Genomic DNA, 49,743 nt, shown 5'->3' with positions numbered 1-49,743 from the left:
TTTGATAACCGACCAACGGGAGCTCAACGAAGGTAATCAGTAATCAACTTTGACTAAAATCACTGCGGAGTATTGATTTGTATAAAGAAGTTTTTACGCTTCCTAATTAACCCAAGTTGCAGTATATAAACTGTAAAAGCTTAAATTCCAGCTATTTATATATTTTAGGCACGAATATAACTGGCACTTGAAGCTTGTCGCTTATACCTCGCAACTTCAATTAATTATCGAGGATTCAATATTTGAAAGTGATCGCCTACATGCACAATATGTAAAACTCGACTTCCCCTGCCTGCAATAAAGTTCATAGCATCGACAGTACTTTTGCCTATTCTTCTCCATACTACCACATTCGCGTTTTGCGTCAATTGCGAAAATATAGCACCAACAATCTCATCACTCGCCTCCAGGTAATTACCTTTTTGTACTTCTTTAGGAAATTGTGTCATAAGAAATTTCCGAATATTCAATACTTGTGTTGAATCCTCTCCAAGCCCTTCTACTATGCAATTAATCAAGCAGTTATGTCCCCGACCAGAAACATTCTGCACATTAAAAGTATAGGGTTGCCCTTGATAAGAGCCTGTAACAAGCGCTCCATCTCTAAACCAGTTATTGGCCCATTTTTCTGCTTCTATAGCCTTCAGAGAACGTCTTCTTTTAATATTGGGGGTTTTAGCCTTGGGCTTAGGAACTGTCGTCTTTTTGGTTTTGTTCTCTAGGTTTAGATTTTTGCTGCTTTTAAGCATTTCTTCTTGGCTGTTTTCTTTGCCATCTGTTGCCTTCTCAGGCTTGTTTGTTGCCGCTTTGTTACGCGGCCAGAGAAAATCGAGGTTATTCTTTACAGCCCATAAAGCACCCTTGAGTTTGTCGATGCCTGCCACACCAGTGTTTTTTACAGTGTTATAGATGTCACTCATATTAATAAAGCCAAACTTCTGGTTTTTGGCAGATGCATTGTGATCAGCTATCTCTTCATTCACCCTTTCTACCACCTCTTCCAGGTCATCAATGACATCTTGCAGGCGGTCTTCCTTCATTTTTTCCTCTATATGGGCTTGCGCCAAAGGCTGCACATCATCTTTGTCACTTTTGTCTTCAAAAGATTTAAACAAAGGATTTCGGTTTGACACCATTTCTTGGGTATACTCTACGAGCTTGTCTAAGCCCAACGGAGTATTAATATACCTACGAATGGCTCGCGCCCCTTCGTTGGCTCTAAATTCAGCGTTGCGTTCTCTAGGGTCTAGCACCTCCTTGTCTTTACTTTGTTCTGAGAGTGGGTTCATTTCCTCCTTCAATACATCGTTGAGCCCGGTCACCTCAAATGTAGTGTTGGTAGCTGCCTTGGTGAGGGCTTTTACCAAAGACGCCGGATTAGTTACCTGGTCTCTAATGTTTCTCCAGGTATCTTCGTTAGGTTTTCCTTTGACAAAGCCCTCCAAGCCTTTGATCACTTCTTTACCCAAGCTACGGGTCATCCCTACCCCTACATACCTTCCTCCATCTTTTACTGCCAACTCAACAGGTTTTTTGCCTCCATCCTTAAGCCCGTTAATGCTATCACCCAACAGTTTAGACTCTTTGATAGCATCACTTAAGAAAAAAGAGCCCATATACATCATCGCTGTCAGAGAGGCCTTGATAGCCTCAAAGCCGGCAAAACCTACATAGTTTTGAATGGTTTCTTTGTCAGGATCCAACGCTTTGTCAATTACTGCCGTTACAAAGCCTGTACCCGCATACAACGCTCCCAACACCAAGTTGTCAATGATGATAGGTACTACACCTACCGAGGCAAAAGGCACTACCCCCACCAATACCACCAGCTCTATAGTTTTTATCAGGTTTTTTCGATAAGTCTTAGACGACTCCTCGAAACCTTCCTGGCGTTTGGTCACATCGTCTTTAAAAGTTTTTTCAAAGTATTCCTTGTCTTGACCCAGGTCTTCAAAAGCATTTTTGGCGTTCACCCCTTGCTCTATATTTCGCATGGCGCTCATAAGGCGTGCCCCTCCTTCTTTATATTCGTCCGACTTGGCGGTGAGCCATTGCCAACTTACCCCTGCGTTCAATGACTTATTTTTGATGCTGGCATGCAGCGTGAGGTAGTTCTCAGACAAGGCAAAAATATCTTCTGCCAAGTAGCCCTCTGCCAGCAAAGTATCTACAAAAGCCTTGTCGTGGGTAGCCGCATCGCTCAAGTGAGTCATTAGGTCTAACACCAAACTCGTATGAGTACTTTCATTGCCTCCATATAACCTTTCCAGTTGTTCCTTGCCAGGCAACGGCAAGTGTTTTTGTCTGACTTCCCGGCTTTGTGTTTCAACCTCTTCTTTTAGCCCCTCTAACTTTTCTTTTTTCTGCTCAAACAAGCCAGGCTCTTTATTTTTCTTAATTTCTTGCTTAAGCTTAGCCATTTGCTCACGCAAATTGTTTCTTTTACCTAAAGCTGTTTTGTGCGATTTATAATCTGTCCATTCGTCCAACAATACCCGCCCATGCAACCCCGTAAAAGTATATTGAGCCAGTTCCTTGTCTTTGCCATCCAGCTTACGAAACCACCTAAACCCTTGCTTGATAATGAAGGGAATGAGCTCCAATGTTCCACCCTGCAAATGCTTTATAGACTTGTTTAATGAGGCTTTTTGGTGGCTTTGGTAGCCCAAAAAAGTGTCTTGAGCAATTCTTTTTTGAGCAGCCTCAGAAAGGGCATCAAATACCTCAAATAGAAAAACTTCTTTTCTTTTTTCATTAAAATCTTGTTTGAGGTAAGGGTTTCGCTGGTAACTTTTTACTACCACCCCCTTTGGCACATAAAACTTATCTCCTGCTTGCCATACCCTCATCATCATGAGCATAATTTCATGGTAGTTTTTGTTGACAGCTACCTTATGCAACCTGCTACACCAAATATTAACTTGACGCCTATACTCTGTGTCGTTTACCACCATCTCATCGTGGGTTGCCAAACTATCCCATCTTTCTTCCTGGGCTTTTCGATCTTGTTTTGCTTGTTCGGCAGCCTTGCCTGCGCCTTTTCCTTTGCCTATGTATTTGGTATAGTAGCCCAGATAGTTTTGAGAAAAATCTTTTGCTTCTACTGGGGTCAATCGGTGTTGCCTTGGGCTACCTTGATTGGGTGGCTTCACCCAGTTTTGCATTTTTTTATAGGCACCCTGACGGTTTTTTTTATCTATGTCTTGCCACTTCAGTTTAGGCTCAAAGCCTATGTGATAAGCAAGGCTGCGAAACAAAGAGCCTACATACTTGACATAGTCCGTTTCACGGGTATGCATCACAGACTGAATAAATTTAAACTCTAAGCCCAGCAACATTTCATCATCTTGTCTTGCCATTGCCAACTCTTTGTCTGACAACGCCAACGCATAGATGTGGGTTTTGCTGGGGTTGAAGGGCTCATTGGCTGTCCATTTTCTCAATCCTTCCATCCGGGTGTAGTTGGTCATTCCAGCACTGCGCCTTAGTTTTAAATAATCATCGCCAATGTCGCTTCCATATTTTAGCTTGCCCAACGCCTCGTATATTTGCTTAGGGAGCATATTTAGCCCTACCAATAGCTTTTCCAACTCACCCAATGCCTGCTCCACCAACCCATCAGCATCTTCGGCACTATCGGCATGCGCAATGGGGTTGTCTACAAAAAGGCTCAAAAACTCCACCCGCATTCGGTCTGATAGCTCCATCATCGATTTAAATATATCTTGCCTGCGATTGACTACATCATAGCGTCCTTTGATCTTTGCCTGAGCCGCCAAATCGCCCAGTAGCTTTACAATTTCTTTGGGGCGTCCCAAGTCTCCTTGACGCACTGCCGACTCAATTCTTGCCAAAATAAGCTGGCTACTTTTTAGATCATTAGCATTGATGTCTAAGGGTCTTTCAGGCTGCTCCTCTTCGGCTGTTTTATCAGCATCAAATCCGGCTGAAATCAACAACCTTAACATATTTCGGTCGCCATCGTGCCACCCCACCTTCACCTTTTTATCTGCCAATGCTTTGGCAGTATAGCGGGTTGGCACATTGACCACCCTGCCTAACCTGGCATCTAAATCATTGGCTGTGGCATTGGGCTTGGGTATCACCAGCTTACTATTCTTTCTCATAAAGAATTCCACTTTTTCGCCCAACACATATTTGCGAATGAGCGGATACCCCCCAAAATAGGTCTTTTCTTCTTTGATGGTATTTTTGAGCCAATCGGCCACTTCCTTTTTGAGGTCTTTCACGTTGCCACTCAACGAAACTATTCCTCTTGGCCCTATCTTGCGCAGGTATTTACTGCCTCCATTGACATAGTGCTTGATGATGCCTTCCAGGTGACGGTCTTTTTGCTCTAGAAACGGAATCTTTTCTTTTCCTTCGTCTCCTTTTGCTTGCAATATGCTTTCTTGCCAACTGGTCAGGGTTTCTTGATGCTTTTGCTTTTCGCCTTCCTCGCCTGTTTTTTCTAGAGCATCCACGTTGTTTTTAATAGCAGCATATTGTTGATTGGCATTTACGTAGTTTCTCACCCGCTGCAGGTTATAAGGGCTCAGGTAACTTTTAAGCCTGGGCTGATAATTGTGCCAAAAATCGAGTAATTCTTTAGGCTCCATTTTTTCTACAAGTCTTACCACTTCAGCCTCATCTGTCCGCAGTTTTTCTGAAGGTACACCTTCGCCCGCTCGTCCCAAAGAGATGGCAATACGCATCGCAGTAGAGGCTTTGCCCTTGTTGTCGAGCAATTCATACAAATACTGCACACGGGTATTATAACGCCAATGCTTCAGGTCATCTTCCTTTTTCGCTCCAAACGCGGCAGCAATGGCTACCCTTAGCGTAATTCTTTGTTTATTTTCGGTGTGGTAAACAAACGCATTTTCTATCTTGCGTACATCAGGACGAGATAACAGGCTCATGACTGGATAAAAATTGGCAGATTTTGGTTTGTTCAGCAACCATTCATACAAATAGGTAACGGCACCCTTTGCTGGCATGTGTACCTCAAATAAGAAGCCCTTGATAGACTCTGCACTGCCTGGCATGCGTTCAGGATGACTCCCCCTTAAATCGTTGGTTTTTCTAAAAGTTTGGTCAAACTCAGTGTGTCTATTTTGTGCTGGATCTACCATTCTGTCAGCCTCATCAACAAACTCTAACCGGCCTTTAGAGGCTCGAATATGTGGCAACTCTTTTTTAAAGTCTTCCAATACTGAAGGAGTTTCAGCAAAGTTTATAGCATTGGCTCTTTCGAGCAAAAAACGAATCATGTGGTCCAGCTCTTGCAAGTTTTCTTGTTGATGAGGGCGTTTATCCTTGTTGACCAATACCACTATATAATCTACCATCATCGCCACCAACGCTTGCAACTCTTGCTGCCTGGTTTCCCTGTTGGCTTCGTCAAAAGCTAATCCATCTCTTAAAAAAGCAAATTTTTGACGATAGTAGGCAAGCCTTGACAATAGCGTATGCACATAGTTTCTTAATGTCAATTGTGGGTTTGCCGCTTCTTGCCCTTGCATGGCATAGCGTGGAAACTCGCCGTTATCGGGCAAGGCTTCTGGCTCACTTTTGATCTCTTCTGCTGAGCGGTCAGAGCTGCTTGAGTCCTTTCTTGACTTGGTTTGCACAGGCGTGTGACTGGTAGAAATCCCCTTGTGTTTGGTTTTGACAGACTTTTGTCTGGCTTTGTGCGTGTTTTGGTGATCCTTGTTTTGACTGTTTTCTTGCTTGTTGGTTTCTGTGGTTTCCTGAACCACAGGAATGAGGCGGTCTGACATAATATCTGCAATGTTTGGTACCTGATTAGTGTTACAAATTAACGCATACCAAGGCAGGTAAGCCATTTTTGAAGCCCTTCAAACACTCTACAAGTAACCCTTCAAATGCCCTTCATGGGGAATTTTGAAAAACAAAAAACCAAGTACCTGTCACGATCTTGGTACTTGGTTCATAAAATAGCCCTGGCTTGGCAAGGAGTGGTTGGCTTAAAACTGCTGCATCAACTTGGGCAGGTCATCTTTGGGCTTCAAGTTTAACTTTTTCTTCATCCGATAACGTGCTGTTTCCAATCCTTTTTTAGAAATATTCAGAATTTGCATGGTTTCTTTGACTGACAAATTCATTTTCATGTAAGCACAAAGTTTTAGCTCGTTGGGGCTCAGCACAGGGTAGTTTTGTTGTAATCGGGCAAAAAAATGAGGGTGTACTTTTTCGAAATGTAATTTAAACTTGTCCCACTGATTGTCCAGACTTAAGCCATTTTGTAAAGTTTTGAGGTAGCTTTTGATTGCATTGTCTTTAGAGGCTATAGGTTGAAGTTTTTTTACTACTCCATCCAGCAACTCGTTTTTTTGAGCTACTTGCAAAGCAATTGTCGACAACTCTCTGTTTTGGGCATCTATGACCGACTGCAACAATATTTTTTCTCTTTGATGGAGTGCACTCATGCGCATGGCTGCCTTAGAGCGTGCCAATAGTTCGATGCGACTAAAAGGCTTGCGAATATAATCTATAGCGCCTGTTTCCAGAGCTTCTTCCAGGTTGCGATCTTCTATTTGGGCACCTGTAGCTATGATAATAGGTATGTGTCGGGTTTCTTCTTGTTTTTTCAAATAACCAATCACTTCCAAGCCAGAGAGCATGGGCATTTCCCAGTCCAGAATAATCAGATCGGGAAGTTCTTCTCTAGCCACCTGATAGGCAATAGAACCATTGCAGGCATTGAGTAATTCGTAAGGTTGGCGGGTGTCATTAAAATATTGAAATATGGTTTCAATGACTGCCGGATTATCATCGGCTACCAATATTTTTTTTCTGAAGGAATGGGGATTCATTGTCATGGGATGCTCTACTTTTGGTTAGTAAGTAAATTATTCAAGTGATAACATTGGTGGTTTGGTTGGGCTACTAAACACCCTGTAATTAAGACAACCACACAACACCAAAGGCAATACAACTCAAAGCCGAAATAAGTTGCCTTGAATTTAAATTTAGCCACAGGCAACCAATCTCACCTAAGGCATGTATTGGGTAAACAAATGCAATCAGGTACATATTCCTAAATCACTTATTTTATGCTTACTAAAACAATGAATACATTTTGTAAATTATGTGTGTTAATATTTATTACCTCACACTATGTTTTTGGTCAAAACCCCCGCACGGTTGATTCTTTGCAAAAAGTGCTGAAAACTACTCTTACCAACCAACAAAAGGTAGATGTATATAATTTGTTGGCAAAAGAATACCGCTACATGGACTCTGCCAGGGTAGCCCACTACACTTCACGGTCCATTAGCTTGTCCAACACCATCCAATATCCTCAAGGGGTGGCCGATGCCTGGTACTACTTGGGCTTTGTAAACCTTGTCAAAGGCAAGCGTGTTGATGCCATGCAGTTTTTTGAAAAGATATTGCGCCTTTCTCAAAAAATAAAGTATAAAGGAGGGGTGGCCAATGCCTACAATGGCATAGGGGCTACTTATTGGTTCAAGGGTAACATGGACAAAGCGCTGGGTTATTACCAAAAATCGCTTAAAATAAGGACCCAAATCAAAGACAAAAAAGGCATGGCATCTACTTGTGTCAACATCGGCACTATTTATAAATATCAAGGCAAAAACACTCAAGCCATCGAGATTTACCACAAGGCGCTACGCATAGAAAAAAAGCTTGTCAACAAAAAAGGAATAGCGAAGTGTTATAGTAGTTTGGCTAACATTTACACCGATGAGGGTGACTACCCTAAAGCACTCAATTTTTATCAACGCGCAGCAAAGCTAGGGAAAGAAGTTAAAGACACCTTGGGCTTGTCAACAATATACAACAACATGGGCATTGTTTATTCACGACAAGGCAACTACCCTAAAGCGATTCTACTTCATCAACGTGCTATTGCCATTGATCAACTCATCAAAGACAAACGAAGCATAGCTGTAAATTACAACAACTTGGGCATTATATATCGGTACCAGGGCAATTATCCCAAAGCTCTAGAGGCTTTTCAAAAATCGCTTATGCTCAGAGAAAAAATAAAAAGTAAACAAGGAATAGCGCAAAGCTTCAATAACATAGGGGACATTTATAAAACACAGGGTGACTATGCCAAGGCATTAGTTTTTTTTCATAAAGCACTCCAGAAATACACGCAAGTCAAATACAAAAGAGGCATAGCCATTAGTTATAACAACTTGGGCATTGTACACGAGCTCAAGGGAAACTATCACAAAGCACTTGCTTATTACCAACAAGCGCTTGCCCTCGAAAAGCAGCTCAAACTCAAAGCAAAAATTGCCGACAGTTATTTGGGCTTGGGAAGGGTGGCATTGTTGCAAAAGCAGTATACAAAAGCCCATGATTTTTTTGAAAAAGCCCTGAAAATGCGTGAAGTAATGGGAGAAAAAGCAATGTCGGCAGAAGCACAAATAAACCTGGGGATGGCTTATTATTCTCAAAAAAACTACTCCAAAGCCCAAGAGTACTTAAACAAGGGGCTACACGCTGCTACTAAAACCGGGATGATTCTTTTTATAAAATATGGGGCAGAGTACCTCGCCAAAACATACCAGGCAACAGGCAAGCCGCAAAAAGCCCTCGAAAACCACATGCTATTTAAACAAATGGCAGACAGTCTTTTAAACAAAAAGAACATTCAAAAGATTGCCCGTTTGGAAACCCAATATATGGCACAAAAACGGGTAGACTCGCTAAAAGTAGTGCAGACCCAAAAAGACCAGCTAATGCAGGCAGACATACGCCGTCGAGAGGCTACCCAAAGGGCTACTTACCTGGGGTTGGGGCTCTCTGCCCTGCTGTTCATCGTGTTGTTGATGTTTTACCGTAGCCAAAAACGCCACAACCGCAAACTTAGCCTGGTCAATGCCGAACTAGAGGAGTCTTACATAACCATTCGAAACAGCGCCCAACTCATTTCTGAACAAAAAAACGATCTTGAGCAAGCCTTGCAAAAGCTTAAAGAGCTGGACAGTTTTAAAGAGAAAATGGTAGGAATGATTGCCCATGACCTCAAGAACCCTCTTCAGGCAATTATGGGGTTTACCCAAGACGCTCACCTGCACCCACAAGCAAACGCTATTCACCAAGCTGCCCAACGCATGTTATTACTCATTTTGAATATGCTCGATGCACAAAAATTTACCAAAACCGAAGTCAAACTCAAAAAATCTACCCAATGCCTGCCTGCACTAGGCAAAACCACCCTTGCACAGGTCGAGTGGTTTGCCCAAGCCAAAAACATTCGACTAGAGCAGTCAGAAACCCAGGAAATGTACTTGCCTTTAGACACCCAGCTGGTATCCAGGGTATTGCTTAATCTTTTGCATAACGCCATCAAGTTTACCCCTAATAACGGGCACATTACCCTACAATACGAAGCAATGCCCGCTACCCAAGAGATAAAAGTGATGGTGAGCGATAATGGAGAGGGTATTGCCCCTGAACACTTGGCAACGATATTTAAGCCTTACCACCAAGCCAATGCCAAACAAGCCTCTACCGGGTTGGGGCTTGCCTTTTGTAAAATGGTGGTAGAAGCTCACCAAGGCAGTATTGGGGTAACATCAACTTTGGGTAAAGGCAGTACTTTTTGGTTTACTTTGCCTATGCCTGAAACCATTCAGCCTACCCAAACATTGGCCAAAGCGTTTGCCCATACAGATGCCTCTGCGTTGTGTCTCACCCCTGAAGATAAGGCGTACTTAAAACCTTATCTCAACAAAATAAAGGAGCATAAGATTTATCATTTTACAAAAATCAAATCCATTCTTCAACAAATAGACGACCACAATCACCCTGACCTGGCTCGCTGGAAAAACACCCTAAAGCAAGCAATGGTTACTGCCAACCAACCACAGTATGAGTCTTTGATTAATATGCATTAAGGAACGTGTTCCTAAGCATTTGTTGTAGTGCATACATACATAAGGCTGCCCCCTCCAAATCAAGTTTGGAGGGGGCAATTTGCTGTGATAAGGTCAATTCAATAAAACAAAGCGCCGATACACATCAACATCTAAGGGCTTGCTGCTTGAAACTATCATTGCTATCAACCCAGTATTACACCGTTTGCAAGTATAGCTCCTCTAGTTCAAGCGCTGTCAAGCTGGCTGCTTCTACCTGAGATACCAAGTTTCCGGCGTTCAGTATTCCGATTTGATGTGCAATTTCTTTAGCACGAAAGATATCGTGAGTAGCCATCAAAATAGCTGTTTTTTGCTGAGCCAACTCTATTAAAATATTTGAAAATTCATTGGCTGCTTTAGGGTCTAGTCCACTCGTAGGCTCATCTAACAACAACGCTTTGGCTTTTTTGCTCAATGCAATTGCAATCCCTACCTTTTGGCGCATCCCCTTCGAATACCCTTTGGTGGATTTTTGGTGAGCATCGTCTTGTAAGCCTACTTTTTTTAAGAAATAGATAAGGTCTTCTTTTGAGTATTGGAAACCTGCCAATGAAGAAAAAAATTTCAGGTTTTGCAAACCCGTGAGGTGAGGGTATAACATGACAGTTTCTGGAATATAAGCCAAGTATTTTTTAGACAAGGCTGGAGATGTAGCTACCGAAGCATCACCCACCAGTGCTTGACCACTGGTGGGTTTTATAAAACCTAAAAAGCAGTTGATGGTAGTCGTTTTGCCTGCACCATTTTGACCAAGCAAAGCAAATATTTCTCCTTCGTTAACGGTGAGATTTAATTGGTTAAGTGCAGTATGATTGCCGTATTTTTTGGTAAGGTCAATAGCTTTAAGCATTATTTCGTTTTTTTTGAATAAAATTATAAATGATAAAATTTACGTTGGTTGAGCCGTGCAGCCCCCAAACAAATGCCTATGCCCAATAATAGTGGCCACAGCAATTGAAGCCAATTTACCTCCGATTGTTCTTCGTATTTGGCCAGTGTGTGTTTGTCCCACTTTTCGGTGGTTGAAGCAGTCTGGCTAAATATTTTTGGGTAGAAATAAAGCCGTTTTCTTTCATGAAACTTTTCCAGTGCTTGCATAAAATTGAGCTGATTTTGCAAACCTGCGTTGGCTAAAGAGTTGAGTACCAATTGAGTGTGGGCACTAGGAAAAAACATTGCTGTATTTTCACTCAACCTTATTCGTTTTTTCACTTTCTGCTGTAGTTCCCTTGATTGTGCCGAAGCTTCATCGTCGCCCATTTGCTGCATAGCAAAATACCAAAACCAGCTAAACCGGGCGCCTTTGGGGTGCTTGTATTGAGCAAGTTGTGGGTAATGTTTGATAAACTTCTGGATGGTAGGCGCCTTTTCCTTGTCCCACTTATTATGATAGCCTTCTCTACTTTTTACTACTGTGCCAAAGGTTTCTGGTATGGGGTAAACCAAAGACACTATGCCGCTAATGGCCGCAGGCACAATAACATTTAAGAACACCCAAATTGTGAGCAAAACCAGGGCGTTTTTACTAGAGCTGAGGTGAAAAGAAATGACCCACCATACCACCGCAAACCAAAAGCTCACATAAGCAACCGACACCAGGCAAAAGGCCGCATATTTTTGGTTTAGTGGTATGCTCAAGTAAAACTTGGCAATGATTAACAATAATACAAGCACCACCAATATGCTACTATACCTTAAAAGTAGCTTGGCGCGAATCATTCCTTTGGTATTATTTGTTTGGCTCAGGGCAAGTGCCCAGGTACCTCCTTCTTTTTCTTCAGAAATCATGTTAAAACACAAGGCAATGATTACCAAAGGAATAAAGTAAACAAGCACAAAACTAAAGTCAAAGTTTCCAATAAGTTGATAGACCGGGTTGGCTAGTCTGGAGTTGTATTTTTGCTCTTCAAGGTTGCGAATATTTACCCTTTGAATAGAGGGCGAAATATCGCGTTGCCCAATGGCTAAGCTTGCTAAGGGAGATACTTGATTGACCAAACCAAACTTTTGATAATATAATAACAACCCTATGTCTTTGGGGTGATGCTGTACATTTCGCTCAATGTTTTCTTTTTGTAACAAGATGGCTCGACGTTCATTTTCTTGGGTTTCTTCGATGAATAACCCACCAAAATACAAGCTCAGCATACCCGCAAAAAATATAGACGCTAGTCCTATCCAGGACGCTTTGGTTTTAAAAAAACTGATGATTAATAATTGATTCATTTTAGATAACTTTCAAGCTTTTAGAGTAGTGTACCAATAAGCCCAGCCCTAGCATCCAGCCTAATAGTACTAATAAAGAGAGGTATTCCTGGGCAAGGATTTGAGAAAAGCTTAAAAAACGGTAATTAAAATCCGGAAATTGAGCCCAATGCGATTTGTCCAAAATATCGGGCTTGCCCTGGATTCGTTTCCCTCGCACATTGCTGATTAACTTGATTTGCAAATCGTTCATTTTTTGGGCTAAACTGTAGCGATATTTTTCGGCTTGTGCGCGAAAATCGTCATAAGTAGCATAACCAGACCCTGCTAAAGCCATAGAGACTTGTTTGATGGCTACCATAGGGTTGATAATGCCCGCCAGACGTAACATATTATTTTGTTTTTGATAAATCTGCAATAGTTTTTCGTAGCGCTTGTTGTAGGCTTTAGAGCTTAGCTTTTCTCCTTCTTTCATCACAAACCCTTGATAGTTGAAAGGTAATTGATCGGTAGAATTGACCTTGTGCACAGCCAACACCGAATCTTTCAGGTGTTGGTAATGTGGATCGTCAGGGTTGTGGCTATCCCCTAGTTTTAGCAATTCCTCTTCTACTTTGATGTCAAATGCAATTTTAGAAGGTGCAGGGTATTTTGCTTGCCCATAGGTAGTAGCGAGCTTGGGAAGTATAAGGCTGAAAAAAAGCCAAATACCCAATAATGTAATCAACGCACCTCTCGAAGATTTGCTACGTCCTGAAACATATATTGCCAAAGCAGCCATCAAGAAAAAGTATAAGCCATAAGTCACAAACAATAACCCAAGCCTACTCATCAGTTGACTATTGACGAGGGAAGCCTCATGAAACCATACCAGCAACAAGGAAAAGATGAGGGCGGGTACAAATACCAACATAGCCAATAGGTATAAACCCAGGGTTTTGCCCCACAACACCCCCCTCCAGTCTGCCCCTTGAGTAAACACAATTTTTAGGGTGCCATTTTCACGGTCTTGCGATACAAGGTTGAACCCCCAAAAGAAAATCAACAGAGGAACCAATACTTGCAAAAGCATAGAAGCTGAGAAATACCCAAAACGAAGCAAACCACTGGAATAACTTGCTTCTGAGGAATTGATCGGGTTTTGTTGGTGGGCTTCTAAAAAAACCACATTTCCAAGAAAGTGGTGAATGCCCGGATCAAAAAAGCCAAGGGGGTACTTTTGCCTAAAAACCAAATAACCATAGTGGGCCATTCGATGTGGGTGTTTATCGGGGTTGTTTTCCCAACGTTGGCGCACTTCTTTGCTGTATTGCTCCACATGATGATGGTCTTGAGTACGTACCCTAAACTCAGTATAAAGTGAGACAAATATCAGCAGGTTAAAGATCAGAAGGAGGTATACCACGCTCTTGGTTTTGAGTTTGGTAACAAGCACTTGACGAGCAAAAACTTTGATATGATTGGAGCGCATTTTTATTATAAAACTTTTGAAAGCCCACAACAATGCATGGGCTTTGAGAAAAGATGATTTTAAAATCTGTAGGTTGCTGTAAGCATATAATTGCGAGGGGCTCCTGGAAACAAACGGGTGTAGGTTTGAGCACCCAACCAATAAGTTTCATTGGCGAGGTTTCTCAGGTTAAGTGCCAATTGTAAATTGCCTTTAGCAGGAGCATAATAGAGTGCCGCATCGAAAATAGTGAAAGCGGGAACTTCAAAGTCACGCGTAAACCAAGGAATTTTGGTGCCTTGATATTGCATACCAAAACCTATGCCTATGCCTTTTAGGACAGACGATTGCGGGAAATTATACCTTGTCCACAAATTTCCACTGTTGAAAGGTGTATTCTCTTTGCGTTTCCCAATCAAGTTTTCGTCATCATCGTCTACAATGCTGGCATCTATATAACTATAAGATACATTGACTTGCCAGTCGGGAGTAATAAATCCAGCAATGTCCACCTCAAACCCTCGGCTTCGGTCAGCCCCACGCTGAACCAGCAAGTCAGGGTTGTTTGGGTCATTGGCACTGATGAGAATGTTTTTTTGATTGATTTCATAAATGGCACTATTTACCACAATGCTGTTGTCAAAAAAACTTGCTTTGATCCCAAACTCCTTCAAGTCGCTAATCAATGGCTCAAATTGAGCAGCTGATTGATCAGCCCAGAAAAAACTGCCTGTGCTAGGCATCAAAGTGACCGTATTGGACTGCGGCTGATAGCCCTCAAGGTACACTGCATAAGCGTTGATGTTTTTAAAGATTTCATAAGTTATGCCCACTCTAGGGATCAAAACTTTATTGGTAAAAGAAGCTGCTTTGCTGGTATTGTGGTTGGTGATGTCTTCAAACCATTCAGCCCTTAGGCTTAGCAATAGAGAAAGCTTACCAAGTTTGATAAAATCTTGCACATAAGTCGCATGTGTAGTGGTGAGCGCATTGGGAATGGCAAAACGCGAGTTGAGGTTATAATCGCTGATATTGCGAATGGTTGTCGATGGATTGCTAAGATCAAAGTGGGGCACATTGGGGCGGGGAATGGTCACATCGCCATAGGCAATGGTTTGGTAGTTGGCAGCATTGGCAGGGTCAAAACCACGGGTTACACTGCCATCGTTCAACAAAAAACCACGGGCAGAGTTTTGTCCTCCACCAGGCAACTTTTGCCAACTATGTAAATCATAACCTGCCACCAACACATGTCGGGTAGGTCCCAGGTCAAAGTCAAAGTTAAAATAAGCATTTACGTTGTCAATGTTCCAAAACTGCTTTCGTTGTACAAAGCGCATGCCTACCAAATTGGCAATGGTATTTCCATTAATATCAGGAGCAAAGGCATTGATGGTACGGTGTTCTTGCAAATCTTCAGTCCAGGTTTGCTTCATATACTGAACATTGAGCTTGATTTTTTTGGTAAACTGATGCGATAAAGACCCCATAATGAGCAACTCCTTTGACTGGAAAAAATCGCCAGGGGCACCCAGGTTTAAACTAATGGGAGTACTGTTCAAATTGGTCACTCCAGCCACCGCCCCAAAAATAGGTTGTCCCCGATCAAGGTTTCCTTGCATGCTGTTGTAAATAACCTCGACATTTACCGCAGTACGTTCATTAGGGATATAACTAATAGAGGGTGAAATCAAGATAGATTTGTTATTGATCAAATCACGGTAAGACTTCGCTTCTTGCACGGCACCATTCAGGCGATAAAGCAGTGTTTTACTTTCGTTAAGGGGACCGGTAAAGTCCAATGTTCCTCGGATGGTGCTAAAACTACCGGCTGCCATGCTGATTTCTTTTCTGTCGATAGGCAAAGGTTTTTTGGTCACCATATTGATGCTTCCTCCTGGGTCGACACTAGATAATGTAACAGAGGCGGGTCCTTTGAGCACTTCCACACGCTCAATATTGGCGGTCAGAGGTTGTAGAAAATAAAATTGTCGGGTACGCAATCCATTGATAATTTGCCCTTCTTCGTTTTGGCTAATGCCTCGAATAGAGTATTGGTTGTAAAAACTAGAGGGTACTACCCCACTGGCCACTTTTACTGCGTCCCCTACATGAAATGCTTGTTGGTCGGTGATGAGCTCCTTGGTAATAGATGATATTGCCTGAGGTAATTCTTTGTTTTGAATAGGAAGCTTGGTAGCCGAAAACGAATAATCACTGTGATAGCTTTTTTTGACCCTACCAACAATTTCTACCCCTTTAAGCTCTGTTATGCTTTGTTCAAGGGTAAGAAATAATGCCTCTGTGTTGCGTTGTCCATCAGAAAGATTCACTTCCAAAGTCTGATAACCAACAAAGCTAATTTTTAATATGCCTTTCGTGTCCTTTAGACCTTCGATAAAAAAGTTCCCGCTGTTACCAGTCGCAGTAACCACATTTTGGGCATTTGTGCTGTAGACCACGGTGGCTCCTACAATAGGAGCATTCGTTTTATCCATGACTCTACCTTTGATAGTTGAATTTTGTCCATAACCTATAGCTACGCCAAGCAGTGCGAACATTAATACAAGAGTAAATTTAACAAGTCTCATTTTTCCTTTAATGGATTTACATTTATGCAACAATGTTGCAAATGTAAATAAAAAATCATCTTTTGCAACAGTATTGCAAAAGATGCAAAGATGCATCAACAAAATACCACTCTGATTGAAGTCTTACAAAGTTATAAAGATGAGGTGCTGGTGCTTTGGCTTCCAGATGGGTAAAAACGGAGAATTTAGCTGGCACCTTAAAACTCTTAAGTACGACCAAAAATAATCGGGTGAAAGCTAACTTGCTGATTATTAAAGATCTAATGATATCCCCTGGCGATAAAAAAGTTGGGCAACTTACACGAAATATGCTACATAATATACAGCCGCATTTTTGCATCAGAATAATACACGACTCATCGGGGCAGTTTTACTGGGTTGGGCCCAACGAGGTTAAAAGCCCTGACAAGGTTCTAGGGACTAGGTGCAAGGTTCTAGGTATACCCTGTTCCACAAGTATCTACACTTTTTATATCATGTTGATTTTCAGCAACTTAAAAAAAGCGTAGTTAAAAGATGGATAGAGTACATCAAACCCCTGGTCTATCGCCCCCCCTTATTTACAAACAAAAAACAATCAATTATTTTGCGTACATATTACCTACTGTTGGCGTTTTTGTTACATTATAATTTATAGCCTTGATCTTTAGCTTCAGCCAGGTCCAATCTCCATTGTCTAACTTCCAATCAGCCTTTAACTCTACAGGCATTCTAATTCCATTTCGCTCTTCTGTTTTGATGGCAGAAACAGTCCATAATTTCGGTTCTTTATCTTTCAAGTCTTTGTATCGCAATGCTGTAAACTTAAGGAAGTTCCCGTGGTCATCGAAATAAAATGCTCCTGCACCTTTGGTGTCGTTCACCTTCATGGTGGCTTTAGCAGTATTGCCATCTATTTGCTCCCAAACAATATAAGGGCTTAGCGATGCCGTTGGATACCAAACAATTTCGGCCAAGTATCTTTGCAAAGTAGCCTGGTCAACCTTTTCGCTTTGTTTGGCATTTGCCACCGAAACAAGAGACATCAGTTTAATGACCATTTCACCCTGCCCATGCTCAAATTTATCTCGTCCCACTACACCCATAACGCCCATTCGAGTCTTGATACTCCAGTTAAATGTAGGTGGTTGCACCGTAATGTATTGTTCTGCAATTCCATTATTCCAACTATTTTGCTCTGGGGTCATTTTTAGTTGTAGGTCTTGAGTTAAACGAATATTGGTAATGGGCTTTTTGCCCATTACTCCACCGTTCACCAACCATTTTTGAACAACTGCAGGCAGGTGTGAAATGTCTTTTTCAGTAATCACTTTTTGGCTTATATTCGTTGAGCTCTTGAGCATCTGTACCCGCTCTTTGCTCACTTTGTTTTTAAAGCTAAAGGCTGAGTAAGAGATAATGGTTGCTATAAGAAAAATTGCGTTCAATATTGTCCAATATTTTGCATTAGACCAATGGTTGACAATGAAAGCTTGCACAATAATGACAACCAATGCTCCGATTAGCCAGTAATAATTAGAGTTAAAAATCATTGAAATAAAAGTTATTGTAAATACTACTATTGCCCAAATGTAAATACTAAAGGGCTTTGTAAGCCTGCTTTAAGGTAGTTTTTTTGCTTGTTCGATCTAAAAAAAGCCCCGAAGTGTCAAAATGATACTTCGGGGCTTTTTTAACCCAAATGCTTTTTATTTCCAGTCAACTTTGGCGAGCAATTGCTCACATAACTCTAGTGTTCCCAATGACTTGAAGTACTGCTCGTCTTGCTTGTTGGCTTTCACTATCTTGCGATGGGTATTCATTGTTTTGTGAAGAAGCTTGGGTAAATCAGCCAAGTTAATGGAGTCGTTTGGCATCACCTTTTTTTGGCTTGCTGTTTTTAGAGCAGGCTTTACCTTCTTTATTTTACTCACTTCTTCTTTTATTTCGTTTGCCTCTGCCTTGGCTAACTTCTCTACATCTGCCTTTTTTACTTTTGTCTTGCCGCCCAACACTTGCCGTTTAAGCACCGGATCTACCGAGCCCACCTTGTCTAGCCCCTCGGCAAACTTGCCATCACGCAAAATGCCCGCCCGGCTGGTATTGTATTGTTTTGATAGTTCTTCAGCTATATTTCCCGAAGTATCATTTTGAGACTTCGGGGAATTGCCTCGTTTCAGGTTCTTTTTTGGGTCCGACTTTCGCTGGTTATAAATAAGCCCCCTATAATATGCAGCTTGCTCTTTAGTAAGGTTTCTTCTTCCTAACTGGTTCAAAAGCATCCATTCCTTGGCTTCGGCAGCATCAACAAACTCTTTGACTACAATATTAAAATGCACATTATTGCTTGTGCAAACCCTATGGCGGTTGTGTCCATCTATTATGTAATAAGTTTCGGCATTTGGCACCTGCCAAACCACCAATGGTTCCCGGCAACCTTCTTCAATTATATTCTCCTCTAACTGCTTATACTCTTCTTCAGACAAGGGGTGAATCCAATCTCTAAAGTCAGGATGGATTTCAATTTTACTCTTAATATAATCGTCAGTGGTTTTAAATTTAGACTTGGCTTTTTCAACCTGTGAAAAAGCATCGTCAGCCACACCACCAGGCTTAATTTTTTTTAGTTTGTCTAGTTTCCCCATCGTTATTTCTTTAAAATTTCCTTGGCTAATTTTGCGTAATCCTTGGCACCATCCGAATTTTTATCATATTCAAATACATCTTGTTGGGCATAAGACGATTCATCAAAAACGACCCGGTTTCGAATAATAGACTTTAAAACAAAATCTTCGTAAGTTTCTTGCAACTCCTCCAACTTCAGCTTGTTGATGGTCTTTCTACCATCATACATTGTCACAAGCATGCCCAACACCTGTAGTTGAGGGTTTAACCTTTCGCTGACCTCGTTTTTCAGGTCAATCACGTTATCTACAGCATGACTTGCCAACTCAGTAGAACTCACAATAATGAGCAAATCAGTGGCTGCCATCATAGCATTCAAAGTCAGTATTCCCAGGTTTGGGCGGCAATCAATGAGTACATAATCGTAATCATCATATACGTTTTTTAATACCTCATCCAACCTAAAATACCCGTTCACATTTTTATCTGACGACAGTTCAGCCTCAATATTTAATAAGTTGCGTGATGCTGGTATGATATCAAAGTTCTTACTAATGGTTGCAATAGGAATCTCTTGTTTTTGCCCCGACAAAGTATGTGATATGTCATGAATGGCTTTCCTTTGCTCATCAGGCACCCAATTAGACAAATTTGCCTGTGGGTCAAAATCTACAATCAATACCTTTCTTTTCTGCAAAGAAAGCGCTTTGCCAAGGTTCAGCGTAGTAGTGGTTTTTCCAACCCCACCCTTATTGTTTACCGCTGCTATGATTCTTGTTTTTGCCATTATTGCGCTTATTTTATGGTTCACTTCAAATATAGCATCAAAGTTATCATTTACTATTTATATTTCCTCTATAGACAGTAAGATAACCTCTTCCCAAAACTGTCTTAAAACTATATTCCAATACAATAAATCACTTACTTCAAACCTACTTTTTGTACCCTTGTGCCAAAAATTCAGTGAAAACATGCTTTAAATACAATTTAATATTTCACAAAAAACTCAGCATAAAATACTTAAATTCATACAATATTTTAAAAATTACGCTTTACAAAAACATTAAAATTGGCAATGATCATTTAAATGAGCAAAGATAAACACCCCTCCTTCTCCTCACATATTGCGTTGATTGACCACATAAAGTCTCTTGCTCTATTACCTATTTATTGGCTCATCTGCTCTCTTGTCTCCTTCAAGGTATTCATTCCAACTGATAGCTTCTTATCCAAAAAATATTGCCTGGCTCTTATGCTTTTCATTGAATATTAGACTTGCCCTTTGTGCCCAACTTCCCTGCTTGTTCTGTATTTACGAACCAATGTCCCGAATTCCGCATTAATGAATTTCGAATTTACGAACAGCATCATCTACGGAATATTGACCAAAATTCCGCATTTACGAATCCTTCCGTTCGTAATAATGGATGCTTTCTCAGACAACGGGTTCGGAATTACAGATCGTATATCGTTTTTACGAACTAACGAATACAGAACATACACAGCCTAATATTCCGAATATTGCACCACCTAAAACGCGGAATGTAGCCCTAAATTCCGCGCTTCCGAATGCGTAAATTCTGTTTAAACTCATTCAAATAGCTTTTTATATTTAAGCGAGTTCCGAATAATGAATTTTAGTAAAGTTCGGATGATGGATAAATGCGGAGCTCGGAATTCAGGTATTTGTTCCATACCATGAACAAATAGTTCGAAGCATCGCATACTCAAACACTCTACGCTTGTTCAGGATAATGAATAAGCTGTTCCGAATAATAGAATTTATGATGATTGAGATATGTTCCAAATCACGAACAAAAGGCTAAAGTATCGCCAGCAATCACATATATATTGATAGAGCAGCAAGAGGGCAAGCAACCATGACAACACCCAACTCAACCACCACAAGTCTGAATTTTTTAAAACTATAGCAGGAGAGGAGGCAGCAAAACCACCATAAAGAGGGCAGATTGGCAAGCACAAATTCGATGTTTGGAACAAAAGTGCGGAAAAATGAATGAGCAAACATGGAAGCCCAGAGGGTTAATGCCTAAAGATAAGTTCAGTAGCTGAAACAAAAGTGCGGAAAAATGAATGAGCAAACACGGAAGCGCCGAAAATTAATGCCTAAAGATAAGTTCAGTAGCTGAAACAAAAGTGCGGAAAAATGAATTGCTGCCACCCAGGGTGGGGTGGTCATTGACTTCAACGGAGATACCTGCGCCTCAGTCAATAACCATTGAAGAACTTGTGCTATTTATTCACCCTTGGTGTCATCCTTCGCGTCATTTTTTGGCTTAAGGTTATAGATCGCTGAAGGCTCGTCTGATGTTCTTAACTCGTTTTGCTGGGCATACAGGTGCTTAAGTGCTTGTGTATTATTGTTCAGCTGGTCTTTCATGGCACTTAGTTCGTTGACCATGTCACGCATAGCCTCTGCCATATCAGGAGGGGTAAGGGTAGAATCAAAAGTTTTATCAGGGTAAAGAATTCTATTAAAATCTACCTCCAAAAGCACCGATACCGCCAAAAGATTTACTGCGTTTGGTTTGGTGCCGTTCATCATTCCAGAAAGTGTACTTTTGGGTATGCCCAACTTTTCTGCAATGTCATCATAAGTAATTTTCTTTTCTTTCATGCTGGCTTTTACCGCTGACAATAACTCATGATACCTTTCTCCAAGAAAATTTAGAGCACCAGTCATATTTGGCGTCTTTTTTTGCTTTCCTGTTCCATTTCCCGAACCTTCTTTGTTCATAATTTCGAATTTTTCTTTTTATTTATTCCGTTATTACGTATAATTGCCTTCACAAGCTGTGTTTTACTCAAATATACAGCTATTATTCAGTTTTTTGTTCCATAAATCGAACAAAGCTTGTTCGCTAAACCGTTTTAAATCATTTATTCGCCATGGTCAATCATCAAAAAGTGAAGGACGGAGAGCCAATATTAGATGTGTTGGCAAAAAAAGACCGTCAACGCCGAGACGAGGAGAAGTTTCAAGAAGACTTTGCCCAAAAAACCTATTATGAAGAGTATTATTCTGTTTATCGGTTTTCAAATTGGGTAAGGTTCGTATTCTCTCTTATCAGTGCCATTGCAGGATTTTACCTGATCTTTACAGGACTCAACGCCATCATGCCACAAGCCATTGCTGCTGTGTTTGCTGTATTTGTACTTGGAGGCATCGAAGTAATCAAACATCTTTTGTTTCCCAGCAACCTCAAAAAGTTTTACCAATACGGCACAAAAAAATACCTAAGCAATGCCTGGAACTGGTTGTTTATTCTATTGAACATGTTTTTTGTTACACTTTCTATTTTTATTTCTGTCAAAGGGGTAGAAGAATACAACAATAACGAAAACGCAGTAAAGCCTACACTCATTGACCAAAACAAACTGGAAAGCAGCTACGATTTTAAACGAGACTCCACCAGCAACTATTATGAGCAGTTGATTCGTGATAAAAAAAACCAGATAAGCAAACTGGAAAAAAGTATAAATAACGACAGAAACAATCAAGCAAACTACTTTAATGGTAAGTTTTCGTATGTGTTGAGCCAAGACCACCTTACCAGGAGAAGAGACATTGGCCGCTATAATAAACAAATAAGCAAACTAGAAGATGCTAGAATCAAGGCAATAGACGGAGTAAAAGAAAATAAAGGGCATAAGCTGCAAGCAGCAGCAGCAAAAAACTCTAAAGCAACTAACAAAGCCGAAGAAAAGACCAAAACCAATACCCTGTTTTTGGTTTTTATAAGTGGCATCAATGAATTCCTATTGTTGTTATGTTTGTGGTTTTTAATCCACTTTCCATACAAAACCAACAAGGAAAGAAAACTAATGGATCGCCTGTTGAGAGATCCTAAAGTAGTAGATTATGAGGATGAAATAAAACTGATGATCTCAAGGGCTTTTTGGGACAGGGAAAAAGGCAAACCCTCTTATGGAATTGAAACTACACAGGTGGCTTCAGCTCCTTACGTTGGCAATGCAGCAGGCAACCCATCACACACTCAAGGGTTGACACGACCCTCTGCAGCTCCAGCCATCGAAGGGGAAGTAATCGCTCAGGCTGTAGCAAAGGGCATAGAAGCCTACTTTATGCATCACGAAACTCCAGCCCCCGTTGCTAAACAAAAATCGCCTAAAGAACAAGTAAGCAAAGAACAAGAGGCTTTTGGAGGCATTAGTTTAAGACCAACGGCGTCTAAACAAGGTAGTAAAAAACAACACACGGCCAAGTTTGCCTCTGCCTCGACAAAAACTAATGAAGCACAAGTGGCTACCAAGGCAAAACCACACGCTGCCTCTTCGTTGCCCATCAGAGAAAAGGAGAGCACCAACGCATTTTTGGAAAAATATGCAGAACAGATTGTCCTCCTCAAAGACTTTTACAGAAAGAGAAAAGAAGAAGGCACCCCCAAAAAAGCCTCCAACCGCTACCTTGCCAAAGAGGTATTAGAAGGGAAAGTAACTGATAAAACGGTGGCTAAAATCAAAAGTAAAATGATTGTACAAGGCTTGATTGATGACAAGATGTTGATTCTATAACCCACCCCCAAGAACAAAAATACTGACACCCCTAAGCACCGACGGATGCTTAGGGATTTTTCGATCAGATTGATAAACAATCTACCTTCGTAAAAAATACTTCCTCTCCACAAAGCCCCCACAAAAATCTGGTTTTTTGTTATTATTGCACATCAATGGGTTTTATGATGATGGGAGAAAAACACTTAAAAACAAAAGAAAACAAGACAGGTAAGTTTCATAAATCAACCATTAGCAAAAAAAAACCGCCAAAACAGGCTAAATTTACATTTATGATGGCTGAAGAAGAAAAACAGGAGTTTACCCACTTAATGCAGGAAGTTACCCGGAAAATTATTCAAAAATACGGATCAATTGACGACCTAACCGAACAACAGCGAGAAGGTGCCATTCACCAAGTATATGCTGAATTGTTGCAAGAGCAAGAAGAAAAAGGGCTCAAAGTATTTAGTAATGTGAATCAAGCTTTCCACTATTTTGTCCATGAATATTACCCAAGTAAAGTAAAAACAAAGGGAGCACAAATAGAGAAAGGCTTGCCTGATGTAATCTATAAATACAAGAAAAATAAGCCAGTGGGGGAGAAGAAGAAGGAGGAGATTTTGCTTAAATATAAGTTTAACATCAATATCAATGGGAAGGTAAGCAAAATGCTTATGAATTTAGCAGACTCGGAAAAGGAAAAAAAATAAATCGCTTTTTGTGCGATTGTTATTTTTTTGTTTATGTTTGCTGCCAGGTGTAAGATATAAGTTATATTTTCTAAGAAATTGAGCTTTTTTACTTCGCTAATTTTTGTATGTAACTTACCTCAAAGGTAAAAAGAGATTGCTATCAACCTTTTTAATCTATAGGAAACACCCAAAATCGAATCTATAAGAAAGATGGACTTTTAGCAAAATTGGTTTCTGAACTGTTTTGTTATCACCCAAAAATAGTACTTTTAATACACTGTTGATACATACGCTATGAACCAGGCAAAATACACATTACCTTTTTCTGTAGCAGGCAAAATTGACTATGACCCTGGAGTTGTTTTTGTCGACTTTGCCCGTGTGTTTGGCGACCACAAGGTATCGGCTTTTCTAAACTACTTGCTTTTTCGAGCGGGTTTTGGCTGGGGCAATACCCCAGAAACCCAATGTACCTGGCTTGAAACAAAAAAGGAGATTCAAGCACATACCCACCTCACACCCGATGAACAAGACAGGGTAGTAAGAATACTTACCCAGAGAGGAGTTCTCAAAGTAAAAAGAGCTGCCCCACCAACAGAAGCACAATGGCAACTTAAAAATATAGTTACTGGCAATTTCAGAAAAGGGTATGGGCTTTTTCACTATCAGGTAAATTGGACACACACCATTTTTTCAAGCTTCGCCTGTTGGGTAAACACCCATAAAGAAAAGCACAAGCAAAACACCAGAACCAAGCTTAGCATTGCTGAATATATTGCCTATAAATGTACAAAAAACAAGAACGAAACAGCTCAAAAAACGGTTCTTGAACATTCAGAAACTAGCGAAACGCTGCAGGAAGAATGGAAACAACTTGCTGCTGATATGGTACACAAACTCATCACAGTTCACAAAAATAGGGCTGATGTCAACAATATTGATCTTCATGAAGTTTATCAAAAATTAGCCAAACACCAATATCACCCAGAACACTTTCAACATATTCAGACTGAGTTTAAGTATTATTGCCTCATCGAGGCTGAAGCCCTTCAAAGAAAAACACCTTTTGATGAAATTTGTCTTGATTCATTTTTTCAAAAAATATTCAAAAACGGAAACGAACGGGTTTCTTTTTTTCAAGAAACCTGGGAACTGTGGCACCTTAACAAAATAAAGCAGCAGACACAAAAGAACGCCTCACCCAAAACGAACACCCTGGGAAAAATAAAAAACACGGAAATTCGTGCTTTAAACCAAGCGACTGAGTCAATTAGACAAAAATGGAATAAACTTAAGGCTTTTCTTCGTGTACAGGCTCGCCAAAGAAAAGAGAAAAGCATCCCTAAATATGTCTTAAACCAAATACACTTTGGCGGATTTGACACCCAAACCAATACTTTGACCTTTCTGGTTCCATCAAAATACTTGTATGAACAATTGGAAAGCAACACTTATGTGCAGTTTATACGCCAGGCAATCCATCAAATAATAGGAGAGGGGGTAAAACTACAATATATGCTGCTCAGGCTTGAATAGCCACCAATGTATAATTAAGCAATTGATTATAGTTCCTTGAATTTGTCTAAATTCAGGGGTTTTCTACTTAAGAACTTCCCAAAAATCACCGTTTTTTAGGGCTTTCCGAAGCAAATTTGAGTGCCGTTAAGCGGTTACTTTCAAAATTTTCAATAAAAAATGAAAGCTATATCTTTTGGACAAAGTTATTTATCGGAAATTTCAAAAAAACCACATGGCAAAGTAATGTTAAAAACAAGCACACATTGCTAAAGCTTCACTGAATCAATATCCTAGTTATTAAAGCTTTGGCCAAAAGGAGAAGGCCATATATTAAAGGAGGATACGAGCACTGAAAAAAAACAATAAATAGGTAGTTAATTAGTTGTATATCAACACTTTAAATATTAAATTTACGTCTAATATAAATTGTAACAGGGAGGTGTTTTAAGCGCAATATTTAGAGGATTTAATATAAGCTGTTGGTTGAGAAAATAACTGCCTCAAAAACGTATGCTTTATTATTATATAAATAAGCCTCCTCACGCTACTTTTTATTTTTTGTATATAACTATCCAATTCAATTACGATCGTTCAATTTATAGCTATTTATGAGCTTTTTAAACTGGTATTTATTCAACTTAAGGTGCTTTTTATTTTGCACCCTGAAAATTTTCATCAGTTAATCCCAAGTCTTTTTTGATTGGGCATATTTTTTTGATGAAATAAAAAATTAAAAAAATCACAAAATTTTTCGAAACTACAGATTGGGTTAACTCTAGTTTGAATAATTCGAAACATGAACTACAGTTAACAATCTCTAGTTAACCCTTATAAGGTATAAATGCCAAAAAAATGAAGAATTTTCCATCTGGGTGTATGAAGAATTTTCCATAAACTATGAAGAATTTTCGCTAAAGTAATGTGGATAACTTTAAAACCTGTTCTAAATATGGAAAATTCTTCATAGTTTATTACTTGTTTAAAGTGTTTTATATGAATAATAATATGGTTGTGTAGTTATTTAGTTGGATGGCTACTTAACTATGAAGAATTTTCCTTACTTAATTGACCACTAGTGCAATTTTAATAGTTATTGTGAAGAATTTTCCATCATAAGTGAATAATATGGAATTATTAGAGAAGTACAAGAGCTCCATTACCCAAGATGCCAGGGTGACCCTGTCGAACAAGTTTTTACTAAGCGAGATGGAAATTAACATCTTTTATTTGTTGGTATCTCAAATCAGACAAGACGATGACGACCTAAAAGAGTATGTGATTAATCTGAAGGATTTAGAACTCTTAACAGGCCGCACCCAAAAGAAAGGTACCTTGCTGAAGGTTTGTGAAAAATTAAAAAAGCAGACCATTGTGCTAAAAGATGTAGTAAGCGTTACTGATGGCAAAGAATACGAGTTTATTGTTGAAAACCTGATTGGTGCTATCAAAAAGCCCAAAAACAAGCAAGAAATAAGAACCACCATTTCGCCTGATGTGCGACAGTTTTACATTAATTTAAAAAAGCACTACAACAAGTTTCAGCTAAAAAATTTGCTGCAGCTTAAAGGGAGGCACTCTAAACGGTTGTACATGATTTTGTGTGCTTTTCAGGACACTGGCTGGTACTATGCTTCTATTGATGAGTTGCTCAATATTTTTGCCAGCAAAGTGGGTGAAGATGGGCAGATTGAAGTAAAGAAATATACGGCAGGAAGCCTCAAAAAGCATATTTTGGGCAAAGCCAAAGAAGAGATAGAAGATGTAACTGAATTGCGTTTTGAGATAGAGGAGAAAAAAAGTGGGAGAAAAGTAGTAGGGTATAAATTCAACATTATTTCGGTCGACTCACCTAAATTCCTGAAAGAATATCAGCAAAACCCTGTTTTTATCAGGCTGGTAGAAGAGTGTAGTCTAAGTATTCATCAAGCCAAAGCTGTAGTAGATGGCATTGATACCGAGATGATTAACATGTTGTTGTATCAAATACAGCTGGCACGTACCAACAAACAAATCAAAGGAAACATAGGAGGATATACCATCACGATACTCAAGAGAAGCTACCCGTTTTTGGAGATTTAAAAACTATGAAATATTTTCTATAAATAGCCCACAACCAATTCGGTAGTGGGCTATTTGCGTATGTGGGTCACTTTTTTTATTAGAAAATAGAAAATCCTTCATAGTTTAATTTGTGGGTGTACTTGGGTTTGTCTTGCCAAAGATGATTTAAAAATGCTGTATTTGTCTGCCATTGTTTGGTAAGCATGTCAAGAAAAGGAGGCTCAAATAGAAAGTTTTTCATAGCCGATGCTTGAATATATGCTTTAATAACTATTTATAACTATTTGGTTGTCAGTAATGATATGTATGATTGGAAAATTCTTCATAGTTTATCTTTTGGATTGAATGTTTACTTTAATGCTTGCGTATAAATAATTGATTATAAGGTTGTTGTGATTTTTTGATGTAGATTGTGTTTGAGGTGAATGTCCACTTTAGAAGTGGTTGTGACGTGTTATGTATTTGTGGCGTTTGTTGGGCTAAAATAAACTTAGACTTATTCCTGTGTATAGCAAAGGCTGTTTTCTGCTTTTCAGTTGGAAAATTCTTCATAGTTTGTGTTTTGGCAAATGTCCACCTTAAAAGCTGTGATGAAATGTTGGTCAAATGTAAACCTAAGCTTACTGTGGTAGACAATAAAGGCTGTTTTCTGCTTTTCGGTTGGAAAATTCTTCATAATTTATGTTTTGATGTATATCTACTTTAAAAGTAGTGATGTATTTGTTGGGTTGAAATAAGCTCAAACTTACTTTGGTGAGCAGTGGAAGCTGTTTTTTACTTTTCAGTTGGAAAATTCTTCATAGTTTGTGTTTTGGCGTGTGTCCACTTTAAAAGTAGTGATGTATTTGTTGGGCTAAAACAAACTCAAACCTACTTTGGTATGTAGGGGAGTCTTTTTTCGTTATTAAGTTGGAAAATTCTTCATAGTTTGAAAGAGGTATCATCTTTCTTTTTTGAATACTTCACCTGAGTTCTACTTTTGCCTTTTTCTGCAAAGAGCAGCACCTTTAAATACAGGAGGGGCAAGTACCCAAGGGATGTGTATAGAGCATTCTAAAAAAGTATGTTGCATTGTGGCAACCATTTCATAATTTTTCTTTTCTCCTTGTCAGATATAGAATTCCCCCTTAAATCCAGGTGCTTCAATTTATTTAGTTTTGAAATCTCCTTAGGAATGTGATCACCCCGTAAACGTGATTTCGGGTATAGCCCTCAACAATCACCCGATAAGAAATCGCATTGGCGTCAACCTAAGGGTGTTAAGGAAACCCTGTAAATATTGCTTACACTCACTGTTAGATAACTTTTGAGTATTTAAAATACTTTGTTTAAAGCTTCTCAAAGGCTTTCACGGCTGGCGCACGCGTCCTGCGTGTGTTCCTAACACATCAAGATCAAGTAGCTTTAGAGGCTTCGATTGAAAAATTAAGTTGACGCCAATGCGATAATAAATCGGGACTTTGAAGCTGTCCGATTTAGAACATATTAGCTTTGCAGAGCTTGAACTTCGTTCTGCGGTTCTCTTTCCTGGCCTTCGTTCTGCCAGGACTACCAGCTTTTTTTACGCCTGCAAACCGATAGCTGTTTATAAATCCCGGTTCATCGGGGCAGCTTTACTGCGCTCTGCCAAAGGCTAAAAGTGCCTCAGTCAGTTTTGAGTATATGCCCTCAATCTCGACACTTATTTTGAACATTGTTCCTTAGCAAATTGATGATGCAAAACAAACAGATTGAATAGGCTTTTCATATATCCAGTTTGATGAGGGGATACTCATAAGATAGGGGCAGGTTTTTATTAACTCTCTTCAGCTATAACAAGATAGCCTTCTTCTGTTATAAAACCTTATTTATTTGATAAAAAGACTCATTGCTCCAAATGGACTGCGAAAACAACCAGAAAGCAACCCAATTTGTTTGTTGCGTAATAATAGTCCCTACTATGAGTGTTGGGTTTATCCTATGGTGTTGCTTTCTATAAACCGAAACCCAAGCTCAGGAAAACATTCATGAAAAAACTCTCCGTCTTCTTTTGAATCAGCTATATCAGGCATGATATGCCAATTGATGGTGGCTTTGATTTGTTTTTGGGATAAAACAGTAAAGATATCAAAGAGAACATAGCGGAAGTTTGTATTAAAATAAGCTAGTTTTAGGTTAAGTTGTAGAGAAGATATAGGAGGGGACTTTAAAAAAACTTCCAGCCAATTGATGGTTTTAGAATAAATAACAGAGGGAAGTTCAACAAAAGAACTTCCCTCTATCCTAAATGTCATGGTTTCTAAATTAAAATCAATACAGGGAGTATGTTCTCCCGCTTGCATAAAAAAACGATTTTGCATAACGATTTGCTGTTTTGTGTAATGCTTTATCCACACTGCTAAAGTAGTGAATAAAGAAAAGATAACAGCAAAATAAAATAGGACTAAAAGTATGCTATACAAAGTTAATAATATATTCTACCAAGTTGGTTTCTCGCTGCAAACCTAATTTTTGACGCAACCGATATCTTCTTTTTTTCACACTATCTACAGTAATCCCTAGCAGGTCAGCCATGTCTTTTGTATTTAGGTTGAGCTTCAGTAAGGCACAAATGCATAAATCACTGCTGGTAAGCGCTTTAAACTCTTTCTTAAGTTTGGGAAAAAAACTAGGATACAATTGCTCGAAAATAACTCTGAACTTAAGCCAATCTTCTTCAATATCAAATTCGTAGTTTACCTTTTTTTCAATCATTGAGCAAATGTTTTGCATCTGTGTGAGGTTTTGCCACCTATTGGTTTTATTTACCAGTACTTTTACTTCTTGTAATACCTTATCTTGTTGAGCAAGTCGTTCTTCAAACCAAGCCACTTCTTGCTCTTTGTGGGCAAGTTGTTCTTCCATATCCATTTTTTGGAGACTACCAACTCCCCCTTTTCCACCCTGTGGATTGGTAAAAGTTTGAGGGAGGGGTGACGACTTGTTTGAAAAAAAAAACATGCCAAACATTAAAGTAAAAAAGCCCAAACATAGGGTAGGTATAGCTCTTTCAGAAGAAATAGTTGGTTGAGCAGAGTTTAAAATGACAGGTTGTATAAAAGCATCTTGGTAAAAACAGGTAAAAACTACCAATAGCAATAGTAGGGTAAATAGCCAGTGTTGTTTTTTCATTATTTGCATGTCATTTGTTTTGGTTGATATTAATTGTATGAATTTGCTATCCTCAAATACTTTTTTATGCTAAGGAACGGTGTCAAAATAAATTTACATTCTTAACCTCATCTTTTTTGGACATGCTTCGTTAAAAAAACTTGCCATGGCTATGCCGCGTTTTTTGACCTCGCCTGACCAAAAAATATTTCCTTAAACTATACAACTTTATTTTTGCGTCGTTCCTAAGGAATGGTGTAAAAATAAATTTCTATAGTAATGCTAAAATATTTTGTTGCTAGACGCGGCACGGCAATATCCAGTGGATATTGAGCGAGCTTGCGGGATGGCCGACTAATAGCAGCGCTATTCGGCTATTTTTTAACAAAGTATAGCCTCAAAAGATGAGGTTAAGAATGCGTATTTATTTTGGTACCATTCCTAAGAAACAATGGACAATTTCTCTTGAAATAAATTAGTTTTTTTACAAAAAGTAATATTTATAGTAAAATTTACTATTCAATAAAAGTTTTAAAGGTGAAGCTGATACAAGTAAAGCATTTTTGTTTAAAAAAGCATAAAAAATCAGTTTATAAATAAAAAATTACTATGTAAGTAATGTGCCAAATAACAATTTTTAAAATTTCTAATATTAGCTAGAGTTGGAATCAGTTTGTTAAACATATTGGCCTACCAAAAACAGGTTATGTTTATATATAATTTCTGGAAAATAGCGACTGGCCTTGAACAAGGGCTTAGCATAAAGCACCAGTTTTTTGGTTAAGTCATTCTTCACTTTAGGGTAACTACAGGAGCCAAGCTCACCTGTTTGGGAAGAACAATTTGACAAAAAAATGCTTATAACTCAAAAGGAGAATATTAAGCAAGCAGGGTTGATTTGTACTTAAAAAACAAGAGAAGGCTAGGTCTTAGAGGCTCAATAGGCATCTCAGGGGGAGCATTATTGTGTTTAATATACTTAAACAAAAATGGTTTTTGGGACAGGTGTTGACCAATTGCCTGAATACCAACATTAATCAACCGAAGCTACAGTTTTGCTGTGCTGAGCGCTGCTTCAGCTAATCCTGTAAATCCTAAAACCGAGCCTATTTATAAATCCCGGTTCATCGGGGCAGCTTGCTGTGACGAGCTCACCGTAGGTAACCACTTTAATCTTAGTATAACTACATTATTTAAGAAAACTAGCGAAGCCCTATTACCCAATGGGTACACTACATTGGGTTACTCTTAAGATCCTTCCAATAATATGTTCATGAGGGTTAAATTGTTGCATGACTCTCCATTCAAAGTATTGGTAGTCGATGATGCTATAATTAGTCAAAATCAAGTTTGGCTGAATACTGCGTCGTAGAAAAAGTTGTTTATTGATTAAAGTAAGTAAAACCTTATTGCTTGTTTTGGCTACAGGCATAAGTTTCATATCTAAACCTTTGGGTACATCAAAAAGGTGTTTATCTAACAACTTTGTTTCCCACAAGAAAACATTCCCAAATATGATTGTACAGGAAGGATCACTATTGATAGGTTCTGTTGCTATCATTACAGGTACCATAACCATCTTTCTATTAGTTCAGGGTAAGCTGTTACTTTTTTACAAAAAACAAAAAAAAGCAACAAGACAATAAAAAGACACTGGCACACTTTTCTGATAAATAGTTTAAGTGACAATTTTCAAAATAAGTGTTCGATATTGAGAAAAAAAACTTGAAGCTAGGCGAGGAGAAAAATAGGTTAATAGCAGCATAACCGAAACTACAGCTTTACTATGCTGAGTTCAACGCAGTTAATTTGGCTATTTTCTGATCGTTAAATTTGTAGTCAAACCAGACCGCTTTAAAGTCCCGATTTCTTATCGCATTGGCGTCAACCTAAACGGGTTAAGGAAACCTTGGAAATATTGCTTACATTCATTTGCAGGCAACTTTTGAGTATTTAAAATACTTGGCTTAAAACTCCGCAAGAACTTGAACGGCTGGCGCATGCGTCCTCGCGTGTGTTCCTAATACATCAAAATCAAGTAACTTTAAAGGGGCTTATTTTTAATTTAAGGTGTTGTTTATCAGTGACTTAAGTTCTCCAACTGAAAAGCTAAGTTGACGCCAATGCGATTTCTTATCGGGGTTATTGTTAAGGGCTATGCCCAAACTCCCCCCATTTAAGGGGCGAACATGTCACTATTTTGGAGCGTAGTGTTAAGGAAAAAAAGATTCTAAAGATAGGCAGAGTATTGGTAAGGTCGTTATTAGACTTAATCATAAAAACTACCCCTCAATTAAATTACCACACGATTTCCAGAAAATTATACAGCAACCATTGAGGAGTATTTTATTCAACTTTTTTAAAGTACCGTTATTGTCTCGCCTACCCTTTCGAATTAAATTCGAGGTAGGTTGAATTTTAAATTCTTTGATTTAATATAGGCACTTTTAACAACTTTAGCCTTGTTGTTAAAGTTTATTAAAACATTGGCATAGTGAATGATAGGGGGCTAAAATTTTTTGCAAGCAGGCTGTACAAATATAAGAAATCTAGGTCTGATTAATACAGATTAGCATATTTATCAAATCTTGAGACCTACAATTTTAATTTGAAAGAATAAAAAGTAAATTGTCTATTTCTCTTCGTTATTTTTTAAGAATTCGCTCAAGTTTTGTACAGAATCGATATTCATTTTTTGGCGTAGCCTATATCTCTTCTTTCGTAAACTTTCGGGAGCTATGCCCAACAAGTTAGCCATGTCTTCTACGTTCATTCCAAGTCTTATCAAAACACATAAATGTAGATCATTTGCTGTAAGGTCAGGAAACTTTTTCTTAAGAGTATCATGAAAGCTTGAATGAAACTGTTCAAAGATTAGCTGGAAATTATCCCAGTCTTTGCCCATTCTAATCCCATAATCCGCTAAGTTGTTAACTCTAGCCAGTAGTTTATGCAAATACTCCACATCACCTTGTTGTTTTAGTTCTGCTACGAGTTCTTTTAACTCAGCCAGGGACTGGTTTTTTTGAATCATGTGCAATGAATAAGATAACAATTGTTGATTTTTGAAATTAATTGCATTATGTAGTTGGGTAAGCTCTTTTTCTTCTAATGAGGCATCAATTTTCTCTTTTTCTGAGTCTATGACATCCGTTTTTTGTTGTTGATGAACTTTTTTGTTTTCCTTGATTTTGCGTTTAAGGTGGTGAATAATAGAAACCATCATGCTTAATGCAAATACCATTAAAAACAATTCCCAAGAACCTGCTTTTAGCGTATACAATTCCCTGGCACTTTCGGCTCTTTTATTGAGTAATTCTACTACCAAAAAGGCTAGTAGAGTTTGCTTCCACTCCTTGGCAATAAAATACCTATGGTTTTGTGCTACATTTTTTCGGTTACTTTGTTTGTTTATTATGTTTTTTACGAAAAAAACAATATATTTAAAAAGGATATTTTTTGAAGTTAAATTTATCGCTTGGTGTTGCTCTTTCATTTTTTGATTTTATCAAATAGTTTAACTTTTCTACATTAGTTATTTTCCAATAACTAGAAGATTTTTTTATCAAAAGGAGTGTCCAGCCCAATGACAAGCCCAATGTTATGCTTTTTGTTTCATCTCCATTTTACAAACGCAAGACGAAAAATGCCTAGAGAGGAATTTTGGCAGGATAAACAATGGACAGGTTTTGTTGGGGGCAGGACTATGAGAGGACTAAGCTTGGGAGGGGGAGGCCTAGGGGCTTTATTAGGCAACCTGAGCGTATATTTTGGTTTCCAATGAGTGGGTATTAGACAGGACGAACTGCTTGCCCTACTGTCATGCTTGACACTCAAGGAACATTTGATGTCTTTTTGGCGATTAAACTTTTTTTCCTCCATAAGCAGGCGGCTTTTATCGAACATTTTATGCAAAATGCTTCATTCAAAAGCCAATATTGGAGGTGTGATGCGGGCAAACAGAAATTTCTTGTTTACGTTTCAAACAAAAACATTCCTCCACGGATATAATCTTTAATACTTCATATTGTTACAATCAGGGAATATCCTGTTTATAGCAAGCATAACTTGTGTAATTGTTTGTAACAAAAAACTGCTAAGGAATCCACAGCAGCATATCAGTGATAAAAACCTCACCAAGCAGCAGACGCCCAGCAAAGGCTTTTAAGATTACCCTCGCTGCGCAAAAATCCTGCATGACTACTTAATCCCTGCTCAATAGCTGCTGCAAGTTTTTACTGTAGTATTTAAGCATTGGAAGACAATATGATGATGCAAGGCAAAATAACACCTTCACAGTTTTCCTGAGCTTTTGAAGTTGGTCAATTGAAGCTGCAAAGTAGTACAAACAATATTATACCAAATACCCTGTATATTTTTGGGTAATTTTAGAGAACCACACAAAGCTTGAAGGGGTCATTTTTTGTGAATGGTTTCGATATATAAGCTAGTATGCCTTAGCTTGTAGAAAGGAAGATATAAAATGTTCGATTTTGGGTTAGAAAAATATAAAACTTATCTACTTTACAGGCAGACATAGGTGTTGGTTAAACATCTACCCAAGTATTGGTTCTAAACCTGGAGTTTTGAATTTTACCACATTTTCGACAAGTTCTGACAAGCGTGTTGCCCTGCCATTGGTGCCCCAAAATGCGACACCAAAAAAATGTGCGTTTTTCTTCTGATGAGGTTGTTTCTGTATTCATAAGACTTAAATAACCTTGCCAAGATAGGTTCCCAAAGTATTCATTTTTTCTTGGCGGATAACAGTTAAAACTATGGCCATTCAAATGAGTTAGCCATTTGTGTAATCGTATTGTTTTTAAATATACTTCTAAGTTCGTACATTGCCTCAATAATAAGAAGACAATAAATGGACACCATTCATATCAAGGAAAATATTTGCTGCTGTTTCGGTAAATGCCAGGCTTAGCTTCTATATGCAAACATCATTATTTTTGTAAAGCCTTGAGGTGTTTGGTTTTGTGCTGAACATTCTCGTTAACCTCTCTCCAAAACAACAAAAATATCTGTAGACTTTGATTTGCCTCTAGTTGGTTTTGCCCTACCAAATAAATCACCTGGTCTCTCAGCAGGCGAGCCTTTTTTGATACTTCAATCAGCGATTCTAAGCTTTCTTGCTGTAAAATTTCCTGATCAAATGCAGCTAATTCATTATAATACTCTTCTATTCGTGCCTTTTTTCTCCTTGTTTGCCACCGCTTTACTATTGAAAAGATGCCCAAAATGGCTGTCAAAAGGCTGGCAACCCCCTTAAGTAGGCTAGAGTTTCTTTGAAAAAAACCTGGTTTATTGCGTCGTAAATAATTTTTTACTCCCTGGTGCAAAGGAAACCTGGTAAGCAAGTCTTCAAAGTCATCATTCAAGTATCTAAATACTGAATTTTCTTTTGCCAGTTTAGCTTTGCTTGACAAAACTCTATCCACCACATCATACACCACATGGTTAGGTATTGCCACATCAGCAAATAATATATTATCAATAGCAATAGTCAAAACAGGTTGCCTTGGCAGGTTAAAAAAAAGTTCTTTAGGAATTACATACGGGCGTGCCAGTGGGTACTCCATGCAAAATCCTTCAGCAGAAGAGCCCTTTCTTGTAGCTTCATCATCCAAACTAAAAAGTTTACCTTGCTTATTCACAAGCATGTCTTTGATAATGGGGTTGTTATGTGCTGTTACATGAATACTCACCAACACACTGTCTGAGAGTGTATTTTCTTTGCTGGAAGAATAAACAAATTTGTACGTGTCAGGAGCTATTCCGTAGGAAGAAAATAAATGTTTGGCAAAGGTCAATGTTCCACCAGTTTTGGAGCCTATCCCTATTTTACGTCCAACTATCAAGTCTTTCAAGCTTTTGGGGTGTATAGAATCATGGTATACAATAAAGAGTACTTCAGAGTACAATGGTAATACGCTTCTAAGGTTGTCATTAGGACTATCTGTTTCTACATCATTCTGTGCCAAAGCAAAATCAGCGCTTTCTACCAAAACTCTTTCACAGTTATTGGTGCTGCCCTCCCCGTGCGTGTCCAACCCAAATGTTTTTTCATCACCATGATTCAATACGGCAATAAGTTGGGTACCTATTTTATAGTAGGAGCCAGTTTCATCCCCAACGGCTATTTTATATTGCACTGGTCTAAAGTATTGGCACCCTCCTCCCCAAAAAACTGTGAGACATAGTAAAAATAAATGGTTTTTCATATGTGTGTGGTAAAAAACAGATGAGAACCTAATTAATGTGAGTTACTGGTTCTAATCTGCCAATAATACAACTGATTGTTCCAGTATTTTTGGCTGGAATTCTTGAATTTGTGGCAACTTCCCTAAAAACGCATAAGCAATAATACCTGCCCATAGATTCACAGCAAAATTTCTGGGGGAACGGTGCCTGGTATGTTCTATTTGACAAATGTTAACCATTTGATCAAAAACAGTCTCTATAAGTCCCCTTTTTTTCAAATAGTACCTTTCTTCACCAGTCAAATTTGGTTTTTTCATATTTTTTCGGACTTTACTGATGATTTTGCAGCCATTTTTCTCAAAATGACCTTTCAACTTGGTTAAATACCCCTTGTCTCCATAGATTTTTCCCTGAAAATCATTCAAAAATGTCTTAAGAAACGCTGCATTGTTGTCTGATACATTACCTGAGGTAAGCCGAAGTCTGACAGGTTCTCCCCTTTGGTTGCATATCAAGTGGAGCTTCAGTCCATAAAAATACCCTTTACTAGTTTTTCCTTTTTGAGCTATATGTTTAAAAACACGGTGATTTTTCTCCCTTTTTACATGACAAACTTCCAGAGGTTTACTATCTATATAATTAACCTTGGTGGTTTCTCCTAAGCAACAGGTGTATAGAAAAGCATATAGTTCCAACTGCACCCGAGGTGTTTTTGTAACAAAGCGTTCATAAGGGTGTGCCTCTGGAAAATAACTACTCAGGTGGTTTTTAACGACAAATTTATGGTATCAGAAAAAACAACGAATCCCAGAAAGGTGGAAGAAGATTAAAATGGTCATGATCTCGCTTTTGCTCATTTTTCCTCGCCACACCTGGGAGCCAAGTAACTTATGATCGTAGTAAGGAGTAAATTCCTGCATAAAATCGTCTACAAGTACAAAAATTTCTGTTAATTTAGTGGTATTCAGAATAATCATATCTCGAAAGTTTTCTTTGGATAGTGCAATATCAAAGTAATAACTTTTTTTGATTATTCTGATTTTTTTATTTAAAAACCTAGAAGTCAATGAGTTAAGCCTTTAACTCACATTAAAGCCCTAAACCTATAACAAGCTACATACAAGAAGCAGGATATTTAAATATTGAAGAAGACATTAAATAGACCGACTTAATAATGCTTTTTTTCTGATGAATGCTGCTTTGCAGGGCAAAATTCAAACAAAAAATATCGCAAAGCTTTGTGCCCTTATGGATGGTAAAATAATATTGAGTGTAGCCAATCAGCCAAAGTAAATCAGATATTAAGTGGATTCCCCTCTTAGATAATCAAGAAATGAATCATTCAAAAGACATCAAGTAGACAATGTATATACCTGCTTTTTATGACCTTTGATTTCTATCAATACTTGTCTATGATTGTGCTTTTATTAAACCTTGCGACTCTTTTGAAATTAGGTTATATGATACTCGTTCTTACAAAATCACACGCAGCCACTGATGCCAAACATAAATTAAGACAGAAACAAAAAAATATTTGGGATATACAAAACATAAAAGCAAACTTTTCGTCTTCCATAAGGCTAAATAAATTGGCTTGATATGCATTATGGGTTTGTTTAAAATGAATTGAAAAGGTATAGTTGGCGAAGGTTTGGCTCATCATTTAGATTTTGTCTGATTGAATTTTGTCAAATTTAACTAAGGAATGGTACCAAAATAAATACGCATTCTTAATCTCATCTTTTGAGGCTATACTTTGTTAAAAAATAGCCGAATAGCGTTGCTATTAGCCGACCATCCCGCAAGCTCGCTCAATATCCACTGGATATTGCCGTGCCGCGTATAGCAACAAAATATTTTAGCGTTACTATAGAAATTTATTTTTACACCATTCCTAAGGAATGGTGAGAAATTAAATTACCATTCTTGAGGTAGAGGTTTTGTTTTGAGACGAGGCTATTTTTTGCGCCCATAGCAGCGCTATGGGCAATAAAAATAACGAAGTATCAAGGCGAAAAATCACCCCTCAGAGTGTAAATTTATTTTTGAACAATTCCTAATGCATGCTTTTACGTGTTGAGATTTTCCGTGGAAAAACTGTAGGCTCAGTTATCTTCAGTGCAAACTTGGCTTATAATACTGATTTGATCTTCGGAGTTTTTATAAACTTGTCTTTGGTATGATTTGAAGCATCTAACCTTAAAAAGTAGGAAATAGTCTCTTTTTAGAATAAAAAGAGGACTTTATAAAAAATATGTAGTGACCTATTTGGATAATGTCAGTTTTGGTCATTGTTACGAAGCCAAGTAACCTCCAATCCACAAATATTTATGGGATAGAATTGTGACCTTGCCCATTTGCTGAAGTTTGTAAGAGTTGATTGGGAAAATCATATCAGGATTTTTTTATAGCATCAAGCAAGTTAATTTATTATTGGATAGAATCAAGGAAGGTAGACTATATCAAACAAATTCAGGCCTTATTTAACGAACAAAAGATGATCTTTAGAAATATTATGTTTGGCTAGCCATAGCATCTTGTGGGGGTGGGGCCATGATTACGTTTTCTCTCCAATACCTGAGTGTTCTCATCCAAATCTCCTAGTAGAGTATTAGTAATATTCCCTATTTTCCAAAGGTCACCCTGTTAACACAAATCATAACTTTAGATTTTATTAATAAATTCAGATTTTGAGAATGTGAATAGACTAACAAACAACAACAAGAAAATACTTCAGTTGCTAAATAGCAAAAATAAGGAAAATGTAGAATTGGGCTATCAATTATGCAAGGGGGCAGCCAAAGGTTATGATGAAGAAGTAGCATTGGTTCTTAGAAAAGACTTATTCAAATGCTTGATATTTGGGTTGGAAACGAGATACCTCGACTCTTTGAGAACAATCCACTTGACAGGCGTCTCTAGCAAGCAGCTTGAGGCTGCAATCCCCGCAATAGCATTGCTACATAATTTATACGAACTAGATTTAAGCTTTAATAATTTATTTACACTTCCCAGAAATATAGGAAAATTGCGAAATATAAAAAAATTGTCTTTGATGGAGGTAGGTTTGATGGTATTACCCAAGGAGATAGGAAAAATGACCCAACTTAGGCAGCTCGATTTACACGGTAACAATTTGCAAACATTGCCACCTGATATGGTCTATTTAGAAAAGCTCCATAAGATAGACCTAAGCAACAACAACTTCCAACACTTGCCTCATCTACTATTAGGGCTAAAAAATATCCGCTCTATCAATCTTCGGGAAAATTTTCTGACTTCGATAACAACATTTGCTTTGGCTAAGTCTGGAACCAGGAACTTAAAAATATTGGATTTATCAGGTAACTCTATAGATAAGCTGCCTTCTGGCATAGCAAATTTAGGAAACTTAAGAAAGTTATACTTGGGTGATAATGATCTCCAAGAGCTGCCAACAAAACTTCCTGCAAACCTTGAGGTTTTAAGCTTAGGTAAAACTCCTAAGCTATCTTATCGGTATATTCCAAGGTATATGACACATTTACACAATCTCAAGGTATTAGAGTTGGACGCCAATAGTATTACAAAAATACCAGAGAAAATTGGGGTACTCAAAACGCTTGTTGCGCTTGACTTAAGTAACAATCAGCTGATGACTCTTTCTAAAGAGATCAAGCAGTTAGAAGTATTAATATTGTTGGACTTAAGCTCAAATAATTTATCAACGCTTGCATCAGAAATCAAATACCTTAAATGCCTTAAATACCTCAACTTGCAAAACAATAAATTGAGTAAAGTGTCTCACGAAATAGGAAATCTTGTTGAACTTGAGAGGTTAGATTTACAAGAAAACCAACTAAAAAAGCTGCCTAGTCAAATCAAAAATTTGAAAAAGCTTAAAGTTTTGAGGTTGGATAATAACCCTCTGGCGGAATCATCAATTAGAAAAATAAAAAAATTATTGCCTCATTGCAAAGTTACAACATCCTTATCAGGAAAGCCTAATAAACTTTTCCATAAACAAGATTTTACTGATGATATATCGATCTAAACTACTTTTTCCAAGCCTGAATGGTTTCTTGAGTTGTTAAGTTTAGAAAATATACCTGCCTGACCTTCAAGATTGTGTATTGTGTGGGTGACATTGATATTTGAAAGAAACTATCTCATTATATGCTTACATCAAACATGATGAGGCAGTTTCTTTCACATAACCTCACTTACCTTGATTCTAGATGCCATTTTTTGGTCAAATATCACAGAGATAATCAGTGTTTTTACCAAACAAAATATATATTTTAGTGCATTAAGACAAAATTAGTTTTATATAATAAATTTACACAAAGCATTGATGATTAGTAACTTGCTGTTGCTTATCGCTTGAAACCAATAGCTTACAACTCCTTAATAATGATTGCTCCAAGCCGATGTGAGAAGCCGATAGGTTCATTTTGCAGGTAAACTCCTAAATTATTAATGATTTGTGTTTGACTGTGTATCAGAAAACCCTGTGCATAGTTTTTACTTGGTGGATGTGTACGTGTGGTAAACATCTGTGCAGGCAATAAAAAATACCTTGGTTGAGTGTGATTTGCACCTTCAAACTGTGGCGATTGTTAGTTCTTGTCTGAAGTACTTTTTTTATCCAGCGCCACCTCAAATTTATAAAAATGGCTTTGAGAATGACTTGGTTGTGTGTAAAAAAGACACCAAAAGAAAAAGCCTGAATATTTAAGTAAGCCCATAGAAATTCATTTGTTCAGTCTGGATGCGTTGTTAGTAAAAATAGTCAAACCGCAGAGGTTGTTTGTCAGAGTCAAACAGACTTTGCTCTGATTTTTAAAGACTTTTGATGGATGATACAATCATTGAAACCTGAGCAACACATTTACTTGAAGCAGAGTATTTTTTTTACCCCATAGTATCTTCCTATGACTATTTCGAGCAGGTATATACCTGAGGGCTGGTTAGTAAAGTCAATGCTTTCTTTCAATGTACTGAATTGTTTTTTGCCTTGTTTTACGTATACCTGTTGCCCTTGAGTGTTTCTAAGCCATAGCTGGTAGTCCCCTTGAATGGGCGTGTTCATCACAAGCTGGTGAGTTTGGCTTGAGTGGTTATAAACCACTTGCATTTGTGCAGATATATCCTGATTATCCAGTCCGTTTACACTAAAATAGATCACGTTGGAACTATTTGTACAACCGTTGTTTTCTGTGACCAAGTGGTAGCTGCCAGGTACTTTGGGAATAAAATAGTTTTCTTGAGTTTGTTGTACTTCCTCATAGTTATAGTACCAAAAGTAACGGTCAGCTTGAGATGCAAAGGTTCGTATGGTGTCTTGTTCCAGGGCAATTTCTACATGGTTTATGCTTTGTTTTAAGATGATGACTCGGTTGGTGGTTTGCACACAACCCTGAGCTGATATTTGGCAGGCATAAATTCCTGTTTCTTGCGCCAGATAAAAGGGAAGGTTGGCATGAGGAATTTCTACGCCGTAACTAGTGCATTGGGGATTAAATAAATGCGCTATTTATTCGAGGGTATTTTGTTTGCTGACGCACTTCAAAAAGTGCACATAGCCAAAGCTACGCAAACTTTTTGAAGTAAAGTAAGCGAGCTAAAGATTCCGAATAATGTGATAGGAATTTAGTACCCAATGCACTAGTCCATTGATATTTTGGATCGCTTATACTTGTGGTGGCTATCAATTTACTGCCTTGTCCATTGCATACTTGTTGGGTTTGATTATCAGCAAGAGATACAAAAATAGGCAAATTACATTCTGCTCTGGCAAAGGCAATGTTTGAAAAATCAGAATACCCCCCTGATCCTACTGCTCTCAGGCGGTAGTAATATACTATGCTGTCATCCACAGTGTTATCCTCATAACTGTTTGCTTTTGCATTCAAAATAACTATCAATTGATAGTTTAAACTATCTTTCTCAGAAGACCGTTCAAGGCTAAAATAATGGGCTTTTTCGGAATTGTATTGCCAGGACAAAAAAATAAGCGTGGGCGATACTGGACTGGCAACGATGGGAGGCTTGGCAGGAGGTACAATACTTAAATAACTGGGAGGCGTTGCTGAAGTTTCGTTGGGCGAGGTGGAGCGTCCATTGACATTGTAGGCAAATACTCGGTAAGTGTAGGTAACATTGCCCACTACTTCCTTGTTGTCAATATATTGAGTGAGGTTTGTACCAGTCAAAGAATCTTGAAATATGTACAGATGGTTGCTCCGTATGCTTTTGCGTTCTACAATGAATCCTTGTTCTGAAATTGCCACATTTTGCCACGAAAGTTGTACCTCGGAGGCAGAAGTGGCAACCGCCTTGAGCTGAATAGGAGCACGTGGCAGATTGTTGGTAGTAGCAGAAGCTTCGCCACTGGTACCATTGCCTGCAGTATTTACTGTCCGAATGCGAAAAAAGTAGGTAGTATTTTCGTTGAGTCCATCGACTTCATGCTGGCGATTATTGCTTGTAATGGTGTCAATAGGTAAAAAGTGGGCATTGTTGTCCTGCGATACTTCTATGATATACTCAGAAAAGTTGTTGGCATCGGATAGACTTGTCCAGGCAAGTACTATAGAGGATGAACTACGGGGAGTAGCAGTGAGGCTATTAGGAATTGCGGGGGCGGTTACCACCCTAAAAGTCAGTTCCTGAGCAAAAGCCGAGCCTACCAGACTATGATCCAATGCTTGTACGCTCCAGTGATAAATACCAGGGGCTAGCCCCCGCAGTGTTTTTTGGTTGCCCTGAAACCCTCTCCGGGAAATTTTTCGAAGGCCCGTGGTGGGGTTGGCCATAGAAGGGCATACATCATCTTTTTGAGAGCTGGTTCCTATGCGTAAGTTATAAGTAAGGGCTACCTGTGGGGTTTGTGCATCTGTAGATTTGCCCCAGGCCAGAGTTACTGTATTGTTAACTACAGTCGCTTGCAGTTGGGTAGGAGCGGTAGGAGCAGTGTTGGGTACTACAGCTTCGTTTTTATACACATAAGCACCGTACAAATTACCAAAAGACGAAGCAGTTTCCAGAAAGGTACCTGCCAATGCAAAATCTATACTCCCGTCATTGTTGTAGTCTCCTGGCGAAACATGACCACCATAAGGAGTGATTTCCTTGCTTAAATCATCCCGATAAAATTTTTCAAAAATGCCAAATGCTGTATCTTCAACAAAAGAATCATTGCCATTATTTCTATAAAGTTTGCTTTCACCATCGCTAAAACTACCCGTTACTTTTGCTCCATTCACCAACACATCCAAATCCCCATCATTGTCGTAGTCTATCCAACAGGCTACCCCTTGTACTGCTATAAACGAAGTGGCTACCTCTTCAAAAGTTCGTCCTGCCCCTAGAGGCATATTTTTGAATATTTTTACGTTAGAGGTACCCAACCCTGGTGCAATTGATCCCGCAACCAGTATATCTAAAAAGCCATCATTGTTGTAGTCTCCCCATCGAACGCTGCCGTAGCCTCCTCCCCAGGCAATAAACTCATGCAAAGAAAACCCACCACTTCCATTATTGATATATACATTGATAGAGGAGCTGTCGGCATCATCCTTAACCCCCCCAATCAGTAAATCCAAATCCCCATCATTGTCGTAGTCTCCCCACTCTATGTCTCCATTGCTTATTCCCAATACTCCCTTGTCTCCTTCGTCGACAAAACTTAGCCCACGTTCATTTCTGTAGAAGCTAATGTTTACCGCCCCTGGTTCTTCCCCCGAAATTACCAAATCCAAATCTCCATCATTGTCATAATCGCCCCATAATGCAGTGCTTGCCCCTTTGTTTTGCAGCGCAGTTATTTTACTGTTTTTAAATGATTTTCCTTGTTCATTCCTAAACACCTGAGTCAATGATGTACTAAAACTACTAGTGAAGACCAAATCTAAAAAACCGTCCCCATTGTAATCGCCCCAGGCAGCATTTCCTTCGGCCAAAAGAGGGAGGTTGTTGATGGTAGAAGCCAAAGAAAAACCTTGCCCATTGTGATTGGTATACAATAAATTTTGAAGCATATTCTCCCCTTGTTTGCTTCCCCTGCCCATCACGAGTAAATCCAGGTCACCATCATTGTCATAATCTCCCCAAGTCAGCGCTTTGCCATTCAGAGAAGCGTCAATGTTCATTTTTTTTGCCCAACTAAACACCTGTAGGTTACTCGTTGTTACCACCGGCAGCGATAACCCAGAGTGACCTCTCTTGTTAAATGCTTGCACCTTATAGTAGTAAGTAGTATGGTTGGTCAAATTGGTATTATCGTCTATATATTGGGTGGGTGAAGACACGCTAGGAAAGCCACTAGAGGGAACAGTGTCTACAATTTCATAACTACCACTGGAAGACAAAGAACGATACACAATATAAGAGGGCTCAGACTGGTTGGTGGCAGCTGCCCAAGTAATTTTTATTTTGCCAGCCTCGTCTGTTTCTGCTTGCAAGCCAGTGGGGGTAACTGGAAGGGGCTTAAAATCAAAGCTTTGGGTTTGGGCAAAAAAAGAAGCTTTCCCATTTTGGTCTATGGCTTGTACGCTCCAGTAATAGGTTTGTATACCTGTTGGCTTAGGTAGGTCAACCAAAATAAAATAATTTTTATAGCCTGCATTGCCTGGTCTTACTACCTTTCTTGCCCCATAAAATAGCGAAGTAGGATCGCTGATAGACTCAGATGAGAGCACATCTTCGGTAAAAGGAGCCAAGCCTACATACAAATTATAACTAAGGGCATCTTGCGAGGTTTCCTGGTCGGTTGATTTGCTCCAGGCAAAAGCGACTTGATTATCTTGTAGAGAAACACTTAGGTTGGTAGGAACGGTTGGGACTCCGCTGTTTACCTTGTCGGCAATGCTTCGGTAAATATAGTTGTTGGTGGCAACGTTCTGGTCACATACATCCAATCTACCGTCTCCATTATAATCTACCAGTTGAGGCTGAGTAAATACATTGCCGTGGCTTACTTCTGTAAATATATTGTTTCCGTCGTTTCGGAGCACAGTTTCCTGACCCAATACATCCAAATCGCCATCATTGTCATAATCTCCCCAAGTAAAAACAACCCTGGTACTTGTAATAAAAGTATCCTGAAATTTACCATCTCCTTTGTTGTGGTAAATTTTGGTAACCACTCCATTTATGTTACTTCCTGAAACCACCACATCTATATTACCATCCCCGTCAAAGTCTCCTGCATCTAAATGGCTTGGCTCGCTTGCAAGAAACTGAATGGCGTCGTTAAAGTTGCCTTGCCCATTATTTCTTAAAATTCTTGCTTGAGGAGTTTGATAAGGCGAATTGGGTGCTGCCCCTTTTTGTAAAGTGGCCAGCAAAATGTCCAGGTAGCCATCGTTGTCGTAATCGATCCATTGGATATTGGTGTTAATGAGCGTAGCTTCGTTGTCGATGAGTGTAACCTTAGAGAAGGCAAATTTTTGCTGATTTTCCAGCAAAATGGTTTCCTTATCGTCATTGTCACCACCCGATGCAAGCAAGTCCAGGTCGCCATCATTGTCGTAATCACCCGTGTCAAACGATACATCGACATGGGCTGTAATCAAGGCAGTGATGTCTGCCATCTGGTCTAAGTGGCCATTGGTGCCAAAAGCATAGATATAGGTCTGAGCAGCATTGACTAACAGGTCGAGTTTCCCATCATTATTGGCATCAAACCAAAATACAGAGGCACCTGACTCTATAGAAGGGAAAGAGTGAGGCGCGTTTACCTGAATGCCAGCATCACTCAAGGGGCCGTTTCCCTGATTTTGGTATATTTTTACTCCCACAGAAGGAGCCGCTATAGCCAAATCCAAGTCTCCATCTCCATCATAATCTCCCCAACTTGAGTTTCCTGCGGGTAAATCTAAGCTAGCTCTTACAAATTGTGCTTGTGAGGAGTGGTTTATTGCCAGAAAACTTAAAAAAGTACTATAAGCAAGCAAGACGAAATATTGAGAGAAACGCATCTTTAAAAAAAAACTTAGGTCGAAACAAGCAGCAACGAACACCTCAAGCAACGGTGTGATGAGCTCTGGCAGGGTGTTATTGCCATTTCTGGTTCAATGGACATAAACAATTGCTATATGGTGTTGTACAGGGTAAATGCTTACACGAATTGACTATTCAATATCAATTAGAACGTATCTACCCATTATGTTTGCAAGTTTTTAAAAATCAATGTGATATGATAGCGCCCTGCTGGTATTATGAACCATTACTGGTGAATTTCAACAAAAATATAGGTGTATCCAACTTTTCAAAAGGACAAAAAGTGCCTGTACAAAAAATATTAAATGTCTATTTTTTTTCTTCCAGTCAGTCCTGTTTGTGTCTGTTCTGAAAAAGGTTTTGTACCCAAAACAAAACGTCTTTTGGGTAGATGCTTTCTCATAAGAAGTGTCTTTAATTACTCATCAGGCTTTTGAAACCTGGCAGGTATAGGCAGAAAACCAGGCACAATGTTTTTGGTTCAATATTCAATTTTTAAGGCAATGAATAACATCAGCGACCTATTGGTAGTTTTGCCAGACAAAGTAACAAATATTACAGGGAAAAAGGTCAGACATGATTTTGTGAGGATCATACGAAGCTTGTTGTGGTCATGGGGGCGACATCAAGGAGTTTGGGGGGATGATTTTTTGCTGGAAACCAAAAAAATATTTGAAAAAACCAGCCTTGACCAAACCTGGTGGCAAGATTTCACCGCTGCCATTATGTGCCAGTCAATGCACCAAACAGACCATTTATCTGAATTAAATGAACAAAGAATAAACTATGCCATCAATAGCTATAATGCTACCCCAAGGTCAAGAGCGTGGGGTTGGTATGTATACCTTTTTGCTGAAGACTTGCAAGAGCGTTTGCCAAAAGACTCAGAAAACAATGCTTTGAAAGCCGCCTATTTACATTGTATGAGCAACAAGCAGTGGATCGAGTACAAAAGAGTGCTTTTTCAGAGTCAAAAAAACGAGGATGTTGCAGCCTGAGAAATGTACCATCACTATGTCAAACTTATAGTGTTGGGAGCCACTGAGATAGAAATAAGAAAAGTCATTAGTTATAAATACACAGTAAAACAGGTTTTATATAGCCTGACTCAGGCAACAAAGCCCACAAGTAAATATAAACATCAATTCAAAAATGAAATCTATGAAATATTTAATATTTGTGATTTTTTGTCTACAGATAGCAACCGTGCAAGCTCAATGGCGGGTAATTTCCGTAAGCCCTGCTTCCAAATGTTGGGCAATGGACAGCAAAACACAAAAGAAAAAAATACTAAAAAAAGGAGATGTAATAAGTCCCACAACAAATATTGTTTTTCAAGACTTAAAAGGGTATGTACATATTTACCGCAAAGGGGTAGCTCCTTTTATGCTGAGCCCAAGCAAGGCAAAGTCAACCAGAGGCAGTGAGTTGATGGCTTTAGCATCTGAACTTGTAGTTCCCAAAGTAAGCAGGCTATCGGTTAGAGGAGAAGAGGAAGCCTTAGAGGTGGTCGAAACCTTGTTGAGTTTCAAAATGTGGCTTACTGGTACACCTGCTGATGCAAGTACGGCATTAATAAAAGGAGTAAGACCGGTGGCGTTTTTTGGCAAAAAAGCACGCTTGTATGTAGCAAAAAAAGCCTTTCCAGAGGCAGGCAACTTTTACTTGGTCTACCTTCGTCAAGGGCAAAAAGTGGTTTACTCGTTGCCCAAAGAAGTCGATAAAGAAAAAATAACCCTCTCTTTTGACCAAACCATCTTACCTCCAGCCAAATCTTTAGCAAACAGCAAAAGTGCCCTTTTTTTTCTACCAAAAGAAAAGGGAGCCAAACCTGTAAAAGTGGCTTGGTTTAGACCCTTGATCATAGAAAACATCAAAGGGGAACGCAGAGAAGACTTAAAAGAAATCATACATGCTTTAGAAGATGCTTATGGGCAGGCATACAAAACCAAGGCTTTTGCCCGGTACAAACGCAAGCTGGCAAGCAATCGAGACGATCTTATCATTAGGCAGCAAGTAGCACAAGATGCCAATCGAGCAATTTTTGAAGGAATTTATGCCTATCTCGCAAGCGTCTATGAGGCTTCTCCTGACCGCAACAGCCTAAAAAAATGGTTAAAAACAAACTTTCCCAAGCTTTTTTTACCAAACAAAAAGGAGTAATTGCCAAAATTTTGTTTTGCCCACTTCTTGTCCGGTACAACTGTATGAAAACTACCACCATTATGGGTAGGTTTGTAACTGGGGCAACAGCCTGCTTAGTTTTTTTAAAGGCAGCCTGCGGTCGCCTTTCTGACTGTAGTTAGTAGTGAATAGTGATTGAAAGTTTGACAGAAAGAAGCGCCTTGTTTTTACTACAAAAAACAAGGAAAGTCCTTCTTTCTGTTTTTTGCAAAAATGAGATCAAAAATTTCCTGAACATAAAATCATTCCAATAGGATTTTGATAGATCGTAGACTCACCTTGAGCATTGCTTGGGGTGAGTTTTTTATTGGAAACTGTTCAGGGAGGTATAGTGGGTAATGATGATAGCTGCAAGAAACGAGCAACCAGCCGCAAGCTTCAGGCGGGATCATCATCCAGATTTTTTTAGCCATTCGACTAGAAAGCCTGTCTTGTAAAGGTTGGAGACTTCTGTATATTAAAAAGTTTCAAGTTCTCTTCAGAACACTTAAAACAACCAGGTACCTATCAAAACAAACAGCAGGGTTTTCTTATAAAAGAATATTTAGGAGAATATACCCCAAAAAACCATATTTCCGCCTCGCCTGCTCCGAGCTTGCCCTCGGAGGGCAGTGTCTCCACGCCCGATCGAAACCTTGTGCTTTGCAAGC

Annotated in this window: 25 protein-coding genes and 1 pseudogene; 8 read left to right on the top strand and 18 right to left on the bottom strand. The window is 38.9% G+C overall.

All coding sequences use genetic code 11. The features are described from left to right. Nucleotides 1-224 precede the first annotated feature (224 nt). Nucleotides 225-5,783 (bottom strand): hypothetical protein, encoded by a 5,559-nt coding sequence (locus Q0954_RS14005; protein WP_299457859.1) that lies wholly within the window; start codon nt 5,781-5,783, stop codon nt 225-227. A 207-nt stretch (nt 5,784-5,990) separates the two neighbouring features. Then, nucleotides 5,991-6,845: a response regulator gene (locus Q0954_RS14000; RefSeq protein WP_299457858.1), complete on the bottom strand. Its 855-nt coding sequence runs from the start codon at nt 6,843-6,845 to the stop codon at nt 5,991-5,993. Between the two features lie 249 nt (nt 6,846-7,094). On the opposite strand from Q0954_RS14000, the gene Q0954_RS13995 reads away from it, so the two are divergent. Further along, nucleotides 7,095-9,905 (top strand): tetratricopeptide repeat-containing sensor histidine kinase, encoded by a 2,811-nt coding sequence (locus Q0954_RS13995; protein WP_299457857.1) that lies wholly within the window; start codon nt 7,095-7,097, stop codon nt 9,903-9,905. Nucleotides 9,906-10,080: 175 nt separating this feature from the next. Here Q0954_RS13995 and Q0954_RS13990 read toward each other — a convergent pair whose 3' ends face one another. The 8 genes from Q0954_RS13990 to Q0954_RS13955 all read right to left on the bottom strand — a co-directional run bounded on the left by Q0954_RS13990 (nt 10,081) and on the right by Q0954_RS13955 (nt 21,534). After that, complete coding sequence (locus tag Q0954_RS13990) at nt 10,081-10,776, bottom strand: ABC transporter ATP-binding protein (protein WP_299457856.1); 696 nt, start codon at nt 10,774-10,776, stop codon at nt 10,081-10,083. A 23-nt stretch (nt 10,777-10,799) separates the two neighbouring features. Next, the gene (locus tag Q0954_RS13985; RefSeq protein ID WP_299457855.1) at nt 10,800-12,152 is read right to left on the bottom strand and encodes a DUF3526 domain-containing protein; all 1,353 of its coding nucleotides are present in this window, start codon (nt 12,150-12,152) and stop codon (nt 10,800-10,802) included. A gap of 1 nt (nt 12,153) precedes the next feature. Beyond that, a complete protein-coding gene (locus tag Q0954_RS13980; RefSeq protein WP_299457854.1) occupies nt 12,154-13,602 on the bottom strand; it encodes a DUF3526 domain-containing protein in 1,449 nt (482 codons plus the stop codon). Nucleotides 13,603-13,661: 59 nt separating this feature from the next. Then, the gene (locus tag Q0954_RS13975) at nt 13,662-16,142 is read right to left on the bottom strand and encodes a TonB-dependent siderophore receptor (protein WP_299457853.1); all 2,481 of its coding nucleotides are present in this window, start codon (nt 16,140-16,142) and stop codon (nt 13,662-13,664) included. A 611-nt stretch (nt 16,143-16,753) separates the two neighbouring features. Continuing rightward, on the bottom strand, nt 16,754-17,704 hold the full coding sequence (locus Q0954_RS13970) for a DUF6544 family protein (protein WP_299457852.1): 951 nt from the start codon (nt 17,702-17,704) through the stop codon (nt 16,754-16,756). Between the two features lie 156 nt (nt 17,705-17,860). Further along, the gene (locus Q0954_RS13965) at nt 17,861-18,796 is read right to left on the bottom strand and encodes a ParB N-terminal domain-containing protein (protein WP_299457850.1); all 936 of its coding nucleotides are present in this window, start codon (nt 18,794-18,796) and stop codon (nt 17,861-17,863) included. 2 nt (nt 18,797-18,798) lie between these two features. Next, entirely contained in the window at nt 18,799-19,563 is a 765-nt protein-coding gene (locus Q0954_RS13960; RefSeq protein ID WP_299457848.1) for a ParA family protein, read from the bottom strand. Between the two features lie 1,470 nt (nt 19,564-21,033). Further along, nucleotides 21,034-21,534 (bottom strand): helix-turn-helix transcriptional regulator, encoded by a 501-nt coding sequence (locus Q0954_RS13955; protein ID WP_299457845.1) that lies wholly within the window; start codon nt 21,532-21,534, stop codon nt 21,034-21,036. 152 nt (nt 21,535-21,686) lie between these two features. Between Q0954_RS13955 and Q0954_RS13950 the strand changes: the two genes are divergently transcribed. The 4 genes from Q0954_RS13950 to Q0954_RS13935 all read left to right on the top strand — a co-directional run bounded on the left by Q0954_RS13950 (nt 21,687) and on the right by Q0954_RS13935 (nt 27,604). Next, nucleotides 21,687-23,333, top strand: coding sequence for a hypothetical protein (locus Q0954_RS13950; RefSeq protein ID WP_299457842.1), 1,647 nt, complete (start codon nt 21,687-21,689; stop codon nt 23,331-23,333). Between the two features lie 164 nt (nt 23,334-23,497). Continuing rightward, nucleotides 23,498-24,025, top strand: coding sequence for a hypothetical protein (locus Q0954_RS13945; RefSeq protein ID WP_299457839.1), 528 nt, complete (start codon nt 23,498-23,500; stop codon nt 24,023-24,025). Nucleotides 24,026-24,301: 276 nt separating this feature from the next. Beyond that, entirely contained in the window at nt 24,302-25,543 is a 1,242-nt protein-coding gene (locus Q0954_RS13940; RefSeq protein WP_299457836.1) for a hypothetical protein, read from the top strand. Between the two features lie 1,107 nt (nt 25,544-26,650). Continuing rightward, nucleotides 26,651-27,604 (top strand): replication initiation protein, encoded by a 954-nt coding sequence (locus Q0954_RS13935; RefSeq protein ID WP_299457833.1) that lies wholly within the window; start codon nt 26,651-26,653, stop codon nt 27,602-27,604. Between the two features lie 1,934 nt (nt 27,605-29,538). Here Q0954_RS13935 and Q0954_RS13930 read toward each other — a convergent pair. The 6 genes and pseudogenes from Q0954_RS13930 to Q0954_RS13905 form a co-directional block, all read right to left on the bottom strand. Then, complete coding sequence (locus Q0954_RS13930; protein ID WP_299457830.1) at nt 29,539-29,925, bottom strand: DUF1987 domain-containing protein; 387 nt, start codon at nt 29,923-29,925, stop codon at nt 29,539-29,541. Between the two features lie 94 nt (nt 29,926-30,019). Continuing rightward, a complete protein-coding gene (locus Q0954_RS13925; RefSeq protein WP_299457827.1) occupies nt 30,020-30,736 on the bottom strand; it encodes a hypothetical protein in 717 nt (238 codons plus the stop codon). A 2,611-nt stretch (nt 30,737-33,347) separates the two neighbouring features. Beyond that, nucleotides 33,348-34,211, bottom strand: coding sequence for a hypothetical protein (locus tag Q0954_RS13920; protein ID WP_299457824.1), 864 nt, complete (start codon nt 34,209-34,211; stop codon nt 33,348-33,350). A gap of 1,051 nt (nt 34,212-35,262) precedes the next feature. Then, a complete protein-coding gene (locus Q0954_RS13915) occupies nt 35,263-35,421 on the bottom strand; it encodes a hypothetical protein (RefSeq protein WP_299457821.1) in 159 nt (52 codons plus the stop codon). Between the two features lie 246 nt (nt 35,422-35,667). Next, complete coding sequence (locus tag Q0954_RS13910) at nt 35,668-36,945, bottom strand: TAXI family TRAP transporter solute-binding subunit (RefSeq protein ID WP_299457818.1); 1,278 nt, start codon at nt 36,943-36,945, stop codon at nt 35,668-35,670. Nucleotides 36,946-36,996: 51 nt separating this feature from the next. Continuing rightward, nucleotides 36,997-37,698: pseudogene (locus Q0954_RS13905) on the bottom strand (IS982 family transposase); the annotation flags it as partial. A gap of 1,925 nt (nt 37,699-39,623) precedes the next feature. Between Q0954_RS13905 and Q0954_RS13900 the strand changes: the two are divergent. Beyond that, nucleotides 39,624-40,958 carry a leucine-rich repeat domain-containing protein gene (locus Q0954_RS13900; protein ID WP_299457815.1) on the top strand — a complete coding sequence of 445 codons (1,335 nt, stop codon included), beginning with the start codon at nt 39,624-39,626 and terminating at the stop codon, nt 40,956-40,958. Between the two features lie 837 nt (nt 40,959-41,795). On the opposite strand, the gene Q0954_RS13895 is transcribed toward Q0954_RS13900, so the two are convergent. Both Q0954_RS13895 and Q0954_RS13890 read right to left on the bottom strand, forming a co-directional pair. After that, nucleotides 41,796-42,317: a hypothetical protein gene (locus tag Q0954_RS13895; RefSeq protein ID WP_299457812.1), complete on the bottom strand. Its 522-nt coding sequence runs from the start codon at nt 42,315-42,317 to the stop codon at nt 41,796-41,798. 178 nt (nt 42,318-42,495) lie between these two features. Then, nucleotides 42,496-46,887 (bottom strand): FG-GAP-like repeat-containing protein, encoded by a 4,392-nt coding sequence (locus tag Q0954_RS13890; RefSeq protein ID WP_299457808.1) that lies wholly within the window; start codon nt 46,885-46,887, stop codon nt 42,496-42,498. Nucleotides 46,888-47,412: 525 nt separating this feature from the next. Between Q0954_RS13890 and Q0954_RS13885 the strand changes: the two genes are divergently transcribed. Together Q0954_RS13885 and Q0954_RS13880 are read left to right on the top strand one after the other, a co-directional pair. Then, the gene (locus tag Q0954_RS13885; protein ID WP_299457805.1) at nt 47,413-47,907 is read left to right on the top strand and encodes a hypothetical protein; all 495 of its coding nucleotides are present in this window, start codon (nt 47,413-47,415) and stop codon (nt 47,905-47,907) included. A 163-nt stretch (nt 47,908-48,070) separates the two neighbouring features. Beyond that, the gene (locus tag Q0954_RS13880) at nt 48,071-49,072 is read left to right on the top strand and encodes a hypothetical protein (protein WP_299457802.1); all 1,002 of its coding nucleotides are present in this window, start codon (nt 48,071-48,073) and stop codon (nt 49,070-49,072) included. Nucleotides 49,073-49,743 lie beyond the last annotated feature (671 nt).

This window comes from uncultured Microscilla sp. (assembly GCF_947493425.1).
Taxonomy (GTDB): Bacteria; Bacteroidota; Bacteroidia; order Cytophagales; family Microscillaceae; genus Microscilla.
Note: the sequence above shows the minus strand (reverse complement) of the source record. Positions and strands in the feature narration are given on the sequence as shown.

Excerpts from the sequence above, each read along its gene's own strand:
- Q0954_RS13995 (WP_299457857.1), top strand. The coding sequence starts at position 7,095 with ATGAATACATTTTGTAAATTATGTGTGTTAATATTTATTACCTCACAC.
- Q0954_RS13980 (WP_299457854.1), bottom strand. The coding sequence starts at position 13,602 with ATGCGCTCCAATCATATCAAAGTTTTTGCTCGTCAAGTGCTTGTTACC.
- Q0954_RS13890 (WP_299457808.1), bottom strand. The coding sequence starts at position 46,887 with ATGCGTTTCTCTCAATATTTCGTCTTGCTTGCTTATAGTACTTTTTTA.
- Q0954_RS13970 (WP_299457852.1), bottom strand. The coding sequence starts at position 17,704 with ATGATTTTTAACTCTAATTATTACTGGCTAATCGGAGCATTGGTTGTC.
- Q0954_RS13915 (WP_299457821.1), bottom strand. The coding sequence starts at position 35,421 with ATGAATACAGAAACAACCTCATCAGAAGAAAAACGCACATTTTTTTGG.
- Q0954_RS13880 (WP_299457802.1), top strand. The coding sequence starts at position 48,071 with ATGAAATATTTAATATTTGTGATTTTTTGTCTACAGATAGCAACCGTG.
- Q0954_RS13990 (WP_299457856.1), bottom strand. The coding sequence starts at position 10,776 with ATGCTTAAAGCTATTGACCTTACCAAAAAATACGGCAATCATACTGCA.
- Q0954_RS14005 (WP_299457859.1), bottom strand. The coding sequence starts at position 5,783 with ATGTCAGACCGCCTCATTCCTGTGGTTCAGGAAACCACAGAAACCAAC.
- Q0954_RS14000 (WP_299457858.1), bottom strand. The coding sequence starts at position 6,845 with ATGACAATGAATCCCCATTCCTTCAGAAAAAAAATATTGGTAGCCGAT.
- Q0954_RS13940 (WP_299457836.1), top strand. The coding sequence starts at position 24,302 with ATGAACCAGGCAAAATACACATTACCTTTTTCTGTAGCAGGCAAAATT.
- Q0954_RS13985 (WP_299457855.1), bottom strand. The coding sequence starts at position 12,152 with ATGAATCAATTATTAATCATCAGTTTTTTTAAAACCAAAGCGTCCTGG.
- Q0954_RS13965 (WP_299457850.1), bottom strand. The coding sequence starts at position 18,796 with ATGGGGAAACTAGACAAACTAAAAAAAATTAAGCCTGGTGGTGTGGCT.
- Q0954_RS13920 (WP_299457824.1), bottom strand. The coding sequence starts at position 34,211 with ATGAAAGAGCAACACCAAGCGATAAATTTAACTTCAAAAAATATCCTT.
- Q0954_RS13960 (WP_299457848.1), bottom strand. The coding sequence starts at position 19,563 with ATGGCAAAAACAAGAATCATAGCAGCGGTAAACAATAAGGGTGGGGTT.
- Q0954_RS13930 (WP_299457830.1), bottom strand. The coding sequence starts at position 29,925 with ATGCAAAATCGTTTTTTTATGCAAGCGGGAGAACATACTCCCTGTATT.
- Q0954_RS13945 (WP_299457839.1), top strand. The coding sequence starts at position 23,498 with ATGATGATGGGAGAAAAACACTTAAAAACAAAAGAAAACAAGACAGGT.
- Q0954_RS13950 (WP_299457842.1), top strand. The coding sequence starts at position 21,687 with ATGGTCAATCATCAAAAAGTGAAGGACGGAGAGCCAATATTAGATGTG.
- Q0954_RS13935 (WP_299457833.1), top strand. The coding sequence starts at position 26,651 with ATGGAATTATTAGAGAAGTACAAGAGCTCCATTACCCAAGATGCCAGG.
- Q0954_RS13910 (WP_299457818.1), bottom strand. The coding sequence starts at position 36,945 with ATGAAAAACCATTTATTTTTACTATGTCTCACAGTTTTTTGGGGAGGA.
- Q0954_RS13885 (WP_299457805.1), top strand. The coding sequence starts at position 47,413 with ATGAATAACATCAGCGACCTATTGGTAGTTTTGCCAGACAAAGTAACA.
- Q0954_RS13975 (WP_299457853.1), bottom strand. The coding sequence starts at position 16,142 with ATGTTCGCACTGCTTGGCGTAGCTATAGGTTATGGACAAAATTCAACT.
- Q0954_RS13925 (WP_299457827.1), bottom strand. The coding sequence starts at position 30,736 with ATGAAAAAACAACACTGGCTATTTACCCTACTATTGCTATTGGTAGTT.
- Q0954_RS13955 (WP_299457845.1), bottom strand. The coding sequence starts at position 21,534 with ATGAACAAAGAAGGTTCGGGAAATGGAACAGGAAAGCAAAAAAAGACG.